This window comes from Kitasatospora sp. NBC_01302 (genome assembly GCF_035976515.1).
Lineage (GTDB): Bacteria > Actinomycetota > Actinomycetes > Streptomycetales > Streptomycetaceae > Kitasatospora.
Genome location: NZ_CP108404.1, coordinates 3,481,561 through 3,539,231, shown reverse-complemented (window position 1 = coordinate 3,539,231; position 57,671 = coordinate 3,481,561). Strand labels below are relative to the sequence as shown.

Annotated in this window: 44 protein-coding genes (2 of these 44 only partly in view); 35 read left to right on the top strand and 9 right to left on the bottom strand. The window is 72.3% G+C overall.

The window, feature by feature from the left end; translation table 11 throughout:
• A protein-coding gene (locus OG294_RS15010; RefSeq protein WP_442789165.1) for a RelA/SpoT family protein crosses the window boundary here: on the top strand, positions 1-1,615 show its 3' portion. The gene continues 860 nt to the left of window position 1, outside the view; only the last 1,615 of its 2,475 coding nucleotides appear in the window; the start codon falls outside the window, past its left edge; it ends in the stop codon at positions 1,613-1,615.
• Positions 1,616-1,670: 55 nt separating this feature from the next.
• Entirely contained in the window at positions 1,671-3,191 is a 1,521-nt protein-coding gene (hflX, locus tag OG294_RS15005; protein ID WP_327067010.1) for a GTPase HflX, read from the top strand.
• 63 nt (positions 3,192-3,254) lie between these two features.
• Here hflX and OG294_RS15000 read toward each other — a convergent pair whose 3' ends face one another.
• Positions 3,255-4,364: a trypsin-like serine peptidase gene (locus OG294_RS15000; protein WP_327067009.1), complete on the bottom strand. Its 1,110-nt coding sequence runs from the start codon at positions 4,362-4,364 to the stop codon at positions 3,255-3,257.
• A complete protein-coding gene (locus OG294_RS14995) occupies positions 4,364-5,533 on the bottom strand; it encodes a trypsin-like serine peptidase (RefSeq protein ID WP_327067008.1) in 1,170 nt (389 codons plus the stop codon). The genes OG294_RS15000 and OG294_RS14995 overlap by 1 nt, the downstream gene beginning before the upstream one ends.
• A 224-nt stretch (positions 5,534-5,757) precedes the next feature.
• Between OG294_RS14995 and OG294_RS14990 the strand changes: the two genes are divergently transcribed.
• The 5 genes from OG294_RS14990 to OG294_RS14970 are packed head-to-tail and all read left to right on the top strand — an operon-like array spanning position 5,758 to position 13,449.
• On the top strand, positions 5,758-7,635 hold the full coding sequence (locus OG294_RS14990) for an IucA/IucC family protein (protein ID WP_442789164.1): 1,878 nt from the start codon (positions 5,758-5,760) through the stop codon (positions 7,633-7,635).
• Positions 7,632-8,174, top strand: coding sequence for a GNAT family N-acetyltransferase (locus OG294_RS14985; protein WP_442789163.1), 543 nt, complete (start codon positions 7,632-7,634; stop codon positions 8,172-8,174). The genes OG294_RS14990 and OG294_RS14985 overlap by 4 nt, the downstream gene beginning before the upstream one ends.
• Entirely contained in the window at positions 8,174-9,541 is a 1,368-nt protein-coding gene (locus OG294_RS14980) for a lysine N(6)-hydroxylase/L-ornithine N(5)-oxygenase family protein (protein WP_327067006.1), read from the top strand. The genes OG294_RS14985 and OG294_RS14980 overlap by 1 nt, the downstream gene beginning before the upstream one ends.
• Complete coding sequence (locus tag OG294_RS14975) at positions 9,519-11,348, top strand: IucA/IucC family protein (RefSeq protein ID WP_327067005.1); 1,830 nt, start codon at positions 9,519-9,521, stop codon at positions 11,346-11,348. Before OG294_RS14980 ends, OG294_RS14975 begins: the two co-directional genes overlap by 23 nt.
• A 13-nt stretch (positions 11,349-11,361) precedes the next feature.
• A complete protein-coding gene (locus OG294_RS14970; protein ID WP_327067004.1) occupies positions 11,362-13,449 on the top strand; it encodes an ATP-dependent DNA helicase in 2,088 nt (695 codons plus the stop codon).
• A 96-nt stretch (positions 13,450-13,545) separates the two neighbouring features.
• Here the strand turns inward: OG294_RS14970 and lexA are convergent, their stop codons facing one another.
• Positions 13,546-14,253: a transcriptional repressor LexA gene (lexA, locus tag OG294_RS14965; protein WP_327071550.1), complete on the bottom strand. Its 708-nt coding sequence runs from the start codon at positions 14,251-14,253 to the stop codon at positions 13,546-13,548.
• Positions 14,254-14,968: 715 nt separating this feature from the next.
• Here lexA and nrdR point away from each other — a divergent pair.
• The 11 genes from nrdR to OG294_RS14910 all read left to right on the top strand — a co-directional run bounded on the left by nrdR (position 14,969) and on the right by OG294_RS14910 (position 28,373).
• Positions 14,969-15,469 carry a transcriptional regulator NrdR gene (gene nrdR / locus OG294_RS14960; protein WP_327067003.1) on the top strand — a complete coding sequence of 167 codons (501 nt, stop codon included), beginning with the start codon at positions 14,969-14,971 and terminating at the stop codon, positions 15,467-15,469.
• A 188-nt stretch (positions 15,470-15,657) separates the two neighbouring features.
• Entirely contained in the window at positions 15,658-18,570 is a 2,913-nt protein-coding gene (locus tag OG294_RS14955) for a vitamin B12-dependent ribonucleotide reductase (RefSeq protein WP_327067002.1), read from the top strand.
• A gap of 289 nt (positions 18,571-18,859) precedes the next feature.
• The gene (locus OG294_RS14950) at positions 18,860-20,668 is read left to right on the top strand and encodes a sensor histidine kinase (protein WP_327067001.1); all 1,809 of its coding nucleotides are present in this window, start codon (positions 18,860-18,862) and stop codon (positions 20,666-20,668) included.
• A complete protein-coding gene (locus OG294_RS14945) occupies positions 20,668-21,087 on the top strand; it encodes a roadblock/LC7 domain-containing protein (RefSeq protein WP_327067000.1) in 420 nt (139 codons plus the stop codon). Before OG294_RS14950 ends, OG294_RS14945 begins: the two co-directional genes overlap by 1 nt.
• Positions 21,084-21,452, top strand: a complete 369-nt coding sequence (locus OG294_RS14940; protein WP_327066999.1) for a DUF742 domain-containing protein — start codon at positions 21,084-21,086, stop codon at positions 21,450-21,452. The genes OG294_RS14945 and OG294_RS14940 overlap by 4 nt, the downstream gene beginning before the upstream one ends.
• Positions 21,433-22,098, top strand: a complete 666-nt coding sequence (locus OG294_RS14935) for a GTP-binding protein (protein WP_327066998.1) — start codon at positions 21,433-21,435, stop codon at positions 22,096-22,098. Before OG294_RS14940 ends, OG294_RS14935 begins: the two co-directional genes overlap by 20 nt.
• The gene (locus OG294_RS14930; RefSeq protein ID WP_327066997.1) at positions 22,095-23,354 is read left to right on the top strand and encodes a cytochrome P450; all 1,260 of its coding nucleotides are present in this window, start codon (positions 22,095-22,097) and stop codon (positions 23,352-23,354) included. The genes OG294_RS14935 and OG294_RS14930 overlap by 4 nt, the downstream gene beginning before the upstream one ends.
• The gene (locus tag OG294_RS14925; RefSeq protein WP_327066996.1) at positions 23,351-24,559 is read left to right on the top strand and encodes a cytochrome P450 family protein; all 1,209 of its coding nucleotides are present in this window, start codon (positions 23,351-23,353) and stop codon (positions 24,557-24,559) included. Before OG294_RS14930 ends, OG294_RS14925 begins: the two co-directional genes overlap by 4 nt.
• Positions 24,560-24,899: 340 nt before the next feature.
• Positions 24,900-26,279, top strand: a complete 1,380-nt coding sequence (locus OG294_RS14920; protein ID WP_327066995.1) for an ABC transporter substrate-binding protein — start codon at positions 24,900-24,902, stop codon at positions 26,277-26,279.
• 133 nt (positions 26,280-26,412) lie between these two features.
• The gene (locus OG294_RS14915; RefSeq protein WP_327066994.1) at positions 26,413-27,420 is read left to right on the top strand and encodes a carbohydrate ABC transporter permease; all 1,008 of its coding nucleotides are present in this window, start codon (positions 26,413-26,415) and stop codon (positions 27,418-27,420) included.
• The gene (locus OG294_RS14910) at positions 27,417-28,373 is read left to right on the top strand and encodes a carbohydrate ABC transporter permease (protein ID WP_327066993.1); all 957 of its coding nucleotides are present in this window, start codon (positions 27,417-27,419) and stop codon (positions 28,371-28,373) included. The genes OG294_RS14915 and OG294_RS14910 overlap by 4 nt, the downstream gene beginning before the upstream one ends.
• 60 nt (positions 28,374-28,433) lie before the next feature.
• On the opposite strand, the gene OG294_RS14905 is transcribed toward OG294_RS14910, so the two are convergent.
• Positions 28,434-29,978, bottom strand: a complete 1,545-nt coding sequence (locus OG294_RS14905; RefSeq protein ID WP_327066992.1) for an MFS transporter — start codon at positions 29,976-29,978, stop codon at positions 28,434-28,436.
• 204 nt (positions 29,979-30,182) lie between these two features.
• On the opposite strand from OG294_RS14905, the gene OG294_RS14900 reads away from it, so the two are divergent.
• The 3 genes from OG294_RS14900 (at position 30,183) to OG294_RS14890 (ending at position 32,432) form a co-directional block, all read left to right on the top strand.
• The gene (locus OG294_RS14900; protein ID WP_327066991.1) at positions 30,183-30,821 is read left to right on the top strand and encodes a TetR/AcrR family transcriptional regulator; all 639 of its coding nucleotides are present in this window, start codon (positions 30,183-30,185) and stop codon (positions 30,819-30,821) included.
• 126 nt (positions 30,822-30,947) lie between these two features.
• A complete protein-coding gene (locus OG294_RS14895; protein ID WP_327066990.1) occupies positions 30,948-31,640 on the top strand; it encodes a ribonuclease HII in 693 nt (230 codons plus the stop codon).
• A gap of 114 nt (positions 31,641-31,754) precedes the next feature.
• Positions 31,755-32,432 (top strand): hypothetical protein, encoded by a 678-nt coding sequence (locus OG294_RS14890; protein WP_327066989.1) that lies wholly within the window; start codon positions 31,755-31,757, stop codon positions 32,430-32,432.
• A 42-nt stretch (positions 32,433-32,474) separates the two neighbouring features.
• On the opposite strand, the gene OG294_RS14885 is transcribed toward OG294_RS14890, so the two are convergent.
• Together OG294_RS14885 and OG294_RS14880 are read right to left on the bottom strand one after the other, a co-directional pair.
• Positions 32,475-33,131: a hypothetical protein gene (locus OG294_RS14885; protein ID WP_442789162.1), complete on the bottom strand. Its 657-nt coding sequence runs from the start codon at positions 33,129-33,131 to the stop codon at positions 32,475-32,477.
• A gap of 229 nt (positions 33,132-33,360) precedes the next feature.
• Positions 33,361-35,577: a RecQ family ATP-dependent DNA helicase gene (locus OG294_RS14880; RefSeq protein ID WP_327066987.1), complete on the bottom strand. Its 2,217-nt coding sequence runs from the start codon at positions 35,575-35,577 to the stop codon at positions 33,361-33,363.
• A 182-nt stretch (positions 35,578-35,759) separates the two neighbouring features.
• On the opposite strand from OG294_RS14880, the gene OG294_RS14875 reads away from it, so the two are divergent.
• The gene (locus OG294_RS14875; RefSeq protein ID WP_327066986.1) at positions 35,760-37,388 is read left to right on the top strand and encodes a DUF4192 domain-containing protein; all 1,629 of its coding nucleotides are present in this window, start codon (positions 35,760-35,762) and stop codon (positions 37,386-37,388) included.
• Between the two features lie 398 nt (positions 37,389-37,786).
• Here OG294_RS14875 and OG294_RS14870 read toward each other — a convergent pair whose 3' ends face one another.
• Positions 37,787-39,100: an alpha/beta fold hydrolase gene (locus OG294_RS14870; RefSeq protein WP_327066985.1), complete on the bottom strand. Its 1,314-nt coding sequence runs from the start codon at positions 39,098-39,100 to the stop codon at positions 37,787-37,789.
• 693 nt (positions 39,101-39,793) lie between these two features.
• On the opposite strand from OG294_RS14870, the gene OG294_RS14865 reads away from it, so the two are divergent.
• From OG294_RS14865 to OG294_RS14835, 7 genes are all read left to right on the top strand, one after another.
• Positions 39,794-41,746, top strand: a complete 1,953-nt coding sequence (locus OG294_RS14865; protein WP_442789330.1) for a glycogen debranching N-terminal domain-containing protein — start codon at positions 39,794-39,796, stop codon at positions 41,744-41,746.
• 146 nt (positions 41,747-41,892) lie between these two features.
• Positions 41,893-42,636 carry an NUDIX hydrolase gene (locus OG294_RS14860; protein WP_327066983.1) on the top strand — a complete coding sequence of 248 codons (744 nt, stop codon included), beginning with the start codon at positions 41,893-41,895 and terminating at the stop codon, positions 42,634-42,636.
• A gap of 226 nt (positions 42,637-42,862) precedes the next feature.
• Entirely contained in the window at positions 42,863-44,140 is a 1,278-nt protein-coding gene (locus tag OG294_RS14855) for an ATP-binding cassette domain-containing protein (RefSeq protein ID WP_327066982.1), read from the top strand.
• Between the two features lie 4 nt (positions 44,141-44,144).
• The gene (locus tag OG294_RS14850) at positions 44,145-44,882 is read left to right on the top strand and encodes a hypothetical protein (RefSeq protein WP_327066981.1); all 738 of its coding nucleotides are present in this window, start codon (positions 44,145-44,147) and stop codon (positions 44,880-44,882) included.
• A gap of 147 nt (positions 44,883-45,029) precedes the next feature.
• Positions 45,030-45,962: a FadR/GntR family transcriptional regulator gene (locus tag OG294_RS14845; RefSeq protein ID WP_327066980.1), complete on the top strand. Its 933-nt coding sequence runs from the start codon at positions 45,030-45,032 to the stop codon at positions 45,960-45,962.
• A 482-nt stretch (positions 45,963-46,444) separates the two neighbouring features.
• Positions 46,445-48,067, top strand: a complete 1,623-nt coding sequence (locus tag OG294_RS14840; protein WP_327066979.1) for an RNA polymerase sigma factor — start codon at positions 46,445-46,447, stop codon at positions 48,065-48,067.
• 201 nt (positions 48,068-48,268) lie between these two features.
• Positions 48,269-49,150, top strand: coding sequence for a S1 family peptidase (locus tag OG294_RS14835; protein WP_327066978.1), 882 nt, complete (start codon positions 48,269-48,271; stop codon positions 49,148-49,150).
• A 238-nt stretch (positions 49,151-49,388) separates the two neighbouring features.
• Here the strand turns inward: OG294_RS14835 and OG294_RS14830 are convergent, their stop codons facing one another.
• Positions 49,389-49,619 (bottom strand): DUF7455 domain-containing protein, encoded by a 231-nt coding sequence (locus tag OG294_RS14830; RefSeq protein WP_327066977.1) that lies wholly within the window; start codon positions 49,617-49,619, stop codon positions 49,389-49,391.
• Positions 49,620-50,120: 501 nt separating this feature from the next.
• On the opposite strand from OG294_RS14830, the gene OG294_RS14825 reads away from it, so the two are divergent.
• From OG294_RS14825 to OG294_RS14800, 6 genes are all read left to right on the top strand, one after another.
• The gene (locus OG294_RS14825) at positions 50,121-52,232 is read left to right on the top strand and encodes a DNA gyrase/topoisomerase IV subunit B (RefSeq protein WP_327066976.1); all 2,112 of its coding nucleotides are present in this window, start codon (positions 50,121-50,123) and stop codon (positions 52,230-52,232) included.
• Positions 52,233-52,375: 143 nt separating this feature from the next.
• A complete protein-coding gene (locus OG294_RS14820; protein ID WP_327066975.1) occupies positions 52,376-52,861 on the top strand; it encodes a DUF1453 domain-containing protein in 486 nt (161 codons plus the stop codon).
• A 33-nt stretch (positions 52,862-52,894) separates the two neighbouring features.
• Positions 52,895-54,061 (top strand): sensor histidine kinase, encoded by a 1,167-nt coding sequence (locus tag OG294_RS14815; protein WP_327066974.1) that lies wholly within the window; start codon positions 52,895-52,897, stop codon positions 54,059-54,061.
• Between the two features lie 168 nt (positions 54,062-54,229).
• Entirely contained in the window at positions 54,230-54,886 is a 657-nt protein-coding gene (locus OG294_RS14810) for a response regulator (RefSeq protein ID WP_442789329.1), read from the top strand.
• Between the two features lie 186 nt (positions 54,887-55,072).
• Positions 55,073-55,579, top strand: a complete 507-nt coding sequence (locus tag OG294_RS14805) for a DUF485 domain-containing protein (RefSeq protein WP_327066972.1) — start codon at positions 55,073-55,075, stop codon at positions 55,577-55,579.
• Entirely contained in the window at positions 55,576-57,213 is a 1,638-nt protein-coding gene (locus tag OG294_RS14800) for a solute symporter family protein (RefSeq protein ID WP_327066971.1), read from the top strand. Before OG294_RS14805 ends, OG294_RS14800 begins: the two co-directional genes overlap by 4 nt.
• Before the next feature lie 100 nt (positions 57,214-57,313).
• Here OG294_RS14800 and OG294_RS14795 read toward each other — a convergent pair whose 3' ends face one another.
• A protein-coding gene (locus OG294_RS14795; RefSeq protein WP_327066970.1) for a C40 family peptidase crosses the window boundary here: on the bottom strand, positions 57,314-57,671 show its 3' portion. It continues 698 nt past the right edge of the window; 358 of the gene's 1,056 nt are visible here — the last part of the coding sequence; its start codon lies beyond the right edge, outside the window; its stop codon occupies positions 57,314-57,316.

Sequence of the window (57,671 nt, the reverse complement as noted above, 5' to 3'; positions counted from 1 at the left end):
GGAAACCGCGCAGGACGCGCTGCTCACCCCGTTCGCCGTCGCACTGCGCCGGCAGCTGGCCGAGTCCGGGGTGGTGGCGGAGGTCACCGTGCGGCCCCGGCACTGCGTCTCGGTGCACCGGGCGCTGCTGCGCGGCGGCCGGCCCGAGGCCGACCGCCCCGGGCCGGCTGACCTGGCCCGGCTGCTGGTGGTGGTCGAGGAGCAGGCCGACTGCTACGCCGTCCTCGGTGAACTGCACACCTGCTGGACCCCGCTGCCCGGTGAGTTCAAGGACTTCGTGGCCGCCCCCAAGTTCAACCTCTACCAGTCGCTGCACACCGCGGTCTCGGTGGACGGCGAGGTGGTCGAGGTGCTGGTCCGCACACCCCGGATGCACCAGGTCGCCGAGTTCGGGGTGGTCGCGCTCGGCAGCCCGCACGCGGGCGGGGCGCAGCAGCCGGGCGCCGAGCAGGCGGGCCGGGACGAGCTGGACGGCACCGACCCGGCCCGGCCCGGCTGGCTGCGCCGACTGCTGGAGTGGCAGCAGGAGACCCCGGACCCGGACGCCTTCTGGTCCACGCTGACCGCGGACCTCTCCGACGACCGGGAGATCACCGCCGTCACCGAGGAGGGCGCCACCCTGGTGCTGCCGGCCGGTGCCAGCTGTGTGGACGCGGCCTACCAGCTGGGCGAGGAGACCGGCCACCGCTGCATCGGCGCCCGGGTGAACGGGCGCCTGGTGGCGCTGGCCACCCTGCTGCTGGACGGGGACGTGCTGGGGGTGCTGACCGAGCCGGGTGGTGGGCCCGGGGCGCCGGAGCCCTCCGGGCCCAGCCCGCAGTGGCTGGAGTTCGCGCACACGCCGGTGGCCCGGCTGGCCATCGAGCGTTGGCTGGCCGGCCATCCGGCCGCCGCGGCGCCCGAGGCCCCGGCCGAGGCCGCCCACGGGGCCGGGCCGGGCGGCGCACCCGCGGCGTACGCCGCGGCCGAGCGGCTGCCCTCCGGCCGGCCGCACCTCGGGCACGGCCGGCTGGTGATCGCGCCGGGCCATCCCGGTGCGGCCGTGCGGCTGGCCCGCTGTTGCACGCCGGTGCCGCCGGACCGGGTGACCGGCTTCCAGATCCGTGGCGGTTCGATCGCCGTGCACCGCAGCGACTGCCCCACCGGTGAGCGGATGCGCGGTGCCGGGCGCGGTCCGGTGCAGCTGGACTGGGCGCCCGGAGCCGCGGTCGGGCCGGCCGGCGGCCCGGCGGCGCCGTTCCGGGTCACCCTGCAGGCCGAGGCGCTGAACCGCCCCGGCCTGCTGGCCGACCTCACGGCGGCGATGTCGGCCACCGGCCTGGACATCGTCTCGGCCGTGGTCGAACCGCCCCAGCAGCTGCGGGTCCGCCACACCTACACGGTGGAGTTGCCGGGAGCCGCGACGCTGCCGGTGGTGATGCGGGCGATGCTGCGGGTCTCCGGGGTCTACGATGTCCGCCGGCCCGGTCTGGAGGCCCCGCGCCCGCCCAGGCTGCGTCCGCACGTCCGGTCCGCCGGAAATGCTGGTGACCCGGCCCCCGCGCCCGTGCGACCATCGAAGGGAATTCGGGACCGCTCCGCCGCGTTACGCGCTGTGGAGGGACAGCCCGAATAGTCCCGCCTCCTGTCAGTCCCGCCCTCCTGTGCCTCGTCGAGATATTAAGGACACGATGACCTCCACGTTCGAAGACCGCGACAATTCCAGCGCGACCCCTGGCCGCGGTGCCCGGCGTCCCGCTGACCTCCGGGCCGAAGCCCTGATGGACGAGGACCTCGCGGCCATCGACGAGGACCTCGGCCAGTACAACTACGACGGCGACCAGTACGACCGCAGCGAGCGTGCCGCGCTCCGCCGCGTGGCCGGACTCTCCACCGAACTCGAGGACGTCACCGAGGTCGAGTACCGCCAGCTGCGCCTGGAGCGCGTGGTGCTGGTGGGCGTCTGGACCGACGGCACCGCCGAGGAGGCCGAGAACTCGCTCGCCGAGCTCGCCGCCCTGGCCGAGACCGCCGGCTCCCAGGTGCTCGACGGGGTGATCCAGCGCCGCGACAAGCCCGACGCCGCCACCTACATCGGGTCCGGCAAGGCCAAGGAGCTGCGCGACATCGTCGCCGCCACCGGCGCCGACACCGTGGTCTGCGACGGTGAGCTGACCCCTGGGCAGCTGATCCACCTCGAGGACGTGGTGAAGGTCAAGGTGGTCGACCGGACCGCGCTGATCCTCGACATCTTCGCCCAGCACGCCAAGTCCCGGGAGGGCAAGGCCCAGGTCTCGCTCGCGCAGATGCAGTACATGCTGCCGCGCCTGCGCGGTTGGGGTCAGTCGCTGTCCCGGCAGATGGGTGGTGGCGGCGCCGGCTCGTCCGGCGGCGGCATGGCGACGCGTGGTCCCGGTGAGACCAAGATCGAGACCGACCGGCGCCGGATCCGCGAGAAGATGGCGAAGCTCCGCCGGGAGATCGCCGACATGAAGAAGGGCCGGGACACCAAGCGCCAGGAGCGCAAGCGCCACCAGGTACCGTCGGTGGCCATCGCGGGCTACACCAACGCCGGCAAGTCCTCGCTGCTCAACCGGCTCACCGGCGCCGGTGTCCTGGTGGAGAACGCGCTGTTCGCCACCCTGGACCCGACCGTGCGCCGGGCCCAGACCCCGAGCGGCCGGCTCTACACGCTGGCCGACACCGTCGGATTCGTCCGGCACCTGCCGCACCACCTGGTCGAGGCCTTCCGCTCGACCATGGAGGAGGTCGCCGACGCCGACCTGATCCTGCACGTGGTGGACGGTTCGCACCCCGAGCCGGAGACCCAGCTGGCGGCGGTCCGCGAGGTGATCGTCTCGGTCGACGCGCAGAACGTGCCGGAGCTGGTGGTGATCAACAAGGCCGACGCCGCCGACCCGCACGTGCTGCAGCGCCTGCTGCGCCGCGAGCCGCACGCCATCGTGGTGTCGGCCCGTACCGGCGCGGGGATCGAGGAGCTGCTCGCGCTGATCGACCAGGAGCTGCCGCGCCCGTCGGTCGAGGTCCAGGCGCTGGTCCCGTACACCCGGGGCGACCTGGTCTCGCGGGTGCACGCCGAGGGCGAGCTGCTGGAGACCGAGCACACCGGTGAGGGCACGCTGCTGCGCGCCATGGTGGCGGCCGAGCTGGCCGCCGAGCTGGAGCGCTACGCGGTGGCCGTCCAGCACTGAGCGCACCCGTGACACGCGAAGGGCCCCGGATCTCCGGGGCCCTTCGCGCTGCCGCGACCCGTCTCAGCCGAGCTGGGTCATGGTGGTGAACATCTGCCGCGCCTCGTCGTCCAGCTCCGGACCGGCCACCCAGGCCGCCGGGCTGGGCCCGATCGAGGTGTTGCTCACCAGCGCCGGCCGGCCGTCGGGGCCGGTCGCCAGCCAGCCGCCGCCGCTGGCCCCGCCGGTCATGGTGCAGCCGATGGTCAGCATGGTGGGCCGGGACGGATCGTAGGAGAGCCGGCTCGGGCGGCCACCGGCGCAGGAGTCCAGCTCCTGGCCGTCGAACGGCTTGGTGGCCGGGAACCCGTAGGCGGTCACCGCGGCCAGTTGCGCGCGCGGGGCGTCGAACCAGATCGGCACCGAGCCGCCGACCTCCTCCTCCAGGGACTTCCCGGGCAGGTCCGGGTCGGTCACCCGGATGATCCCCGAGTCGTACTGGTTGACCGAGCCGCCCGAGTCCCCGCCCTCCGCCATCCACTGCGGCGAGACCATGGCGTAGTTCGCCCACCAGCGGCCGTACGGCGCGACCTCGGCCAAGGTGGCCTGCCGGCCGTCGCTGGCCGCGCCCGAGCTGTTGTAGTCCGGGACGAAGGCGATGTTCTTCAGCCAGTCGGCGCCCTTGCCGCCGTGCAGGCAGTGCCCGGCGGTCCACACCAGGTTGCTCTTGCCCGGGTGCTGCGGGTCGCTCACCACCGTGCCGGAGCAGACGTAGGTGCCCTGCGGGCTCTTGGCGAAGAGCTTGCCGAAGACCGCGAGCGGGGCCGGGTAGGGGTGCTGCTCGGCCTGTGCCTGCACGGGCGCGGGCAGCGGGTCGTTCTGGGTGTCCTGGGCGCTCGCCGTGCCGGTGGGGGCCGAGGCCGCAGGCTGCGGGGAGGGGAGCGGCGGCGGGGTCGGGGCGGCCCGGTCGGCCGGGGTGGCCTCCTTCATGGCGGCCGGCGACCAGAGGTCCTTGGCGATCTCGTTCTTCAACAGGTGCTGGTGGGCCCAGCGGGACCAGTCGGCGGCGCTCCAGCTGCGCAGGTTGCGCAGGTCAGCGCGGTGCTCGGGGCCGCTGCCGCAGCCGGCGACCAGGGTCAGGGCGACGGCCAGCGCCGCGCCGAGCGGGGCCCGGGCCATCGGGTGCCCGCCCATCAGTTCTTCTTGCTGATGTAGTCCAGCGCGCTCTTCGCCACGTCGTCCAGGTAGGGACCGGCCAGCCAGCCGCTCTCCTCCGGGCCGATCGAGGTGTTGCTGACCAGCGCGGGCTTGCCGTCCTTGACCGCGAACCAGCCGCCGCCGCTGGAGCCGGCCGTCATGGTGCAGCCGATCACCTCCATCGCCGGGCGGGAGGCGTCGAAGGAGAGCCGGGAGGGCTGGCCGCCGTTGCAGCGCTCCATCTCCATGCCGTCGAAGGGCGCGGCCGAGGGGTAGCCGACCGCGGTGATCTTCAGCTGGTCGCGCGGGGCGTTGAACCAGACCGGCACCGAGCCGCCGACCGTCTCCTCCAGCGACTTGCCGTTGCCGTCCGGGTTGGCCACCTTCATGACGGCGAAGTCGTACTGGCTGGCCGCGCTGCCGGTCTCGCCGCCCTCGGCCGTCCACTGCGGCGAGGTGATCGCGGCGCTGACGTCCCAGACGCCGAACGGCGCGAACTGGCTCTTGTCGGTGGGCTGTCGGCCGTGGCTGACCTCGCCGGAGCTGTTGAAGGCCGGTACGAAGGCGATGTTGCTGTACTGCTGGCCGGTCTTGCCGCTGGTCAGGCAGTGCCCGGCGGTCCAGATCAGGTTGCTCTTGCCCGGGTGCTGCGGGTCGGAGATGACGGTGGCCGAGCAGACGGCGTGCTTGTCGGGGCCGATGTCGAAGAAGACCTTGCCGTCCACCGGGTTCTGGCTGTACGGGTGGGCTATCGCCTGGGCCTGGATCGCGCTGGGCAGCGGGTCGTTGCCGCCGTCGGTGGGCTGCTGCGGCGGGGCGACGGGGTCGGCGGGCTTGGCCTGGAGCATCTTCTGCAGGTCCCAGAAGCCCTTGACCGCCTGGGTGAGCACATGCTGCTGCTTGGCCCAGGTGTCCCAGTCGTGGGCGTTCCACTTCTTCAGGTCGGACAGGCTGGGCAGGCTGCCCAGCAGGCCGCTCGGGCTCGCGCTCGCGGCGCTGGCCGTGGCCGGGGCCGGGGCGGGCGCGCTCGGGGCCGCCTTCGGTGAACTGCCGCTCGATCCGCAGGCGGTGGCGGCGAAGAGGGTCAGCGCGGCGGCTGCCGCGGTGGTCGTGGCGCGCCGGAGCCGCGGTCCGGTGCCGGGACGGTGGCGCTCTGTCAGTGACATCTGTTCGGTTCCCCCATGCGGAATGTCTCGCGACGGCGTTCAGCAGGCCGCCATCGGGCATCAGAGGAGTCTGCCATGCGGCGCGGACGGCGGTGGCGCGGCCCTTGGCACCCGGGGTTGACGGCCGGTCACCGGATCGCGGACCCAGGACCGGCGACCCGGTGTCCCCGACTCGTGGCGGCCAGGCCGTGATTGGCGGGCGACCCGCTCGTTGGACCGATCGGATGCCCCCCGCCGGGGTGGCCACACGCCGGCGGTGCCCTCCCCATGCGCACCGAGGAGCTGCCTTGAGCACCGCCCTGACCGGAGCCCCGGCCACCGTCCCCCGCCAGCTGGACCAGTCCGCCGAGTCCGATCCGCTGCTGCACCAGGATCCCGCGGTCGCGGCCGAGCAGGCGGGCGTGGAGGCGTTGCTGCGCTGCTGGTGCCGGGAGACCGGAGCCGGCCCCGGCCAGGACGGCCTGCTGCGGATCCCGGTGCTGGACGGAGCGGCCCACCTGCTGGCGCCGGTGCGCCACTGGTCGCCGTGCGGCTGGCACCGGTTCGGCCCGGCGGTGCTGGCACCGGGGGCAGGCGACAGCTGCGAGCCGGTGGGCGGCACCCCGCTGGACGCGGTCACCGCCGCGGCGCTGCTGGCCCGTTCGGCCACCGGCCACCCCGACCCCGAGCAGATCGCCGACCTGGCGGGCCGGGTCGCCGACTCGGTGCGGCGCACCGCCGACCTGCTGCTGCACCGTCGCAGCCACCCCGATGCGGGACCGGAGAGCGTCTTCCTGCGCGGCGAGCAGGCCCTGCTGCTCGGCCACCCGCTGCACCCCACGCCCAAGAGCCGCGACGGGCTCGGGCCGGCCCAGAGCGCCGCCTACTCGCCCGAGCTGCGCGGCTCGTTCGCGTTGCACTGGTACGCGGTGGACCGCGAGCTGCTGGCCGCCGACTCGGCGCTGCCGGTCAGCGCCGAGCAGCTGACGGCCGGACTGCTCGACGCCCCGCGGCTGCTGCCGCCCGGCACCGCCGCACTGCCGCTGCACCCCTGGCAGGCGCAGGAGTTGGAGCGCCGGCCGGGGATCGCCCGGCTGCTGGCCGAGGGCGCGCTGCACGACCTCGGCCGGCACGGCGACCCCTGGTACCCGACCTCCTCGGTGCGCACCGTCTGCCGGCCCGGCGCGCCGTGGATGCTGAAGCTCTCGCTCGGCCTGCGGATCACCAACTCGCGGCGGGAGAACCTGCGCAAGGAGCTGCGCCGGGGCCTGGAGGCGCACCGGCTGCTGGAGGCCGGCCTGGGCGCCGAGTGGCGGGCGGCGCACCCGGGCTTCGACATCGTGCGCGATCCGGCCTGGATCGGCGTGGACCTGCCCGGCGCCGACTCCGGCGAGCCCAGCGGGCTGGACACGGTGCTGCGCTGCCAGCCGTTCGCCACCGGGGACCGGGCGCTCTGCGTGGCCGGCCTGGTCGCCGAGCGGCCACTGGGTGAACCCGCCCGCGGTGTGCCCTCCGAACTGGGCGACCTGCTGCGCGCGCTGGCCCGCCGGTGCGGGCGGCCGTTGCCGACGGTGGCCGCCGAATGGTTCCTGCGCTACCTGGACGCGGTGGTGCTGCCGGTGCTCTGGCTGGACGGGCAGGCCGGGATCGCGCTGGAGGCCCACCAGCAGAACAGCCTGGTTCTGCTGGACGCCGACGGCTGGCCCACCGGCGGCCGGTACCGCGACAACCAGGGCTACTACTTCCGGGTCTCGCATGCCGCCCGGCTGGAGCGCCGGCTGCCGGGCCTCGGGAAGGAGAGCGACACCTTCGTCGAGGACGCGGTCGCCGACGAGCGGTTCGCCTACTACCTGGGGATCAATCACATCCTGGGCCTGATCGGCGCGTTCGGTTCGCAGCGGCTGGCGGACGAGCGGGTGCTGATCGCGGCGCTGCGCCGGTTCCTGGCCGGCCCCGCCGCCCGGGCCACCGGCTCCACCCTGCCGGCCCATCTGCTGCACGCGCCGAGCCTGCGCTGCAAGGCCAACCTGCTGACCCGGCTGCACGGCCTGGACGAGCTGGTCGGACCGGTGGAGACGCAGTCCGTGTACGTCACCGTCCCCAATCCGGTGGTGGCGGGATGACCGCGCTGACCACCCGGGCCGGGGAGTTGCGGCTGCGCATCGTGCGGCCCGGGGACCTGCCGCTGATCACCGCCTGGATGAACGACCCGGTGGTGGACGCCTTCTGGGAGCTGGCCGGACCGCCGGAGGTCACCGAGCGGCACGTGAGCGCCCAACTGGTCGCGGACAGCCACAGCGTGCCGCAGCTCGGCCTGCTGAACGGCGTGCCGGTGAGCTACTGGGAGGTCTACCGGGTCGAACAGGACCGGCTGGCCGGCTACTACCCGGCGGACCCCGGCGACATCGGCCTGCACCTGCTGCTGGGACCGCGCGAGAGCCGCGGCCGGGGCCTGGGGACCGTCCTGCTCAGCGCGATGGCCGAGCACCTGCTGCGCACCAGCCCGCGGGTGGTGGCCGAACCGGACGTGCGCAACACGCCGTCGGTGCGGGCCTTCGCCCGGGCCGGCTTCCAGCACGCCGGCGAGATCGACCTGCCCGACAAGCGCGCGGCGCTGATGATGCGTGAGCGCCCGAGCGCCCCGAGTACGAGGGACACCTGATGGACCGCCAGGACAGCGGATACGACCTGCTCGGCGTCGGCATCGGTCCGTTCAACCTGGCGCTGGCCGCGTTGGCCGACCAGGTGCCGGGGCTGCGCGCGCTCTTCTGCGACCGGAAGCCGGAGTTCCGCTGGCACCCGGGCATGCTGGTGGCGGGGGCCAGGATGCAGGTGCCGTTCCTGGCCGACCTGGTCTCGCTGGTGGACCCGACCAACCCGTGGTCCTTCCTGAACTACCTGCGGGTGCACGAGCGGCTCTTCCCGTTCTACTTCGCCGAGCGCTTCCAGCTGCCGCGGCGCGAGTACGACCACTACTGCCGCTGGGCCGCCGAGCACCTGGCCGCCTGCCAGTTCGGCACCGAGGTCACCCAGGTGCACTGGACCGGGCAGGCGTTCCGCGCCACGCTGCGCTCGCCCGCGGGCGACTGGAGCGTGCAGGCCCGCAACCTGGTGCTCGGGGTGGGGACCGAGCCGGTGCGTCCGGCCGCCTTCGACGCGCTGGCGGGGCGGCCGACGGTCTTCCACTCCGGCGAGTACCTGGAGCGCCGCGGCGCGCTGGCCGGCGCCCGGGACATCACCGTGGTGGGCTCGGGGCAGTCCGGCGCCGAGGTCTTCCTGGACCTGCTGCGCGCCAGGGAGGGCGACGGCACCCGGCTGCGCTGGCTGACCCGGAGCCGGGCGCTGGCGCCGATGGAGTACTCCAAGCTCGGCCTGGAGCACTTCACCCCCGACTACACCCGCTACTTCCACGCGCTGCCCGAGCCGGTCCGCGACCGCCTGGTGGCCGAGCAGTGGCAGCTGCACAAGGCGGCCAGCGCCGAGACCCTGGCCGAGATCCACGACCTGCTCTACGAGCGGACCATCGGCCTGCCGCTCGGGGCGGCGGCGGCCGAGATCATCCCCGGCACCGCGGTGACCGAGGCGCTGCCGGGGCCGTGCGGCGGCCTGGAACTGCGCTGCCTGCACCGTGACTCCGGGGCCGCCCGGGTGGTGCGCACCGATGCGGTGGTGCTGGCCACCGGCTACCGGGCGGCTCCTCCGGCCGCCCTCACGCCGTTGGCCGAGCTGATCGACTGGGACGAGCAGGGCCGGTTCCGGGTCGACCTGGACCACCGGGTGGCCACCGTGCCCGAGTTGACCGGCGGTCTGTATGTGCAGAACGCCGAGCTGCACACCCACGGCGTCGGCACCCCCGACCTCGGCCTCGGCGCCCACCGCGCGGCCGTGATCCTCAACGCGCTCACCGGGCGCCGGGTGCACCGGCTGCCCGCCCGGACCGCTTGGACCAGCTTCGCCCCGGCCACCCTGCCCGCCCAGGGGGTCGCCTTCCCCGAGGAGTGGAACCGTGCCCCGTCCGCCCGTCGTTGACCCGTCCGCCGTCGGTCCGCTGACCCGGCCGCGCTGGCGGCAGGCCTGCCGCGCCCTGCTGGCCAAGCTGCTCGGGGAGTTCGCGTACGAGGAGCTGCTGCACCCCGAGCCGGTCCCCGGTGGCTACCGGCTCCCGCTGCCCGAGGGCCCCGAGTACCGCTTCACCGCGCGGCGCGGGGCGTACGGCAGCTGGCGGGTCGACCCGGACTCGGTCAGCGCCGACGGAGCGCCCGCCGACGACCCGTTCGAGTTCCTGCTCGCGGCCCGCCGCTTACTCGGCCTCTCCGGGGACACCGTCGGCCACCTGGTCCGGGAGCTGACCGCCACGCTGCTGGCGGACGTCCGGCTGGCCGCCGGCGCGCTGAGCGCGGCCGAGCTGGCCGAGCTGGACCACACCACGCTGGAGGGCTACCAGAGCGGGCACCCGTGGCTGGTGCTGAACAAGGGCCGGCTCGGCTTCGCCGCCTCCGACAGCGTGGCCTGGACGCCCGAGGCCCGGATGCTCCAGCCGCTGGGCTGGCTGGCCGTCCACCGCGACCTGGCCGAGTACCGGGGCACCGGAGCGCTGGCCGAGGCCGAGGCGCTCTACCGCACCGAGCTGGACCCCGAGGTGCTGGCCGGCTACCGGCTGCTGCTGGCCGGGCGCGGCCTGGACCCCGCGGCCTACCTGCTGCTGCCGGTGCACCCCTGGCAGTGGGACGAGACGGTGCTGCCGCTCTTCGCGCCCTGGGTGGCCGAGGGGCGGATCGTGCCGCTGCCCGCCGACCGGGACCTGCGGCTGCCCCAGCAGTCCATCCGCTCGTTCTTCAACGTCACCAGCCCGCACCGGCACACCGTGAAGCTGCCGCTCTCGGTGCTCAACACGCTGGTCTGGCGCGGGCTGCCGACCGAGCGGACGCTGGCCGCGCCCGCCGTCACCGCCTGGATCCACGCGGTCCGCGACCAGGACGCCTTCCTGCGCGAGGAGTGCGCGGTGGTGCTGCTCGGCGAGGTCGCCTCGGTCACTGTCGAGCACCCCTACTACGCGCGGCTGCCCGAGGCGCCCTATCAGTACAAGGAGCTGCTGGGCGCGATCTGGCGCGAGCCGCTCGGCAGCCGGCTGCGGGCCGGGGAGCGCGGGCGCACCCTGGCCGCCCTGCTGCAGACCGGGGCGGACGGGCGGGCGCTGGCGACCGAGCTGATCACCCGCTCGGGGCTGTCGGCGCGGGACTGGACGGCCCGGCTGTTCGGCGTGATGCTGCCGCCGCTGCTGCACTTCCTGTACCGCTACGGCACCGTCTTCTCGCCGCACGGCGAGAACGCGATCCTGATCTTCGACGCCCGGGACGTGCCGGTCCGGCTGGCGATCAAGGACTTCGTGGACGACGTCAACCTCAGCGACCAGGACCTGCCCGAGCTGCGCGGGCTGCCGCCCGAGGTCGCCGGGGTGCTGCTGCGCGAGCCGCCGGCGAAGCTGTGCCAGTTCCTGCACGCGGGCCTGTTCATCGGCGTCTACCGCTACCTCGCCCCGCTGCTGGAGGAGGGGCTCCAGCTGCCCGAGCCGGAGTTCTGGGGGCTGCTGCAGGCCGAGATCCTCGCCTACCAGGCACGGTTCCCCGAGCTGGCCGAGCGGTTCGCACTCTTCGACCTGCTCACCCCGGCCATCGACCGGCTCTGCCTGAACCGCAACCGGCTGCTGCTGGACGGCTACCGGGACCGGCCCGAGCGCCCGCACGCGGCGGTCCACGGACAGGTGGCGAACCCGCTGGCGGTCAGGCCGGCCGGTCTGCCCGCTCCACGGGACCGCGTTGTCAGTCCGGCCCCGTAGGCTGGGGAGCGTCATGACGAACGACTCCGCACCCCAGCTGCTGCCGGACTCCGGCGCTCCCGCGGCGACCGGCCGCATTCCCGAGCTGCTGCACGCCGCCGTGACCGCGGTCGGCGGCGTCGAGCGACCCGGGCAGATCCGGATGGCCGAGGCCGTCGCCGAAGCGGTCGACGGCGCCGAGCACCTGCTCGTGCAGGCCGGCACCGGCACCGGCAAGTCCCTCGCCTACCTGGTCCCGGCCCTCGCGCACGGCGACCGCGTGGTGGTGGCCACCGCCACGCTCGCCCTGCAACGCCAGCTGGTGGAGCGGGACTTGCCGCGCACCGTGGAGGCGCTGCACCCGATCCTGCGGCGCCGCCCGCTGTTCGCGATGCTCAAGGGCCGCTCCAACTACCTCTGCCTGCACCGGGCCAACGAGGGCACCCCGAGCGACGAGGGCGAGGGGCTGTTCGACCCGGTCGAGGCGCTGGGCGGTCCGAGCGGCAAGCTCGGCCAGGACGTGCTGCGACTGCGCGAGTGGGCGGACGAGACCGAGACCGGCGACCGGGACGACCTGACCCCGGGTGTCTCCGACAAGGCCTGGGCCCAACTCTCCGTCAACTCCCGCGAGTGCCTGGGTGCCAGCCGCTGCGCCTACGGCCAGGAGTGCTTCGCCGAGAAGGCGCGCGAGCGCGCCAAGCTCGCCGACGTGGTGGTCACCAACCACGCGCTGCTCGCCATCGACGCGATCGAGGGCGCCCCGGTGCTGCCCGAGCACGAGCTCCTGATCATCGACGAGGCGCACGAGCTGGTGAACCGGGTGACCGGCGCGGCCACCGCCGAGCTGACCGTCGGCGCGGTCAACCGAGCGGTCAAGCGCGCCGCCCGGCTGGCCAACGAGAAGGCGGTGGACGCGCTGCAGGCCGCGGCCGAGAGCTACCACGGCCTGATGGAGACGGCTCAGCCCGGCAAGGTCGACGAGCTGCCCGAGTACCTCGGCTACGCGGTGGCCGCGATCCGGGACGCCAGCCGCCAGGTGATCACCTCGCTCGGCGAGACCCGGGACAAGGGCCTGTCCGACGAGGACGCGGTGCGCAAGCAGGCGATGGCCGCCGCCGAGACGCTGCACGACACCACCGAGCGGCTGCTCTCCGAGTCGCCCTACGACGTGGTCTGGATCGAGCGCAACGACCGCTACGGCCTGGTCCCGGCCTCGCTGCGGGTGGCGCCGATGAGCGTCTCCGGGCTGCTGCGGGAGAACCTCTACAAGGAGCGCTCGGTGGTGCTCACCTCGGCCACCCTCAAGCTGGGCGGCGACTTCAACGGCGTGGCCGCCTCGGTGGGCCTGCCGGGGGAGGGCCGGCTGCCGCAGGAGCGCACGGCCGAGGAGCCGGAGCGCGAGCAGGGCGAGGACGCGCCGCCGTACTGGCGCGGGCTGGACGTCGGTTCGCCGTTCTCCTACCCCAAGCAGGGCATCCTCTACGTCGCCAAGCACCTGCCGCCGCCGGGCCGGGAGCCGGAGCGGCCGCAGATGCTGGACGAGCTGGCCGAGCTGATCGGTGCGGCCGGCGGGCGCACGCTGGGCCTGTTCTCCTCGATGCGGGCCGCCCAGACGGCGGCCGAGCAGCTGCGCGAGCGCCTGGACGTGCCGATCCTGCTGCAGGGCGAGGACACCCTGGGCGAGCTCATCAGGGCGTTCGCGAGCGACTCGGAGACCTGCCTGTTCGGCACCCTGTCGCTCTGGCAGGGGGTGGACGTGCCCGGCTCCGCCTGCCAGCTGGTGGTGATGGACCGGATCCCGTTCCCGCGCCCGGACGACCCGCTGATGAGCGCGCGGCAGAAGGCGGTCGAGGAGGCCGGCGGCAACGGCTTCATGGCGGTGGCCGCCACGCACGCCGCGCTGCTGATGGCGCAGGGCGCGGGCCGGCTGGTGCGGGCGGCCGACGACCGGGGCGTTGTGGCGGTGCTGGACCCGCGGCTGGCGACGGCGCGGTACGGCGGCTTCTTCCGGGCCTCGATGCCGGACTTCTGGTACACCACCGACCGCAACCAGGTGCGCCGCTCGCTGGCGGCGATCGCGCAGAGCGCGCCGCCGGTGCGGCCGGTCGCCCCGCGCGGCTGACGCAGGCCGTCCGCCCGGCGCCCGGCGCGATCGACGAACGCCTTGGGGCCCCGCACTCTCACCCAGTGCGGGGCCCCAAGGCGACCGGCGGCGCGATCAGAGCCTGCGCAGCACCGCGACGACCTTGCCGAGGATGGTCGCGTTGTCACCGGGGATGGGCTCGTAGGCAGGGTTGTGCGGCAGCAGCCAGATCCGGCCGTCCTCGCGCTTGAGGCGCTTGACGGTGGCCTCGCCGTCGATCATCGCCGCCACGATGTCGCCGTTCTCCGCGACCGGCTGGCGGCGCACGGTGACCCAGTCGCCGTCGCAGATGGCCGCCTCGATCATCGAGTCGCCGCGTACGGTGAGTGCGAACAGCTCGCCCTCGCCGACCAGTTGGCGGGGCAGCGGGAAGACGTCCTCGACCGTCTGCTCGGCCAGGATCGGGCCGCCGGCGGCGATCCGGCCGACCAGCGGGACGTAGGAGGTGGCGGGCCGACCGGCCGCCTCGGCGGTGTTCGGCCGGGTCACCTCGACGCCGCGCACCTCGTAGGCCCGCGGGCGGTGCGGGTCGCGCCGCAGGAAGCCCTTGCGCTCCAGTGCCATCAGCTGATGGGCGACCGAGGAGGTGGAGGAGAGGCCGACGGCTTGGCCGATCTCGCGCATGCTCGGCGGGTAGCCGCGGCGCTGCACGGAGTCCCGGATGACGTCGATCACCCGGCGCTGGCGCTCGGTGAGCCCGGCCTCGTCGGTGCGGATGCCGGGGGGACGGCCGGGCAGGGAGCGCAGCTGGCCGTTCGGCAGGCCCAGTGGGACGTCCTGCACCGAGGCGTGCTCGACGCCCTGGTCGGGGAGGTAGCCCGGGGCGGGGCCGAGGCCGGGGGCTCCTCCGGACGGAGTCTGGTGGGTGTCGGTGCGATCCATGCTCTGGTCCAAGCTCTGCTGGTCCACGGCGGTGCGCCCCAGCAGGTGCTGGGCGCGGTCCTGCACCGGGATACCGCGGGTGTCGGCGACGGTGTTCACGGGCGTCTGGAAGGCGCCGGCAACGGCGCTGGAACTGGTGCTGCTGGTCTGAACGGTGCTCACGGCGGCCCCTCTCGTCGGGCGTACTCCCTTGCCTGCCCAGCCCAACGGCAGCACCTATCGAAAGGTTGCGCCAAACACACGTTCGAGTGAATTATCGGGGAGTTGGCTGACTTGATCAAGGCATTCGGTGTATGTCGAGTAAATGTTCGATCGATGCCAATTCTAAGGGGCGGTTCCGGGCGGGGCGGGGGCCGGGTCGTGATCGGCGGCAATCGGCTGAAATCGTCTGCTCGGCTGTCCGGGTGAGGCTCGGCGACTGACCAGCGCCGATTGCGCGCGGTGAGCCCGAGGCTACCCGGATCCGGCGTGTCCGAGCGGCATGTTCACCTAGATCTAGTGGTTACATAGGTGCTCGTGGCCCACAGGTTGTGGTCCCCCGGTAGTCGATCATGGTGGGCGTCGCCTAGACTGGAGGCCGCTCGCCCGCCAGTCCAGCCAGGAAGGGAGTCAACCCGTGCACTGCCCCTTCTGCCGGCACTCCGACAGCCGTGTGGTCGACAGTCGGACCACCGAGGACGGCAGCTCGATCCGCCGTCGCCGCCAGTGCCCGGACTGCAGTCGGCGCTTCACCACGGTGGAGACCGCCACGCTGATGGTGATCAAGCGCAGCGGGGTGACCGAGCCGTTCAGCCGGGAGAAGGTGATCTCCGGAGTCCGCAAGGCCTGTCAGGGCCGGCCGGTCACCGAGGACGCCCTCGCGCTGCTCGGCCAGCGGGTCGAGGAGTGCGTGCGGGCCAGTGGCAGCGCGGAACTCTCCACCCACGATGTGGGATTGGCCATACTCGGTCCGCTCAAGGATCTGGACGTCGTCGCGTACCTTCGATTCGCGTCGGTCTACCAGGCCTACGACGGACTTGCAGACTTCGAGGCCGCCATCGCCGAGTTGCGTGGCGCTGAGCAGCCTCCCACCGCGTCGGAGGACGACGCCGCCGTCGTCTCCGTCGCCGCGCCCTAGGGCGCCACGCAGCCTTGGCCTCCCTTGGCCGAGGCATGCCTGAAAACAGGGTGCAAACCCACACAAACCGTGCGAAGCGGTCGGTGTTCCCGGCTGCCTGCCCGCACACCAGGAGAAGCGAAGCAGCGATACCCCAGAGGCGACAATTGGGGTGTTCGGGGCGTTTTGCCCAGGAGGAGGAGTACGAAGTGACAGACACGACGAGCGGTTCCGCACGCGGGTCGAAGTCCGACAAGGCCGCGAAGGGTGCCGGCAAGGCGTCCAAGGGCGGGCTGCGGATCGAGCGCATCTACACCACTCCCGGGGTCCACCCCTATGACGAGGTCAGCTGGGAGCGGCGCGACGTCGTCATGACCAACTGGCGGGACGGCTCGATCAACTTCGAGCAGCGCGGCGTCGAGTTCCCCGACTTCTGGTCGGTCAACGCGGTCAACATCGTCACCAGCAAGTACTTCCGCGGTGCGGTCGGCACCGAGCAGCGCGAGTGGAGCCTCAAGCAGATCATCGACCGCGTGGTGCTCACCTACCGCGCCGCCGGTGAGAAGAACGGCTACTTCGCCTCGCCCGCCGACGCCGAGGTCTTCGAGCACGAGCTGACCCACGCCCTCCTCCACCAGGTCTTCAGCTTCAACTCGCCGGTCTGGTTCAACGTCGGCACCAAGCAGCCCCAGCAGGTCAGCGCCTGCTTCATCCTGGCCGTCGACGACTCCATGGACTCGATCCTCGACTGGTACAAGGAAGAGGGGATGATCTTCAAGGGCGGCTCCGGCGCCGGCCTGAACCTCTCCCGGATCCGCTCCTCCAAGGAGCTGCTCTCCTCCGGCGGCAACGCCTCCGGCCCGGTCTCCTTCATGCGCGGCGCCGACGCCTCCGCCGGCACCATCAAGTCCGGTGGCGCCACCCGCCGCGCGGCCAAGATGGTCGTGCTGGACGTCGACCACCCCGACGTCGAGGCCTTCATCGAGACCAAGGTGAAGGAGGAGGAGAAGATCCGCGCGCTGCGCGACGCCGGGTTCGACATGGACCTCGGCGGGGACGACATCACCTCCGTGCAGTACCAGAACGCCAACAACTCGGTCCGGGTCTCCGACGAGTTCATGATGGCGGTCGAGAACGGCGGCGAGTTCGGCCTGCGGGCGCGGATGACCGGCGAGGTCATCGAGACCGTCGACGCCAAGAAGCTGTTCCGCAAGATGGCCGAGGCCGCCTGGGCCTGCGCCGACCCAGGCATCCAGTACGACTCGACCATCAACCACTGGCACACCTGCCCCGAGTCGGGCCGGATCAACGCCTCCAACCCGTGTTCCGAGTACATGCACCTGGACAACTCCAGCTGCAACCTCGCCTCGCTGAACCTGATGAAGTTCCTGCGCGACGACGACACGTTCGACGCGGAGAACTTCGCCAAGGTGGTCGAGCTGGTCATCACCGCGATGGACATCTCGATCTGCTTCGCCGACTTCCCCACCGAGAAGATCGGCGAGACCACCCGCGCCTACCGCCAGCTGGGCATCGGCTACGCCAACCTCGGCGCCCTGCTGATGGCCACCGGCCACGCCTACGACTCGAACGGTGGCCGTGCGCTGGCCGGTGCGATCACCTCGCTGATGACCGGCACCGCCTACCGCCGCGGCGCCGAGCTCGCCGGCGTGGTCGGCGCGTACGACGGCTACGCCCGCAACGCGGCCCCGCACCAGCGGGTCATGAAGCAGCACGCGGACGCCAGCAGCGCCGCCGTCGCGGTGGACGACCTGGACGCCCCGGTCTGGGCCGCGGCCACCGAGACCTGGCAGGACGTGCTGCGCCTGGGCGCGCGCAACGGCTTCCGCAACGCCCAGGCCTCGGTGCTCGCCCCCACCGGCACCATCGGCCTGATGATGGACTGCGACACCACCGGTGTGGAGCCGGACCTGGCGCTGGTCAAGTTCAAGAAGCTGGTCGGCGGCGGCTCGATGCAGATCGTCAACAACACCGTGCCGCGGGCGCTGACGCGCCTGGGCTACCACGGTGAGTCGGTGGAGGCGATCGTCGCCCACATCGCCGAGCACGGCAACGTGATCGACGCTCCCGGGCTGAAGGCCGAGCACTACGAGGTCTTCGACTGCGCGATGGGCGAGCGCTCCATCTCGCCGATGGGCCACGTGCGGATGATGTCCGCGATCCAGCCGTGGATCTCCGGTGCGATCTCCAAGACGGTCAACATGCCGCAGGACGCCACCGTCGAAGAGGTCGAGGAGATCTACTTCGAGGCGTGGAAGCTCGGCGTCAAGGCGCTGGCGATCTACCGCGACAACTGCAAGGTCGGCCAGCCGCTCTCGGCCAAGACCAAGGCCCCGGCCGCGGTCGAGCCGGCCGCGGCCCCGCAGCCGGCGGAGCAGGTCGTGGAGAAGGTCATCGAGTACCGCCCGGTCCGCAAGCGCCTGCCCAAGGGCCGTCCCGGCATCACCACCTCCTTCACCGTGGGTGGCGCCGAGGGCTACATGACCGCCAACTCCTACCCGGACGACGGCCTGGGCGAGGTCTTCCTGAAGATGTCCAAGCAGGGCTCGACCCTCGCGGGCATGATGGACGCCTTCTCGATCGCCGTCTCGGTCGGCATGCAGTACGGCGTGCCGCTGGAGACCTACGTCTCGAAGTTCACCAACATGCGCTTCGAGCCGGCCGGTCTGACCGACGACCCGGACGTGCGGATGGCGCAGTCGATCGTCGACTACATCTTCCGCCGCCTGGCGCTCGACTTCCTGCCGTTCGAGACCCGCTCGGCGCTCGGCATCCACTCCGTCGAGGAGCGCCAGCGCCACCTGGAGACCGGCTCCTACGAGCCGCTCGAGGAGGACGTGGACGTCACGGGCCTGGCCCAGTCCGCTCCGCGGGCCGTCGAGCCGGCCGCCGCGAAGCCGGAGGCGCCGGCCCCCGCCCCCGCCGCCGCCCCCGCCCCCGTGGCCGCCGCCAAGGCTCCGCACAACTCGACCGAGCTGCTGGAGATCCAGCTCGGCCTGAACGCGGACGCCCCGCTCTGCTTCTCCTGCGGCACCAAGATGCGCCGCGCGGGCAGCTGCTACCTCTGCGAGGGCTGCGGCTCCACCAGCGGCTGCAGCTGACGGCGGGCGCGCGGCCGCGTTGAGCGGGCCGGGGCGGGGAGGCCGGTGACAACCGGCCTCCCCGCCCCGGCCTTTTGCGCTGTCCGAGCGCCGCCGGGCCCGGTGGTGCGCCGACTGCGCTCAGTGGTCGTGTCGATACATAGACATCACGTCAACTAGCCGGTCGATCGGCTTATCTGAGTCGTTATGATTTGTTGACCGCGTGAACTGATCATGGGTCTCCAGCTGCTGCCGGAGGCCGGTGCGCGCTCGCCTGCCCTGCCTCCGACGCCCGCCGAGGAACCGCGCCATGACCGCACGCTCCCGCCAGTCCGGTAAACCGGCCGCGCTGGCCACCGCCCTGGTGGCAGTGGTCGTGGCCGGCGCCGCGGTAGTCGCGGCCGTCAGCAGTGCGCAGGCCGGGAACGGCCTGGCGGTCGGCCTCTGGTCCTCGCTGGCGGCGGCGGTGTGGTGCCTGACGGTCGGCGCGGTCCTGTTGCAGTGGCGCCGGGCCAGGCGGCTGGCGGTCGGACTGGCCACCGTCCGCACCAAGGGCGAGGCCGCGCTGGCCGCGGTGCTGCGGGCGGAGGCGGCCACCGCGGTGGCGATGGCCGAGGCGCGGGCCGCCCGGGCGCACGCCGCGGCGGCGCAGCGCGAGGCGGAGGCGGCCAGGGCCGAGATGCTCGCCGCTCGTGCCGAGGCCATCGAGGCGCGCAGCGAGGCGGCTGCCGTCCGGGCCGCGGCCGACGACGAGCGGGAGGAGCTCGCGCGGCTGGCCGAGCAGAGCATCCCGGAGGTGGTGCGCCGACTGCGCGCCGGGGCTTCGGTGGAGACCGTCCTGGTGGCCCATCGGCACACCGCGCACGAAGGCCTGCTCGCGCTGTTCGCCAAGGAGATCGGGTACGGCGAGCGCCAGCGCGCCGCGGCCCTGGCGGTCTGTGCGACGGCGGCCGGCCGGGTCCAGGCACTGGCCACCAGCATGCACGCGGAACTGCGCGAGATGGAGCACCGGCACGGCGAGGAGGTGCTCGGCGACCTGCTCCGGCTCGACCACAGCACCGCGCAGGCCGGCCGGATGGCCGACAGCATCGCCGTGCTGACCGGTGCCCGCAGTGGCCGGCGGTGGAGCCGGCCGATCCCGGTGGAGAGCGTTCTGCGCGGGGCGCTCGGGCGGATCAACGGCTACCAGCGGGTGCGGCTGCACTCGGCGAGCGGCGCGGCCGTGGCCGGCTACGCGGCCGAGGGCGTGATGCACGTGCTGGCCGAGCTGATGGACAACGCCGCCAACTTCTCGGCGCCGCCGGCCGAGGTGCACGTCTACGTCGAGGAGCTGCACGCGGGGCTCGCGGTCACCGTGGAGGACGGCGGGCTCGGGCTATCCGAGGTCTGGCTGCGGCGGGCCGAGCAGGCGGTCTCGGGGGAGCCGCTGGACCTGACCACGCTCTCGGCGGGGACCCGGCTCGGTTTCGCGGTGGTGGGCGCGCTGGCACGCAAGCACGGGCTGGCGATCTCCTTCCGGCCGTCCTCGCGCGGCGGCACGGGGGTGGTGGTCCTGCTGCCCGAGCAGCTGATCACCCACCAGGAGCGGGAGGCGGAGCCGGAGCCGGAGCGCGCCGAGGAGGCGAGGCCGCCGGCCGGGGCCCGGCCGACCGCACCGGCCGTCTCGGCGGTTCCGGCGCTGCCGCGTTCCGCGGGGGCGGGGGGCGCGGTGGAACCGGCGTCCCCGTCCGCCTCGTCCTCCTCCACAGCACCGAAGACACCGGCCGCCCTCGGCGGGGCGGACGGCCTGCCCCGGCGGCGGCGCGGTCAGACGCTGGCGGCGGCCGGCGGCGTGGCACCCACGGTGGTCCGGGGGCCCGCCCGGCTGCCCGTCCGGACCGCCGGGCCGGCCGACCGGACGGCGGACCGGAGGGCGGACGGCGGGGCGGACGAGGCGGGGGCGGGGGCGGTGGCCACCGCCGGCCGGTTCGGCGCCTTCCGCCAGGCCGCCCTGGGGGCGCGGCCGGCCGCACCGAGCACGCCTGCGGTGCCGCGCACCACCCCGGCGGCGGACGCTCCCGCGTCGCCCGACCACGCATCACCCGCGCACATCCCGAACACGGTGGAGGACAACACCTGATGACCAGCTCGACCGACCGCGACCTCGACTGGCTGTTGGAGAACCTGCTGGCCAACACGCCCGGCTCCCGGTACGCCCTGGTGCTCTCGGCGGACGGCCTGAAGCTCTGCCACAGCTCCGGCCTGAGTGCCGATCAGGCCGACCAGCTGGCCGCGATAGCCTCCGGCATCCAGAGCCTGGCGCACGGCGCCTCGATCGAGTTCGGCGACGGCAGTGGCGGGGTGCGGCAGTCGATGACCGAGTTCCACGGCGGCATCCTGTGCATCGTGGAGACCGGCCACGGCGCGCACCTGGCGGTGGTCACCGAGGAGAGCTCGGACGTGGGCGTGGTCGGCCACAACATGCATGGCCTGGTCGAGCAGATCGGCGAGTTCCTGAGCGCGCCGCCGCGCGGGAACGACACCACCGCGGGCGCGTGAGGCCGCCCCTGCGGCCGGGCGGCCTCGACGACGGCCCGGACCGGCTGTACACGGTGACCCAGGGGCGCAGCCGGCCCGGTTCGCACGCCTTCGACGTGGTGACCCTGATCGTCACCGAGCGGGCGCCGACCCCCGGCATGCAGTCCGAGCACGCCCGGATCCTGCGCCTGTGCGAGCGGCCGACCGCGGTGGTGGAGGTGGCGGCCGAGCTGAAGCTGCCGATCAGCGTGGTGAAGATCCTGCTCGGCGATCTGCTGGAAGCCGGGCGGATCACCGCCCGGCACCCGCGGTTCAGCCCCGCCCAGGCCCAGTTGCCCGATCTCGACACGTTGAAGCAGGTGCTGCATGGACTCCAACGGCTCTGAGGCCGGGGCCCGCACGCCGCCCCCGCGCATCCCGCTGCGGAGCACCGCCGACAACGCCTGGAAGATCGTGGTGGTCGGCGGGTTCGGCGTCGGCAAGACCACCCTGGTGGGGTCGGTGAGCGAGATCCGGCCGCTGGCCACTGAGGAGATCATGACCCGGGCCGGGATCGGCATCGACGACCCCTCCGCGGTGCGGGACAAGCGCGCCACCACGGTGGCCTTCGACTTCGGCCGGATCACCCTGTCGCCCGAGAGCGTGCTCTACCTGTTCGGTGCGCCCGGGCAGGAGCGCTTCTGGTTCCTGTGGGACCGGTTGTTCAGCGGTGCGCTCGGCGCGGTGGTGCTGGTCGACGAACGACGGCTGGCCGACTCCTGGTACGCGATCGACCGGCTGGAGCACCACGGGACGCCGTTCGTGGTGGCGCGCAACCTCTTCGGGCCGCCCACCCACTCGCTGGAGCAGGTCCGCGCGGCGCTGGACCTGTCGCCGCAGGTGCCGCTGCTGGACTGCGACGCACGCGAGCGCGCGTCCGGCAAGCAGGTGCTGATCGAGCTGGTGAGCCATCTCTACGCGCGTACCGAAGCCGGAATCCACGAGCGGGCGGCAGCGCACCGCGAGCCCGCAGAAGAGGAGAGCCACTCGTGACCGAGTCGGTGCCCACCCCGCCGCCCGGCTGCCCCGCGCACCGCGCCGCCGCGCCGCTGTACGGGCCGCGGTTCCAGACCGACCCGACCCAGGTCTACCGCGAGCTGCGGGCCGCGCACGGACCGGTCGCGCCGGTCGAACTGGCCGGCGGGGTACCGGCGTGGCTGGTGATCGGCTACCGCGAACTCCAGCTGGTGACCAGCCAGCCCAAGCTGTTCGGCCGCGACTCCAGCCGATGGAACGCCTGGCCCCGGATCCCGGCCGACTGGCCGCTGCGCCCGATGATGACCCCGGTGCCGTCGATCCTCTACACCGAGGGCACCGAGCACCAGCGCCGCTCCTCGGCGATCACCGACACCCTGGCCGCGGTCGACCCGTACGAGCTGACGAAGTACTGCGAGCGGATCGCCGACCGGCTGATCGACTCCTTCGCCGGGCGCGGGGAGGCGGACCTGGTCGCCGAGTACGCGCACCGGATGCCGCTGCTGGTGCTCTGCTGGCTGCTCGGCCTGGACGACGCCCAGGTGCCGGTGCTGATCGAGAACCTGCTGGCGATGCTGGACGGCGGACCCGACGCGCAGCAGGCCTCGCAGCGGCTGCTGACGGTGATGCTGGAACTGGTCGAGGCCAAGCGGGCCGAGCCCGGGGCGGACCTCACCTCCCGGTTGCTGGTCCACCCGGCCGGGCTGAGCGACGACGAGGTGGTGCGCGACCTACGGGTGCTGCTGGCCGCCGGCCACCAGCCCACCGCGTACTGGATCGCCAACGCGCTGCGGCTGATGCTGACCGACGACCGGTTCGCGGCCTCGCTCGTGGGGGGTCGGCGCAGCGTGGGGCAGGCGCTCGGCGAGGCGCTGTGGGAGGACACGCCCACCCAGATCTTCGCCGGCCGCTGGGCGGTGCGGGACACCCAGCTGGGCGGGCAGCGGATCGCGGCCGGTGATCTGGTGCTGCTCGGGCTCGCGGGGGCCAACGCGGACCCGGCCGTGCGCCAGCCCACCGGGGAGGCGGCCGAGGGCAACCGGGCGCACCTGAGCTTCTCGCACGGCGAGCACCGCTGCCCGTTCCCGGCGCAGGAGGCAGCCGAGGTGATCGCCGCGACGGCGGTCGAGGTGCTGCTGGACCGGCTGCCGGACCTGCGGCTCGCGGTCGCCGAGCACGCGCTCGTCTGGCGGCCCTCGGCCTGGGTGCGGGCCCTGGTGGCGCTGCCCGTCGGGTTCACGCCGTCGACGACGACCGGAGGAGCATTCGGATGACCGGCTTGGTGGCGCTCGACCCGCTGGCGCGTGACAACGCGGGGGAAGGGGCGGTGCTGCGCGCCGCAGGGGCGGTGGTGCGGGTGGAGCTGCCGGGGGGTGTGCGGGCCTGGGCAGTGGCGCGGCATGCGGCGGCCCGGGCGCTGCTGACCGATTCCCGGCTGGTCAAGGACGCCCGGCACTGGGCGGCCTACCAGCGCGGGGAGATACCGGGCGACTGGCCGCTGATCGGCCTGGCGGTGCCGGGACCGAGCATGGTGACCGCGGACGGCGAGCAGCACCGGCGGCTGCGCGCTTTGGTGGCACAGGCCTTCACCCCGCGGCGGGTCGAACTGATGCGGCCCCAGGTGGAACGGCTGACGGCCGAGTTGCTGGACGGCCTGGCGGCGGGGGAGCCGGCGGTCGACCTGAAGTCGGCCTTCGCCTTTCCGCTGCCGATGACGGTGATCGGCACGCTGCTCGGCGTCGACCCGGCCGACCACGGGTATCTGCGCGAGCTCTACGAGCGGTTCTTCAGCAGCGTGCCGGATCCGGAGGGGATCCAGGTCGTCATCGCGGCGCTGAACGCCTTCGTCAACGACCTGGTGCGGCAGCGGCGGGCGGCGCCCGGGGACGATCTGACCAGCGCGCTGCTGGCCGCCGATGTCGAGGGCAGCGAACTGACGGACGCCGAGGCGGCTGCGACGCTGCGGGTGATCATCGCGGCCGGGCACGAGACCACGGTCAACCTGATCACCAACGCGGTGCGCGCCCTGCTGGGGCACCCGGAGCAGCTGGCGCTGGTCCGCTCGGGGGCGGTGGGCTGGGGTGCGGTGGTGGAGGAGTCGCTCCGCTGGACGCCGCCGACCAGCAACTTCCTGTTCCGGTACGCGACGCAGGACATCGCGGTGGACGGGGTCGTGGTGCCGGCCGGGGAGCCGGTGCTGATCTCGTACAACGCGATCGGGCGCGATCCGCTGCAACACGGGGACAGCGCCGAACTGTTCGACGTCACCCGGGAGGCGAGCCGGCACCTGTCCTTCGGGCACGGGCCGCACGTCTGCCCCGGCTCGCCGCTGGCCCGCCTGGAGGCGCAGGTGGCGCTGCCCGCGCTCTTCGAGCGCTTCCCCGATCTGGCGCTGGCGGTGCCGGATGCCGAACTGCGGCCGGGCGCTTCGATCGTGGTGAACAGCCTGCGCGAGCTGCCGGTGCTGCTGAGGGGCTGACAGCAGGTCAGAGCCCGCTGTGCTGACTCTGCTTGGGTGCGAGAAGTCGATCTCTCGGACTTCTCGCACCCTTGGCGTTTTCAGGCCTAGGACGGGTAGATATGCGCGGGCACGGACCGGTGGCGGTGCCGGCGCAGCCGGCGGGCTGTCCGGCCGGCGTCAGAAGGTGAAGTCGCGCCGGTGAAAGCTGAACGCTCCCTTGGCGCGGGGTGATAGGTGGGTTAACGTCTTCAAGCCAGTCGCCGTCGACTCGGCCGAGGCCAGTACCGCCGCGGCCCTTTCCTCGACCTTCGGTTCAGCGCAGTGTCATGTGGTTCGTCTCAGGCCGCAGGAGAACGCTTTGAACATCACGATGAGTGCCCGGCTTCGACATCGACTCCTGGTGGCTCCGGCGCTGCTGGGACTCGCTCTGACGGCTGCCTGCTCCAACAGTTCCGGGGGCGGTGGGAACAATGCCAGTTCGGGGCCGCCGCTGTCGGGCGCCTGTGCCAAGTACCAGCCCTACGCCGGGCACGCCGGGACCAAGGTGACGATGTTCGCCTCGATCCTGAGCCCGGAGTCGGACTCGCTGGAGAAGTCCTGGGCCGAGTTCAGTTCTTGTACCGGGATCAAGATCTCCTACGAGGGCTCCAACGACTTCGAGTCCCAACTGCCGGTCCGGGTCAGCGGGGGCAACGCGCCGGACCTCGCGGTCATCCCGCAGCCCGGTCTGCTGGCCCAGATGGTCAAGACCGGAAAGGTCGTCAAGCCGCCGGCCCAGACCGTGACGAACGAGAACCAGTGGAACCCGGTCTGGAAGACCTACGGTTCGGTCAACGGGACCTTCTACGCGGCGCCGATGAGCGCCAACATGAAGTCGCTCGTCTGGTACTCGCCCAAGGCGTTCCAGCAGGCGGGCTACACCGTGCCGAAGACCTGGGACGAGCTGATGTCGCTCAGCGACAAGATCGCCAAGGCGGGCGCCAACGCGAGCAAGCCCTGGTGCGGCGGCATCGGTTCCGGCACCGCGACCGGCTGGCCGGCCACCGACTGGCTGGAGGAGGTCGTGCTCGGCAGCCAGGGCGGTGACGTGTACGACCAGTGGGTGAGCCACAAGGTCAAGTTCAGCGACCCGCCGATTCTCAACTCCATGCAGACGGTGGCGAACTGGATGCAGAACCCGGCCTGGGTCAACGGTGGGATCGGGGACGTGAAGTCGATCGCCACCACCACGTTCCAGGACGCGGGTGCGCCGATCCTCACGGGCAAGTGCTGGATGCTCCAGCAGGCCTCGTTCTACGAGGCGCAGTGGCCGCAGGGCACCAAGGTCGCCCCGGACGGCGACGTCTACGCCTTCGAGCTGCCGCAGACCAGCGCCTCGATCCCCCGGCCGGTCGAGGGCGGCGGCGAGTTCGTCACCGCCTTCTCCAGCCGGCCCGAGGTGCAGGCGGTGCAGAACTACCTCTCCACGGCGGACTGGGCCACCAGCCGGGTGAAGGTCGCCCCCGGTTGGGTCTCGGCGAACCGGGGCGTGGACAAGAGCCTCTACACCGACCCGATCGACAAGCTGTCGGCTGATGCGCTGACGGACCCGACGGCCACCTTCCGCTTCGACGCCTCGGACATGATGCCCGCGGCAGTCGGCTCCGGCGCGGAGTGGACGGCGTTCACGGCCTGGTTCGCGGAGGGCAAGCCGATCAAGCAGGTGGCTTCGGACATCGACGCCGCCTGGCCGCAGTAGGCGCCGCCGGTCGGTCAGCCGCTTAGTGGACCAGCCGGTCGATCAGTCCGTCGATCGGCTGGTCGACCGGCTGATCGACTGGCTCGCCGACCGGTAACGGGAGGACCCCGCTCGTCGGAAGGACACCGCTCGCATGCCTGTGACCAGTGCTCAATTCGCCGACTCGGCGTGGAACGACGCCGCGATCAAGCTGGGAAACAGCTTCGGAGCGATAGCCGGCTTCCTCGGCATCCTGCTGGTGATCTTCTTCGCGGCCGGGCGGGCGACCGGGCGATTCGGCCGCCCGCTGGCCCTCCTGATCTTCCTGGGACCAGCAGTGCTGCTGCTCCTGGTCGGACTGGTGGTGCCGCTGATCCGGACGATCTATCTGAGCTTCCGCAACGACGACAGCAGCAGGTTCCTCGGCGTCAAGAACTACAGCTGGGCGCTGACCGACCAGTCGATCCATCAGGTGCTGCTCAACACCTTGCTCTGGCTGGTCATCGCCCCGCTGGCGGCCACCGGCCTGGGGCTCGCGCTGGCCCTGCTGGTGGATCGGATGCGCTGGCAGGCGCTCTACAAGTCGCTGATCTTCATGCCGATGGCGATCTCACTGGTCGGCGCGAGCATCATCTGGAAGTTCGTCTATGACACCCGCGACTCCGCACAACGCCAGACCGGTCTGCTCAGCCAACTGGCCGTCTGGCTCGGGTGGAAGAGCCCACCGAACTGGATCCTGTCCCATCCGCTGAACAACTTCCTGCTCATGGTGGTCATGGTCTGGGTCCAGACCGGCTTCGCGATGGTGGTCCTCTCGGCGGCGATCAAGGCGATCCCGGACGAAGTCACCGAGGCCGCCCGGCTCGACGGTGCCAGCGGCCTGCGGCTCTTCTGGTACGTAACGGTGCCGATGATCCGCACCACCCTGGTCGTCGTCCTGACCACCGTCATGATCGTCACGCTGAAGGCCTTCGACATCGTCCGCACCATGACCGGCGGCAACTTCGGCACCCAGGTGCTGGCGAACGAGATGTACTCGCAGTCCTTCGTGCAGTTCAACGTCGGCCGGGGGAGCGCGCTCGCAGTGATCCTCTTCCTCGCGGTGCTGCCGCTGGTCGGCTACAACATCGTCCAGCTGCGCAAGGAGCGGGCCACCCGATGAGCAGTCAGACGCCAGATCAGGCAGCGACTTCCGGTACCGCTCCGCTGCCTGCCGCCAAGGCCATCCGGAAATCCTTCAGCAGCCCGCTCGGCTCCTTCTTCGTCATCGTGGTCACGATCCTGTGGACGATCCCCACCGTCGGGCTCCTGGCCACCTCTCTGCGCCCCAAGCAGGATGTCGCCGACAGTGGTTGGTGGTCCGTCTTCGCCCATCCGCATCTGATCCTCTCCAACTACCACACCGTCCTCTTCGACGGTGGGTTCGGCGTCAGCGGCGGCTTGATGCCCTACATGGTCAACTCGCTGGCGATCAGCGTTCCGGCGACGATCTTCCCTCTGGTACTGGCGGCGATGGCCGCCTATGCGCTGGCCTGGGTGCGCTTCCGGGGAAGCGACACGCTGTTCTTTCTGATCTTCGCCCTGCAGGTGGTGCCACTGCAGATGGCGTTGATCCCGCTACTTCAACTCTTCTCGGGCGGTGCCCACCTGGGCGGGGTGACGATCATCCCGCAGTTCAACCTGAGCGGTACCTACGCCCCGGTCTGGCTGGCGCACACCATGTTCGCGCTGCCGCTGGCCACCTTCCTGCTGCACAACTTCATCGCCCAGCTGCCCCGGGATCTGATGGAGGCCGCGGTGGTCGACGGTGCCTCGCACTTCAAGATCTTCCGGTCCATCGTGCTGCCGCTCTGCGCACCGGCCCTCGCCTCCTTCGCGATCTTCCAGTTCCTCTGGGTCTGGAACGACCTCCTGGTGGCACTGACCTTCGCCGGCGGCACCCCCGATGTGGCGCCGATGACGGTCCGGCTGGCCCAGCTCGCCGGCTCCTTCGGTGGCCGCTGGGAGCTGCTGACGGCCGGGGCGTTCCTGTCGATCATCATTCCGCTGTTGGTCTTCTTCGGTCTGCAGCGGTACTTCGTGCGCGGGCTGCTGGCGGGGTCGGTCAAGGGCTGAGCCGGTGTGGGGTTGAGCTCCCCGGGCGGCGCCGGGAGCTCAACCCCTCGGCTGTCTGCTTCAGAGGCCCATCCCCACCGCCTCGGTCGGGAGGTCGCCCGGCTTGGCCTTGATGACCACGGCGGCTATCAGCAGGGCCACGCCGGACATCGCGGCGCCGACCACGAAGGCGTGTGAAATGCCGTACGCCAGGACTTCGTTCGCCCAGCTGGTGCCGACCGGGAACTGCTTGGTCGTGCCGAACTCGGCCAGCTGCGGGCCGGTCGCGTGTGCCCGGAAGTCCGGGAAGAGCGCTGTGCCCTTACGTGTGGATGCGCGGGCGAAGACTGTGGTGAGAATCGACAGGCCGAGCGATCCACCGATCTGCTGCATCGAGTTGAGCAGGCCGGAGGCGGCTCCGGTCTCGTGGGCCGCGATGCCGGCGACCGAGAGCAGCATCACCGGTACGAAGATCAGTCCCATGCCCAGGCCGAACAGCACCGTGGGGCCGAGCACTCCGTCGATGTAGCCGCTGGTCGCGCTCGTCTGGGTGAGCCAGGTCAGGCCGCCGGTGACCAGGAGCGAACCGCCGAGCATGAACGGTTTGGCGCCGAACCGGGCTTGAAAGCGAGAGGCCAGCTGGGCGGAGATGATGATCGCGACACTGATCGGCAGGAAGGCCACGCCGGCCTTCAGCGGGCCGTAGCCGAGGACACGTTGGACGAAGATCGTGATGTAGAAGAAGATCCCGAACATCGCCGCGGCCAGGCAGAGCATCATCACCAGGCCGCCGGTGCGGTTGCGGTCGGCGAACAAGTGCAGCGGGGTGATCGGCTGGTCCGTACGCCGCTCGATGACGACGAAGCCGGCCAGTAGGACCGCCCCGACGACGAACGAGACCAGGGTGCCGGTGTCGCTCCATCCGTCGGAGGCGGCTCGGATGAAGCCGTAGACCAGACCGACCAGGCCGAGCGTCGAGGTGAGGGCGCCCGAGAGGTCGAACCGGCCGCTCCGGCGCTCGGACTCGTTGATGTACAGCGGAGCGGCCAGCGCGATGGCGATCGCGATCGGCACGTTGACGAAGAGCACCCAGCGCCAGTTGAGGTACTGGGTCAGCAGCCCGCCGGCCAGCAGGCCGATGGCGGCGCCCGAGCCGGCCACTGCCGAGAAGACGCCGAAGGCGCGATTGCGCTCCGGGCCCTCCTCGAAATTGGTCGCGATCAGGGCGAAGGCGGTGGGGGAGCAGATCGCGCCACCGATGCCCTGCAGCGCGCGCGAGGCGAGCAGCATGTCGCCGTTCTGCGCGAAGCCGCCGAGCAGGGAGGCGAAACCGAAGAGCAGCACGCCGGTGATGAAGACCCGCCGGCGGCCCAGGATGTCGCCGGCCCGGCCGCCGAGCAGCAGGAGGCCGCCAAAGGTCAGGGTGTAGGCATTGATGACCCAGGAGAGGTCGGTGGTGGAGAACTTCAGGGCGTCCTGGATGTGCGGAAGGGCGATGTTCACGATCGTCGCGTCGAGAACGACCATGAGCTGGGTGGCCGCGATGACCGTCAGGGCGATGCCCTTGTGCTGGCCGCGGCTGGCCGTGGGAGGTGAGACCTTGCTGAGGGTGTCGGAGATAGCCATGTGATTCCCCCTGCTGGCGATGGTGTCAGGCTCGCTAGGGTGTCGCTGACGTGCTGGATCGGCAGAGCTGTTCAGGCATAGCTGTTCGGGCATAGCTGCTGAGCTGGGCCGGCAGCGCCAAGGGAAGGAACGCCACCGTTCACTATGGTGGAACCATAGCGTGTCGAGTATTGTGAACGCAAGCGTTCTCTAAGATTGGCGACAATGAAGCAGACAACGGCTCGTCCGGGGGTCGGTGAGCCCGCGGCGCCCCCCGCCGCGACGGCCCGTCGCCGCGGGAAGGCACTTGAGCAGGCGATCTTCGAGGCCGCCCTGGAGCAGTTGACCTCCGGCGGCTATGCCCGCCTGACGATGGAGGGCGTCGCCGGCGCGGCCCAGACCGGCAAGGCGGCGCTCTACCGGCGCTGGCCGTCGAAGTTGGAGCTTGCTCTCGATGCGCTGGGCTCCACTCTGCCACCCCTGACGGACGTTCCCGATCTCGGCTCCGTCCGTGCCGAGTTGAGGCAGCTCATCGGCACCTTCCAGGTGGCCATGGACTCCCCGGCCGGCTCCGCGATGCGCGCGCTGATGGCCGAGGTGGACCACGGTGGCGGCGAGCTCCTCAAGGACTTCGTCATGGCCCGGTTGGTGGGGCCGGCGAGGCGGGCCGGGCTGGAGGTGCTGCGGCGCGGTGAGCGGCGCGGCGAGGTCCGCTCCGGTGCGGTCAACGAGATGGTCGCGGACGTCTGGCCGGCGATGCTGCTGTACCGGACGAAGTTCGGCGCGGAGTCGGTCGACGCCGAGTTCTGTGACCATTTGCTGGAGGATGTCCTGCTGCCGCTGATCCGCCCGCAGGCGGGCTGAACCACTGCGCGACCGCCGTAGGGTGGAGGGCGCGGGGCCCAGTCCTGCGCACCGCCCGCTGCCCTGTTCCACACCGCCCGCACTGCCCGTCGTTCTGACCGCCCGACCAGAAATGGACCGCCCGCCATGCCGTACCAGCCGCCGACTCACAGCGTGGAGCGTTCCCTGCGCCGGGCCGGAGCGACGATCGTGGCGGGCCTGGACGAGGTGGGCCGTGGCGCCTGGGCCGGTCCGGTCACGGTCGGCGCGGCGGTGACCGGCCTGCGGCGGCCTCCCGAGGGGCTGACCGACTCCAAGTTGCTGACCCCGCGCCGCCGCGAGCAGCTGGCCCCGTTGCTGGCGGACTGGGTCACGGCTCACGCACTGGGCCACGCCTCCGCCCTGGAGTGCGACGAGCTCGGCATGACCGCCGCGCTGCGGCTCGCCGCGGTGCGAGCCCTGGAGGCGCTCCCGGTGCGTCCGGACGCCGTGATCCTGGACGGCAAGCACGACTACCTGGGTGGACCCTGGCGAGTGCGGACGGTGATCAAGGGCGACCAGAGCTGCGTCTGCGTCTCCGCCGCCTCGGTGCTCGCCAAGGTGCACCGGGACGGCCTGATGGCCGAGTTGGCGCCGGAGTTCCCGCAGTTCGGCTTCGAGGACAATGCCGGATACCCCTCCCCGGTGCACCGTGCGGCACTGGAGGAGTTCGGCCCCACGGAGCACCACCGGCTCTCCTGGTCCTACCTGGATGCGCTGCCGCAGTGGAGCCATCTCAAGCGCTCGCGCCTCGTGATGGAGACAGCGGACGGCGACGAACAGCTCACTCTCGGCTTCTGACGGATCATCAGGAGCGTTCGACGGCGGTACGTTCCGCTGATCGGGTCGAGCCCGCGGTGCCCAACAGGTGGGGCGCCCGTGCGCATCCGACCGGCATTTGATAGATATCCGGGTATGCCTGTCTTCCCCGAGGAGCCGGAGATTCACGAGAGCATCCCGGGCCCCGGCGTTCCCTTCCCCCGCGAGTCGGACGCACAAGCCCTCAGCACGCCTGCCGCCGGCAGCGCGTCCCCTGTCAGCCCCACTGTCGAAGCGCCCGCCGCGGCCCGGCCGACCCCGGCGTCCGTCCAGGTGCCCGGCCCTCGTCCGGGCCCGCCCCGGCCGGCCGCGCCCCGGCCCGGCCCGCGAGCCGCGCAGATCCCGAAGCCCGGCCCGCGGCCGACTCCGGCCGGTCCGACCGTCCAACTGGTCCCCAGCGCCGTCGGTGCGGCTCTGGAGCGGGCCGATGAGGCCGTTGACCTGCTGTTGGAGTCAGGGCGCGAACCTGGCGACATCCTGGTCCTCACCTCGGACGGCCCGCACCCCTGGCAGCAGCATGAGATGTCCTTCGGTGAGGACCACTACTGGGCCCAGCTCGCCGAAGGCGGTGACGTCTTCTACGCGGATCTCGCGCTGACCCGGCCCGCCCGACGCGAGGTGGTCGTCCTCGTCCTCGGGGCGAGCGAGCCGGGCCGCGCGGTCCTGGCGCTGGAGAAGGCGCGCACCCACGCGGCGTCGCTGCTGGTGGTCTGCGGCACGACGGCGCAGCTGACCGAAGGGTCGGCAGTCGGAGGCCAGCCGGTCCCGGCCTGAGTGCAGCCGGTTGTGAGCATCCCGTGGCCGCGCCGCCCGTGTTCAGCGGGCGGCGCGCCGGACCGGCCCCGGGGTCGTCTCCTGGCCGGCCGGCCACGGTGCAGCGGGGTGGGCGTACGCCGTTGCCGGACGGACGCTCGGGGGCACTCGACTCGGCAGCTCGGAGACGGTGTGCACTGGCCGCTCGGACCAGGAACCCGCGTGCGGGGTACGCCCGGTGCGTCCGTCGCCGAGCACCAGCCAGCCGGACGGAGTCAGCGTCAGATAGGCGCCACAGCGCAGCCCGTGCAGTGAGGCGGCGTCGCGCAGTGCCCACATCCAGGCCCCGTCCTGCTCCGTCCAGCCGGACACACCGTCACGGCAGCGCAGCAGCACGGCCGTCCGGCGCGGTGCGGGCAGTCGAAGGTCGTGCGGGATCACCCGCCGCAACTGGGTGAGCAGCGCGTTGCGGTGGAGCCAGCCGTCGGTGACGTGCGGTCGGGGAGTGAGGGCGGCGGAGGCGACCACCCGGTGGTCGATGTCCAGCACCGCGATCACGCTGGTCCCCGGTTGTGGCAGATGGCGCTGGTGAAGCCCGACCACCAGGTCCCGCGGATCGCGCAGCGACGGCACCTCCGTGCTCGACCAGCTCTCCAGATCCAGGCATCGACCTGTGGCGGAGGGAAGCTGACCTCGGTCGACCCCATGGATCATTGTCATCCTTCCCCGGCCTGTGAACGCGCAGGCACGTGTGTACGCCGAAGTCCGGTCCGGGGACCAGCAGCGGGGTACGCGGCAATTCTCACGTCAGATGGCCGGAGCGGCAACGACGAGGTGGCCAATTCCGCCCGAAAGCCGCGGTTCTGCCGGATATATTCCCCGGATGGCTCAAGCTCCGCTTGATCGCTCCCGCATCAGGAGAACTCAGCCGTCCCACACGGCCGTCCGATTACCCCTGCACTGCCAGAACCAGCGGCAACACGGCCTGCGCGCCGGCCCGGCGCAGCAGCCGCGCGGCCACGGTCACCGTCCATCCGCTGTCGACCAGGTCGTCCACCAGCAGCACCGGCCCGGGCGCACCGGCCAGCGAAGCCGCCAGCTCGGCGGGCAGTACCAGGGCACTTGCGAGGGAGTTCAGCCGCTGGGCACTGTTGCTGCGCGCGCCGTAGGGCGGTCGCCCGTCCGCGTACTCGATCCGGCCGAGCAGTGGCAGACGGCCGACCTCCGCGATTCGCGCCCCCAAGGTGCCCACCAGCTCCGGCCGGGAGGCGGACGCCATCGTGACCACGCCCACCGGGCGGCCGGTCTCCGGAGCACTGCTGGCCCAGCCACCCGGGCCGCGGGCCCAGTCGGCCAGGACGCTGACCAGGGCGTCCAGCACGTCCTTGGGCACGGCGCAGTCGGGTGCGCCCTCGGCGAGCAGGGCCCGCAGCCGGCCACCCCAGCCGATGTCGGAGAGCCGGCCGAGGGCCCGGCCGACCTGTGCCTGCTCATCGGCCGGGATCCGCCCCTTGAGGGGCACGCCGAGGGCCTCCATGCCGGTGGGCCAGAGCCGACGCGCCTCGAAGCTGACCCCGGGGCGCCCCAGGGCGGCCCGGGCGGCTTCGAGGGCCTGCGTCGAGACGGAATCGCTGTGCCGGGGCCCGGCGCAGACGTCGCAGCGCCCGCACGGCACGGCCTGTTCGTCGTCCAGCTGGCGGCGCAGGAACTCCATCCGGCAGTGCTGCCCGCCCGCGTACTCGCGCATGGCCTGCTGTTCGTCCGTCCGGGCCCGGGCGACCTTGGCGTAGCGCTCGCCGTCGTAGACCCACGGCGTGCCGGTGGCCTGCCAGCCGCCGCGCACCCGCTGAACGGCGCCGTCCACGTCAAGGACCTTGAGCATGGTCTCCAGCCGGGCACGGCGCAGGTCGACGCGGGTCTCCAGGGCGGCTGTCGAGAGCGGCCGACCGGCTTCGGCCAGTGCGTCGAGCGTGCGCCTGACCTGCTCCTCGGCGGGGAAGCCGAGGGAGGCGAAGTACCGCCAGATCGCCTCGTCCTCGCGGCCGGGCAGCAGCAGGACCTCGGCGCGGTCCACGCCGCGGCCGGCTCGGCCGACCTGCTGGTAGTAGGCGATCGGTGAGCCCGGCGACCCCAGGTGCACCACGAAGCCGAGGTCGGGCTTGTCGAAGCCCATGCCGAGGGCCGAGGTGGCCACCAGGGCCTTGACACGATTGGCCAGCAGATCGGCCTCGGCGGTGCGCCGCTCGGCGTCCTCGGTGCGCCCCGAGTAGGAGGCCACGGCGAAACCGCGACCACGCAGGAAGTCGGTGACCTCCTCGGCGGCGGCCACCGTCAGGGTGTAGATGATGCCGGAGCCGGGCAGCTCGTCCAGGTGGTCGGCGAGCCAGCCCAGGCGGTGGGCAGGATCGGGCAGCGAGAGCACCGCCAGGCTCAGGCTCTCCCGGTCGAGCGGGCCGCGCAGCACCAGCGCCCGACCGTCGGAGCCGGCCGTGCCCAACTGCTCGGCGACGTCCTCGGTGACCCGCGCGTTGGCGGTGGCGGTCGTCGCCAGCACCGGGACACCGGGGGAGAGGTCGGCGAGCATGGTCCGCAGCCGGCGGTAGTCGGGGCGGAAGTCGTGGCCCCAGTCCGAGATGCAGTGCGCCTCGTCGACCACCAGTAGGCCGGTGGAGGCCGCGAGCTTGGGCAGGACCTGGTCACGGAAGTCGGGGTTGTTCAGCCGCTCCGGGCTGACCAGCAGGATGTCCACGGTGCCGGCTGCCACCTCGGCCTGGATCTCCTCCCACTCCTGCGGATTGGCGGAGTTGATCGTGCGGGCCTGGATCCCGGCCCGGGCCGCGGAGTCGACCTGGTTGCGCATCAGTGCGAGCAGCGGGGAGACGATCACCGTGGGCCCGGCACCGCCGGACCGCAGCAGGGCGGTGGCGATGAAGTAGACGGCCGACTTTCCCCAGCCGGTGCGCTGGACGACCAGAGCGCGGCGGTGGTCGACCACCAGGGCCTCGATGGCCAGCCACTGGTCCTCGCGCAGCCGGGCGTCCGGCCCCGCGAGCTCGCGCAGCACGGCCTCGGCGCGGGCGCGCACGGCCGCGCGATCGCCGCCGCCCGGAGCGGGGGCTTCGTGGGCGGGGCTGTGCTGGCTGGGGGCGGGCACCGACTGGTCCATGGCCCCTATGTAACCCTGCCGGGCGGACGAGAGGCGAACCGGCGGCCCCGGCTGTGGACAACTCGCCTACCCGGCAGCCCGATTCACTCACACGGCGGCAACCGGTTGTCCACAGGGCCGGGGTTTTCCACAGCCGTGGAGAGATTTCCCCGGGACGCGGCTGCGCGCCGCACGCTTCCCCCATGACACACGACGACTTGACGAACGCGTCCCAGAACGAACTCTCCGGGCTCTCCGGGCACCAGCTGGTGCGTATGCGGGGCCCGGCCGACATGGCCGCCATGCTGCCGTACCTGCTGGGCTTCTACCCGGACGACAGCATCGTGGCGGTCGGGCTGCACGGCCCGGCCGCCCGGCAGGGCGGAGCGATCCGGCTCGACATCCCCGAGGATCCGGACCAGTGGCCGCTCATCGCGGTCGAGCTCGCCCGGTTGCTGATCTCCCTCTCCGAGCGGCGCCAGCGACGGCCTGATGCGGTCCTGCTCTACCTGTGCCGGGATCCCGAGCCGGGGGCCCGGCCGGCCCGCAGGCAGCTGAGGCCGCTGGCCGACCAGTTGCTCCGGGTGTTCCGCGAATTCGAGGTGCCGGTGAAGGAGTCGCTCTGCCTCTCCGGCGGTCGCTGGTGGTCCTTCCTCTGTACTGACCCGGCCTGCTGCGATCCGGGCGGCACCGCGGTCTTCGCAGGCCAGGACCCGCTGGCCGTGGTGGCCGCTGCCACCTACGCCGGACTCGCGCCGCGCGGCAGCCGCAAGGCGATCGGCGTCGCGCTGGACCCGATCGGCCCACCGCAGAGCGCGGCGCAGCGCGAGGCCCTGGAGCTGCAGATGAGCTCCCTGATCGGGGACCTCAGCCGGCCGGACGGCAGCGAGCGGACGCACGAAGCCGTGGCGCGGCTGATCGCCGAGGCCATCGCCGACTCCCAGGCCGGGGCGCCGATGCCGGACGACACGCGTGCCGCCCGGCTGATCGTGGCCCTGCAGGACCGGGCGAACCGGGACCGGGCAGCCGAGTACGCAGAGCCGGACGAGCTGGCCGCCGCCCAGCGTCTGTGGCGGTTCCTCAGCAGACGCTGCGTGTCGCCCTACGAGGCCTTCGCGAAAGCGCCGCTGACGCTGCTGGCCTGGACGTCGTGGCTGGCCGGCGACACCGCCACCAGCCGGGTCGCCCTCGGCAAGGCACTCGATCTCGATCCCTCGTACACCCTGGCCGACCTGCTCTACCGCTCACTGAACGGCGGATTGGAGCCCGAGGGACTGCTCAGCATCGTGCGGGCGGAGCGTGCCCGGCGGGGCGATCCGGGCTCGTCCCCCGGTAGCGCCGAGACTCCGGGCTGGGCGGCCGGTCTGGGCGGTGGGCCCTTCCCGCGGCGCCCCGGTGATCCCGCTGCCCCGGTTGAGGCCGCCCAGGAGTCCGACGCGGCACCGGCGCCCGAGAGCTTCGAGACCCCGCCGGGAGATCCCGGCCCGCCGCCGCGGCCCGCGCGGGGCCCCGCGAGCCCACGCAGTCGAGGTCGTGCGGGCCCTCGCCCGGGTCCAGCCGACGCCGGTTCGGCGCACGGATCAGCCGGCGGATCAACCGGCTCGTCGCACCGGGCCACGCCGGCGGACCGGGGCTTGATCCCGCCGCAGCGCTCCCGGGACGGATCGAGGAAGCAGCGGCCTCCGCGGCCCCCCAACTCCTCGCCCGACACCGACCAGCCGCCAAGCGCCCGCATCGACCCGCCGCTGCCGGGCCGCCTCGCCCAGCAGACCCGTCGCGGCGGCCAGTTCCGCCGGAAGTCCACCACCAGCACGATTCGGAGCCTGACATGACCAGCCACCCCGCCACGTACCCGACCGCACCGGTGCTCGAGCCGATGCCCGCCGCGCCCACACCGACGTCCGCGCCGGTGGGCGGGACCAGGCCGGAGGCCACTCCCGCCCCATGGATGGTCGCCCGCCCGTTCCTGCGGCGCCCCGGTCGGCAGGCGGCGACGCCTGCTCCCGCCACGGGTGACCACGAACACGGAGCCGGACGTCAGGGCGCCGCCCGCGCCCCGGCAGGCCCGGCTCCTGCTCCAGCCACCCGCTGCGCCCCGGTCTCGACGCGAGCGCGCCGCCGGCCGAGGTCGGCGCTCGGTCCGCGCAGCCGCTGTGCCGCACGTGCCGTGCGCCGGCCGGCGCGGAACCCACCGCGCCGGCCACCGCACCGCTGGTACCGGCGACGGCCGCTACAGCTGTCCGCGGACCATCCGGATCAGCCGGTCCAGGACCTGCCCGCCGCTGACCCGCAGTCCGTCGTGCTCCCACTCGTTGGACACCCAGGTCCGCAGCCCCCGCACGGCATCGGCCGTCGCCAGCGAGTCGGCGGTGTCCACGTACATGTCGTCGTGGTACACGGCTGCGGCCACCGGGACCTCGTTCGCGGCCAGGACCGCCGGTGCGTAGAGGTCGGGCCATTCCGTGCGCTGGGCCAGCAGGTTCGCGGCTTCCTGAAGCGGGCGCAGGGCGGGGTCGGTCTCGAACATCCAGGGGTAGATCATCTCCCCGGTGAACCGCACCGGCGTGCCCTCCTCCAGAGCCCGGGCCGCGTCGAACTCCGGGAACTCCTTGCGGACCTGTTCGGCCGCCCAGCCCGTCGGTCCGGGGTTCACCGACCGCTGTCCGTAGATGGACTCGTGCAGCACGGCGTAGAGCGGGCCGTCCGCGAAGGAGAGCTTCGACTGGGCGCCGGTCAGGAAGGTGTCGGACAGTTCGAGCCCGGCGCTGCCCCGGACCCAGGCGTCCTCCAGCAGGTAGTGCAGCGAGTCGGAACCGGTGCCGGACCCGAGCATCAGTCCGAGAGCCTGGAATGCCGGCACGGTCAGCAGCCCGCCGCCGGGCAGCTGGGCGGGCGCCACGGCCAGGTGCTCGACGACCCGCCGCACCGCCTCGACGTCCTGCGGGTAGCGCGCGTAGTGTGCGGCGTTCTTGCGGGCCACCCGTGGGTACGCCGCCCGGTAGACGTCCGTGGCGCTGCTCTGCAGACCGGCCAGGCCGCCGGTGATCAGCGCCTCGCGCAGTCCCTCGGGCGCCAGCGACAGGTAGGTGAGGGTGCAGAAGCCGCCGAAGCTCTGCCCGAGCAGGCTCCAATGCCCCCGATCACCCAGCAGTTGACGCCGGATCAGCTCGGCGTCGCGGACGATCGAGTCCGCGCGGAAGTACGAGAGGTACTCGGCCTGCTCGGCGGCGCCGCCACGCAGCGGCAGGGTCTGCCGGGTCGCCGGCGTCGAGCGCCCGGTGCCGCGCTGGTCCAGCAGCAGGACCCGGTAGTCGTCCAGGGCGCGGTCGAGCCAGCTGTCCCGGCCGAGCGGCCGTGCCGCTCGGCCACCGGGGCCGCCCTGCAGGTAGAGCAGCCAGGGCAGGTCGGACCGCTCCTTGCCGGCCGCGACCACCTCACGGGCGTAGACCTCGATCTGCTCCCCTTGCGGTGCGGCGTGATCCAGCGGCACCTGGAAGAGATGATCGGTCAGGACGACGCCGGGCTGTCGGATCACGACGCTCATGAGACTCCTCGGTCAGTGCTCGGTGCGGCGGGTGCTCGCACGTTTCCGCAAGTGCCGTCGCCAAGGGCGGCACCCGAGCGGCGCCCGGGGGCCGATCGACGCCGACCTGTGGACTTCCCGGTACGGGCGGTGCCACGTCGGCACCGTATCCTGACGCCGAGTGAGCGCCTCCGGTGCCGCCCCTCGGAACCAGACGGTGCCCTCACAAGATCCCGGACCGCTCCACAGGCCACGGTCGCTTGTTCGGGATTCGCCCCCGGGGAGGTCCATCGAGCAGCGGGGCGTGACCTGTGCACCGTGCGCTGCGTTCACTCTGAGGGTCGCCACCGGCCCTGCCGCGGCCACAGGCTTCACCGACAGGGGAACACAGGGCCGGTGGATCCGGGCCGGGGCGCCGGTCTTCCCGGTGAGCCGGGCGATCCGCCGGGAGGTGCTTGCCCGGGCCCGCGCCTCGATGAGACCACCTGCGGTAGTCGTGGCCTGCGGGCCCGCCCTGCCGCTCGACAGGAGGAGAGTCCGGTGACGGCGCCCAGGCCAGTCCAGACCGCGTTGCCGGCCGAGACGGTCGGTGGCTCCCGGCCCACCCCGGGGCGGCCCGACCCCGTTGTCGCCGGTGCTGGCCGCCCCGCGCTGCCGGCCCGCCGACTGCCCGCATCGGCGCACGCCGATGTCCTCTGCGTCAGCGCCCCGGCGATGGCCGCTTCCGGTTCCGACGGTCAGCTGCGCGGCCACGGACTGCACGGCTTCTTCCGGTCCGGCATCCGTACGCTGAGCCGGATGGAGGTGCGGGTCGGCGGCGTTGAACCGCTCGCCCTGCAAGGCGCCCTCACCTCGGCGGCGCAGGCCAGGTTCCTCGGTGCGGTGCGGGTGCCGGGTGAACTCGACCCCGATCCGGCCCTCACCGTGGAGCGGTTGCGCCACGCCGACGGGGTGGAGACCCTCACGGTGCGCAACGCCGGCAGCCGAGCTGCCAGGCTGCCGCTGGAGATCGCGCTCGGGACGGATCTCGGCAGTCTTGCGGACATCGCCGCCGGAGCCAGGCCGCCGGACGTGGCGGGCCAGGTCCAGTCCTCGGGGCTGCGCTGGATCGGCCGCGGGCACAGCGCGACCGTGAGCGCCAAGCCCTCGCCGCACGCGGTCCTGGCCGGGGCGGGGGTGCTCCGCTGGGACTTGGAGGTCCAGCCCGGTGCCCGCTGGTCGGTGGAGCTGCGGGTGGAGGTCGAGGCCGCCGCGACCGCCCTCCGTCCGCCGATCGGCCGTGGCGCCGGGGTGCCCGCGCCGTGGACCGAGCCCGCGATCCGCTGCGACGATCCCCGCGCCGAGCTCCTCGTCAGGCGCTCGCTGGACGCGCTCGGCGGTCTGCTGCTCGCCGACCCCGATCGGCCGACCGACCTCTACACGGCGTCGGGCGCGCCCTGGCGGTTCGGACTGGCGCCCGCCGACGCGCTCTGGGCGGCCCGCCTCACGCTCCCGCTCGGTGTCCGGCTGGCGGGCGGCACACTGCGAGCGCTGGCCCGCCGCCAGCAGACGGCGAACGCGGTCGGGGGCAGGGGGGAGGGGATCATCCCCGGCCCGCTGCGCCATGCCGGCCCCGAGTTGCCCCCGTCCTGCACGGCCACCGAGGCGACCCTGCTCTTCGTCACGGTGCTGGCCGAGGCCTGGCGCTGGGGCCTGCCCCGGCAGGAGGTCACCGAGTTGCTGCCGGCTGCCGAGCGCGCCCTGGGCGCGCTGCGGTCGACGATGGCGACCAGTCCGATCGACGGCTTCGTCACCGATCTCGGCCGCTACCAGGACGACCGCACGGGGAAACCACCCACCGCACGCTGCGAGGTCCAGGCCCAGGCGCACCGGGCCGCCCTGCACGGCGCGGAGCTGCTGGAGGCGTTCGGGCGACCGGGAGCCGCGGACTGGCGGGAGTGGGCGCAGGGGCTGCGCGGCCGGTTCCGTGAGCGGTTCTGGGTGGACGACCTGTCCGGCGGGCGCCCGGCCGCTGCGCTGACCGTCGATGGTCGTCCGCTCTCCGCGGTGACCGCCTCCTTCGGCCACCTCCTTGACCTGGGGCTCGCGGCGGAGGGCGCCGCGCTGCCGGGCCTGCTCGACCGTGAGCAGACCCGGCTGCTGGCCCAGCGGTTGGCCGCGCCCGAGCTGGACTGCGGCTGGGGGCTTCGAACCCTGAGCGCCAAGTCCCCGCGCTTCAATCCGCTGGGGCACCGCAGCGGGGCGGTCCGGGTCCAGGAGACGGCCCTCGCGGTTGCCGGGCTGGCCGAAGCCGGGTTCGAGCGCGAGGCCGGAGCCCTGCTGGAGGGGCTGCTGGCCGCCTCCGCACACTTCGCCGGGCGACTGCCGGAGATGTACGCCGGGGAGCAGCGACTACCGGACTGCCCACCGGTACCGCATCCGGCTGCCTGTCGCCCCGCTGCGGGGTCCGCGGCAGGCGCCGCGCACGCGGTCTTCGCGCTGGCCGGAGTGCGGCCCGACGTTCCCGCCGGGCGGGTCGTGGTCCGTCCGGCCAGTACCGCGCCCCTCGGCGAACTCGAACTTGGCGGCCTGCGGGTCGCGGGGGAGCCGTTCTCGGTCCGGGTGAGCCGAATCGGCGTGGCCGTCGTCGAGGAGGCCTCCGCGGAGCTCCAACTCGGCGCGAGCTGACGGCAGGTCAGCCACTCGGGTCGGCGGGTCCGATATGTGTGCTGCTCCGCCGTTCCGCGCAGCTGCGCTGCCCCGGAGCCTCACGCTCGGTTCGGGATTACTGCCGCCCCGTGTTTATCGTCAGAAAGACGACTATGATCGACGCCATGTCGCGCTATGACCCGTCGGCCTTTCCCCCGTTCGCTGTCACGGTCGACCTGGTGGTGCTGACGGTCCGGGAGCACGAACTCTGCGCGCTGCTGGTGCGCCGGGGCGAGCCTCCCTTCCAGGGCTACTGGGCGCTGCCCGGCGGCTTCGTGCGGCCGGGCGAGGGGCTCGGCGAGGCGGCCTCGCGGGAGCTGGCCGAGGAGACCGGACTGCGTGCCCACTCGTCGGCCGGTCAGGCGGCGGCCGGGGCACACCTGGAGCAGCTGGCCACCTATGGGCACCCGCAGCGTGACCCGCGGATGCGCGTGGTGAGCGTGGCGCACCTGGCGCTGGCCCCGGACCTGCCGACCCCCAAGCCGGGCGGCGACGCGCGCGGAGCCCGCTGGGCGCCGGTCAGCGAGCTGCTCGGCCCCGGCCCGGCCGATCGCGAGCCGCTCGCCTTCGACCACGCCCTGATCCTCGCCGACGGCGTCGAGCGCGCCCGGTCGAAGATCGAGTACTCCGCACTGGCCACCGCCTTCTGCGCCGAGGAGTTCACCGTCGGCGAGCTGCGCCGGGTCTACGAAGCGGTCTGGGGCGTGGTGCTGGACCCGCGCAACTTCCACCGCAAGGTGACCGGGACCCCCGGCTTCCTGGTGCCGTCCGGCGGCACGACGACCCGTCAGGGCGGGCGTCCCGCGCAGCTGTTCAGGGCAGGCGGAGCGACCGTGCTCAACCCGCCGATGCTGCGCCCGGAGTCCTGAGCCCGACCAGGACCTGGGCGACCCGCCGATGCTGCCCGTGCCATGGGGTGAACAACGGTGCGGCCACTGTCCCCTGATCGAGTGAGCTGGGCAGCCGGGTGGCCCGCGCCGTCTCCGCAATGCCCGAAATCTCCCGATGTTCGCCCTAGGGTGCTGAATCCGGAGCAGGTGCTGAAACCGGAGCGGCCCGCGCCGCCGGGGCAGCCGGAGCACGTGGGAGCAGCCAGTGACGATCCAGGTCCATGGACTCACCAAGGTCTACCGCCGCGGTCAGGACCCCGCGGTGGCCGACCTCGGCTTCGACGTGGGCCCCGGCTCGGTGGTGGCGCTGCTCGGCCCCGAGGGGGCGGGCAAGACCACGACGCTGCGGCTCATGCTGGAGCTGGAGCGAGGCAAGGGCGTGACGCTCTTCAACGGGCGCACCTACCGTCGACTGCGCCGCCCCGAACGCGAGGTCGGGGTGCTCCTGCAGACGGTGCACCAGTTGCCCGGCAGCCCAGGTCGAACGGCCCGCGGTCATCTGCGGATGCTGGCCGCCGCGGTCGGTGTCCCGGCGCGGCGGGCCGACGAACTGCTGGAGCAGACCAGGCTGGCCGGCGTCGCCGAACACCGCCTGCGCTCCTTCTCCCCGGGCATGAACCGCCGACTCGCCCTGGCCGTCGCCCTGCTCGGCGCCCCCGAGGCGTTGCTGCTGGACGCGCCGTCCGAGGGGCTGTCCCCGCGCAACGCCGAGTGGCTGCACGCCTTCATCCGGGCCTTCCCGGCCGGCGGCGGATCGGTGGTGATCACGACCCGCGAACCCCGGGAGGCGGCGCTGCTGGCCGACCGGGTGGTGACACTGGACGCCGGTCGGATGGTCGCGGACCAGCCGGTCGCGGAATTCCGTCGCACCAGGCTGCAGCCCGAGGTGTCGGTCCGCGGACCGCAGATGGCCCGCCTGGCGGACCTGCTGGTGTCCCAAGGGGCCGAGGTCCGCCGGGACGGCGGTGCCGGCCTCGCGGTCAGCGGCCTCGGACGCACCGAGATCGGCGAGCTCGCCTACCGCAGCGGCATCCTGCTGCACGAACTGGCCGACCGCGTGGTCGAGCAGCCGGCGCCCCGCACGGTCCTGCCGCCTGCGGCGCAGCCGGGAGTGGTGTCCACCGTGAAGCTGCGCCGGGTCACCTCGCTCACCGCCCGGGAGCGGACCATGGCCCTGGCCGCGGTGAGTCCGGGGCGGGTGGCCGCGGCCGAACCGCAGGCGGTCCTCCCGGCCTCGTCCCCGGCCGACCGCGCCCCGAGCCAGCCGCTTCCGGCTCCCCCCACATCCGGCCTCGCGCTCGACGCCGCGCCGTCCACTCCTGCTCCCTCCGGGTCACCGTTGTCCACGGCTGCGTCGACCGGCCCCGTGCCGTCCGCTCCGACCGGCCCTGCCGCGCTGCTCCCGGCCCCGGTGGCAGCTGCCGACCCCGTCACCGAACCGATTCCCCAGCCCCTGACCGGGCCCGATCACTGGAACGGATGATCCCGTGCGCGTACTGGCCTACGAAGTCCGACGCCTGCTGGGTCTTCGGTCGACCTGGCTGATCCTCGCCGCCACGCTGCTCGCCGGCGCCGCCCAGAGCGCCCTGCTCGCCCGGCGGATCGCTCCCGGCCCGCTGCACGTGTCCGAGGCCGTGGAACTGGTCACGGGCGTGCTCCCGCTGCTGGGCCTCCCGCTCGCCGCCCTCGGCGCCGGGCTGCTCGGCGCACTGGCCTCGGCCCACGAGGTCAGGTGTCCCGGGTTGGCGGCTTCGCAGGTCCGCTACGCGTCCCGGCTGCGCCTGCTGCTCGCCAAGCTCGCGGTCGTCGGGGCCGTTGCCGCGCTGCTCGCCCTGGCGTCCTTCCTGATCGGCGGCCTGACGGCCCGAGTCGCGGACGCGTCCGCCGCTGCGCCCGCGCGCCTGCTGCTGCCCCACCTGCTCCGCACCGACCACAGCCCGCTGCTGGCACTCGCGACCTTCACCGGCCTCGTCGTCGCGGCTGCCTGGATCGGCATCCTGACTGCGGCACTGACCCGCAGCGCGGTGGCCGGGGTGCTGCTGTTCTGCGCGCTGCCGATGCTGGTCGACGGATTCGCCCTGCCCCGGACGCTGGACCTGTTGCGGCACGAGGGCCTGAACTGGGGGCCGACCGCTTCGGCCCAGGCCCTCACCGTGCTGTTGCTGCCGGCTGCACTGCTGCTGGCGGCCTGCCTGGCGGTCCAGGCCCGACGCCGCTCGTACTGATGATCCGTCAGTCTGCTTCCGCGGTAGCTGACTCGGCGCAGGCCATGGTCGCAAAAGTCGGCGAACCGCTGGCAACTCGCTGCCCGATATGGCCATTTCTTCCTAATAAGAAGTCAATTATCCAACCATGGGCGATCACCCTTTCGTGTGCTTTTCACGAGAATCCTCAAGTCGTGCCTGCCGATCGCCGACAAAGGACGTGTGAGTACCCTTGCGCACCCCGCCATGACCGTCGCCCGCACCGCCGAGTCCACCGCGCCCGGCGCCAGCGAGCTCGACCGTTTCTCCTACGCCGATCGGCCGACCCCTCCTGTCCCCCGCTGGGACGGGGCGGAGAGTGATCTCGCCCGGGTCGGCCGCAAGACTGCCAGCAGCCGAGGCCGTGGGCTGCACGGGCAGCTCGTCCAGCAGCTCGGTCAGATGATCGTCTCCGGCGACCTGGGGGCCGACCGCCCGCTGGTGCCCGAGGAGATCGGCCAGCGCTTCGAGGTGTCGCGCACCGTGGTGCGCGAGTCACTGCGCGTCCTGGAGGCCAAGGGCCTGGTCAGCGCGCGTCCCAACGTCGGCACCCGGGTGCGTCCGGTCGCCGACTGGAACCTCCTCGACCCGGACATCATCGAGTGGCGCGCCTTCGGCCCGCAGCGTGACGAGCAGCGCCGCGAGCTGTTCGAGATGCGCTGGGCGATCGAGCCGCTGGCCGCCCGCCTCGCCGCCGGTCACGGCCGCGAGGAGATCCAGCAGCGGCTGGCCGAGATGACCGAGATCATGGGCCACGCAGCGGCCCAGGGCGATCTGATCACCTTCTCGCGCGCCGACGCCGAGCTGCACGTCCTGGTCCTGCAGATGGCCGGCAACCGGATGCTGGAGCACCTCTCCAGCATCGTGGCCGCCGCGCTCCAGGTCAGTGGTGGCCCGGCCACCGCCTGCGAGCGGCCGTCAGAGACCTCGGTGAGCCTGCACGCCCGCCTGGTCGACGCACTCGGCACCGGGGACGGCACGGCGGCCGAGGCGGCCATGCGCGCGCTGCTCACCGTGCACCCGGACGTCGAGCACGCGGTGCCGGCGCCTCGCGAGCACTGAGCGCGGCAGACCGAGCCGCGAGCGCCCGGGGCAGAGCCACTGGGCCGCGAGCGCCCGCGCGAACACCGAGTCGTGAACACTGAGTGAGGCCGGCCACGGAGCCATCGGATCTGGACAGTGCCCTCCGGATGCCCGCGCGAGACACATCGCGTCCACCCGGAGGGCCCGCGGCTGTGACGGCCGACGGTCCGGGACCTCAGTCCGGGGAGGCGTGTGACCTGTGCCACGAGCGGCATGCGTAACACTTGGGGAGCGGCAGCGATGTGTACGGAGCGGAAGCAGCTCCGGAATACCCGCGCCATGTCAGAATGCTGTGTTGGTCTGCGGCGCTGCTGCCGTCCCACCTACCCAGCGTCCTGCTAACCCAGTCCTCAAGTCCGAGCCGGTCGGAACCTGTCGTGCCCCGTGGCGCGTCTTTCCTCCTCGCCCACTCGGGCGGTCCGGTACGGGTTCGAGTCCACTCTTCGTCCGAGAGGTTGTTCGTGTCGGCCAGCACATCCCGTTCGCTCCCCCCCGAGATCGCAGAGTCCGCGGCCCTGCTGGCGCTCATCGAGCGGGGCAAGGCCCAGGGGCAGATCGCCGGTGACGACGTGCGCCAGGCCTTCGAGGCGGACCAGATCCCGGTCACCAAGTGGAAGAACGTCATGCGCAGCCTCAACCAGGTGTTGATTGAGGAAGGGGTGGACCTGATGGTGAGCGCGGCCGAGCCGTCCGCCGCCAAGCGCAAGAGCGTTGCGGCCAAGAGCACCACCAAGCGCACCGCCACCAAGGCGGTCACCACGCGTACCCCGGTTGCCCAGACCAAGCCCCCGGTGCGGATCGCGCCCGCCGCGACGGTGGCTCCGGCGGCCGTCGCCTCTGTGGTCTCGGTCACCGTGGACACCGCACTGGACGCGCAGTCGGACCTCGGCTCGACCCCCATGGTCGCGAAGAAGGTCGCCGCTGCCGCCCCCGCGAAGAAGGCCGTGGCGAAGAAGGCCGCTGCTCCCGCCAAGAAGGCGGTCGCCAAGAAGACCGCCGCCAAGGGGGAGAAGGGCGACGAGGAGCTGCTCGGCGATGACGAGCTGCTCGAGGACGTGGCGACCCCGGCCGGGAAGACCGACGGCGACGCGGAGCCCGAGGAGGAGTCGGAGGGCTTCGTCCTCTCCGACGACGACGAGGACGACGCGCCTGCCCAGCAGGTCGCCGTCGCCGGTGCCACCGCCGACCCGGTCAAGGACTACCTGAAGCAGATCGGCAAGGTCCCGCTGCTCAACGCCGAGCAGGAGGTCGAGCTCGCCAAGCGCATCGAGGCCGGCCTGTTCGCCGAGGACAAGCTCAGCCAGGCCGACAAGCTCGCCCCCAAGCTCAAGCGCGAGCTGGAGATCATCGCCGAGGACGGCCGCCGGGCCAAGAACCACCTGCTGGAGGCCAACCTCCGCCTGGTGGTCTCGCTGGCGAAGCGTTACACCGGTCGCGGCATGCTCTTCCTGGACCTGATCCAGGAGGGCAACCTCGGTCTGATCCGTGCGGTCGAGAAGTTCGACTACACCAAGGGCTACAAGTTCTCGACCTACGCGACCTGGTGGATCCGTCAGGCGATCACCCGCGCCATGGCCGACCAGGCCCGCACCATCCGTATCCCGGTGCACATGGTCGAGGTCATCAACAAGCTGGCCCGCGTGCAGCGCCAGATGCTCCAGGACCTGGGTCGCGAGCCCACCCCGGAGGAGCTGGCCAAGGAACTCGACATGACGCCCGAGAAGGTCATCGAGGTCCAGAAGTACGGCCGCGAGCCCATCTCGCTGCACACCCCGCTCGGCGAGGACGGCGACAGCGAGTTCGGTGACCTGATCGAGGACTCCGAGGCGGTCGTCCCGGCTGACGCGGTCTCCTTCACCCTGCTCCAGGAGCAGCTGCACTCGGTGCTCGACACCCTGAGCGAGCGCGAGGCCGGCGTGGTCTCGATGCGCTTCGGCCTGACCGACGGCCAGCCGAAGACGTTGGACGAGATCGGCAAGGTCTACGGGGTCACCCGTGAGCGCATCCGCCAGATCGAGTCGAAGACCATGTCCAAGCTGCGTCACCCCTCGCGCTCGCAGGTGCTGCGCGACTACCTGGACTGATCCCGTACGCGAAGGCCCGGAGCAGCGCGTCTGCTCCGGGCCTTCGCGCGTTCTGGGCTCGGGGTCCGACCGCGGGCGTCATCCGGCCGCCTCGGATATCCCTCGTCCGGGTGTTTGAACGCCGACTCATGGAAACTCAGGGTGAGATTGTGACTACGCTGTGGCGGTTGCCTGCTGCCGAATCGCCCGGAGTGCACTGTGATGTCCATCTCGTCCGTTTCGACCGGCCCTGATGTCCGCCGCACGCCGCCGCCGGGGCCGGTGCCCCGGCGGCGGGTAGTGGTGGCGGCCCTGCTGGCCGCGCTGCCGGTGGCGCTGGTCTCGGTGGGTGCCACGCCGGCCCAGGCGGACCGCCGGATCGTGGGTGGCCGCTCCGACAGCACCCTGCAGCGGCCGTGGATGGTCGCGGTGGCCAGTCGGCCGGAGTTCGGCGACGCCCGCTCGGGCCAGTTCTGCGGCGGCACGCTGGTCACCCCGACCAAGGTGGTGACGGCTGCGCACTGCTTCTACGACGAGCGCGAGGGCCGCATCGTGGAGCGCCCGGACCTGCGGGTGATCGTCGGTCGGACCGACCTGACCGGGCAGGACGGCGCCGAGGTGCCCGTGACCAACGTCTGGGTCCATCCGCAGTACTCGTTCCAGCAGAACATGCAGGACGTGGCGGTGCTCACGCTGGCCGCCCCGCAGGAGGGCCGGGCGGTCCTGCCGATGGTCGGGCAGGGAGAGACGCTGCCGTATGCCGCCGGTACGCGGGCGCAGGTCTACGGCTGGGGCGACACCACCGGCCGCGCGCGGTACGCCGACAGCCTGCGCAGCGTCGATGTGCCGATGGTGGCCGACTCGGTGTGTGCGCGTGACTACCCGGGTGGCCCCGACGGGGCCTTCGATCCGCGCGGCATGGTCTGCGCCGGCGAGGCACGGGGTGGCAAGGACGCGTGCCAGGGCGACAGTGGTGGCCCGCTGGTGGTCAACGGGCGACTGGTCGGCCTGGTCTCCTGGGGGACCGGTTGTGCGGAGGCGAACCATCCGGGTGTCTACACCCGGTTGTCGGCCGTCGCGGACGAGGTCGGCACCCAGCTGTGATCAGGGTGATGGTCTGAGCAGGGTCGCGCCAACGCCGCCGCTCGGCTCGGTCAAGGCCGACGGCGGGTCAGCTCCCGGATGAGGTGGCCGTCTTGCCGCGACGCCCGTAGCCCGAAGTGACCGGATGGTCACGGACTGGCAGATCCGGGTATGACGCTGGGCGGCAGGCCCTACGGCCTGCCGCCCAGTGGCCGGCCCGCAAGGGCCGACCTCAGCGCGTCAAGGGAGCGCCGAACGCTCAGCGCTCGTCGCTGGCGGCCGAGGCCGCCGTGGTGGCGAGACGACCGCTCTCGTCCTGTATTTCCACGGCGATCTTCTTGAGCTCCGGCTCGAACTTCCGCCCGTGGTGGGCGCAGAAGAGCAGCTCTCCGCCACTGGCCAGTACGACGCGCAGGTATGCCTGGGCGCCGCAGCGGTCGCAGCGGTCAGCCGCGGTGAGCGGGCTCGCAGGTGTCAGAACAGTAGTCACGTCGCCTCTTCTCTAGCTCGACGAGCTGTCGTACCAGGGTCAACATCCAACCAGGTCGAAAACGTTCCCGCTCGTGGCTTTTCTTCTCTGAGGATTCTGCTGTGTTGATGAGGACGTGCCCCGGGCGCCGGTGGTTCATGCGCGCCGGAAACCGCGACCTCTCCATCACTCGAACGCATCTTCGAACTGTTGTCCGAAGGTGGGCGTAGCATAATCCCCTACTGGGTTGGAGCATAAGCCCCGCCCCAAGCCCGGGTAGCCTGCATCTCGGCAGTTCCAGCGCTCGCGGACGGCTCGACGGTCCGCCAGGACCCGTCGGGCGCGGGCGAGATGGCACTCCCGCCGACCGGACCGGGCTCGACCCGTGTTCGCGCAGCGCGTACAAGCTGCGGAGTCGGGGCGGATCATGCAGTGGCCGGCTGTGCGCGAAAGCGGGCGCCGCCGGGGGAGATCCGGGAATCGCCGGACCGAGTCAGAAGTCTCTTTGGAGGAGTGCACCGCGTGAGCGCCGAAACGACCGTGCCGCCTGCCCTGCGTGCCACGGAAGACGGATCCAACTACACCGCTCGGCATCTGCTCGTCCTCGAGGGGCTCGAGGCGGTCCGCAAGCGGCCCGGCATGTACATCGGTTCCACCGACAGCCGCGGCCTGATGCACTGCCTCTGGGAGATCATCGACAACGCGGTGGACGAGGCGCTCGGCGGGTTCTGCGACCGGATCGAGGTCCTGCTGCACGACGACGGCTCGGTGGAGGTGCGCGACAACGGCCGCGGCATCCCGGTGGACGTGGAGCCGAAGACCGGGCTGTCCGGCGTCGAGGTCGTGCTGACCAAGCTGCACGCGGGCGGCAAGTTCGGCGGCGGCTCCTACGCGGCCTCCGGCGGCCTGCACGGCGTCGGTGCCTCCGTGGTCAACGCACTCTCCGCCCGGCTCGACGTGGAGGTGGACCGCAGTGGCCACACCCACGCCATCAGCTTCCGCCGCGGCACCCCGGGTGTGTTCACCGAACTCAGCCCGGACGCCCCGTTCGACCCGGCCAGCGGCCTCACCAAGGCCCGCAAGGTGCCCAAGACCCGCACCGGCACCCGGATCCGCTACTGGGCCGACCGGCAGATCTTCCTCAAGGAGGCCAAGCTCTCCCTGGAGAACCTGCACAACCGCGCCCGCCAGACCGCCTTCCTGGTCCCCGGCCTGACCATCGTGGTGCGTGACGAGCGGCTGACGGAGAGCGACAAGGTCGAGGAGTCCACCTTCCGCTTCGACGGCGGGATCGGCGAGTTCTGCGAGTTCCTGGCGCCCGACAAGCCGGTCTGCGACGTGCTGCGGCTGCGCGGCGAGGGGACCTTCAAGGAGACCGTTCCGGTCCTGGACGACCTCGGCCACATGACCCCCACCGAGGTCACCCGTGAGCTCGGCGTGGACATCGCGCTGCGCTGGGGCGCCGGCTACGACACGACGCTGCGTTCCTTCGTCAACATCATCGCCACGCCCAAGGGCGGTACCCACGTCACCGGCTTCGAGCGCTCGCTGGCCAAGACGGTCAACGAGGCGCTGCGCGCGGCCAAGCTGCTGCGGGTCGCCGAGGACGACATCACCAAGGACGACGCCACCGAGGGCCTGACCGCCGTGGTCACCGTCCGGCTGGCCGAGCCGCAGTTCGAGGGGCAGACCAAGGAGGTGCTCGGCACCTCGGCCGCCAACCGGATCGTGGCCGCGGTGGTCGCCCGAGAGCTCAAGGCCTTCCTGACCTCGTCCAAGAAGGACGAGAAGGTCCAGGCCAGGGCGGTGCTGGAGAAGGTCGTGGCAGCCGCCAGGACCAGGGTCGCCGCGCGCCAGCACAAGGAGGCCCAGCGCCGCAAGACCGCGCTGGAGACCTCCTCGCTGCCCGCCAAGCTGGCCGACTGCCGCAGCGACGACGTGGAGCGCAGCGAGCTGTTCATCGTCGAGGGCGACTCCGCGCTCGGCACCGCCAAGCTGGCCCGCAACTCCGAGTTCCAGGCGCTGCTGCCGATCCGCGGCAAGATCCTCAACGTCCAGAAGGCCTCGGTCTCGGACATGCTCAAGAACGCCGAGTGCGCGGCGATCATCCAGGTGATAGGAGCGGGCTCCGGCCGCACCTTCGACATCGACCAGGCCCGCTACGGCCGGGTGATCTTCATGGCCGACGCCGATGTCGACGGATCACACATCCGGATCCTGCTGCTGACGCTCTTTCAGCGCTACATGCGGCCGATGGTCGAGCAGGGCCGGGTCTTCGCGGCGGTCCCGCCGCTGCACCGGATCGAGCTCACCAACCCCAAGCGCGGCCAGGAGAAGTACCACTACACGTACTCCGACGCGGAGCTGCGCCGGACCCTGCTGGAGTTCCAGGCCAAGGGCCTGCGCTGGAAGGAGCCGGTGCAGCGGTACAAGGGCCTGGGCGAGATGGACGCCGACCAGCTGGCCGAGACCACGATGGACCCGCGCCACCGCACGCTGCGCCGGATCAACCTCGGCGACCTGCCTGCGGCCGAGCAGGTCTTCGACCTGCTGATGGGCAACGACGTGGCCCCTCGCAAGGAGTTCATCGTCGACTCGGCGGCCACCTTGGACCGCTCGCGGATCGACGCCTGACGGTGATCGCGAGGGGGGCTCTCCACCCAGGGGTGGAGAGCCCCCCTCGGCGTTGAATCAACCCTGGAGCCGATCAGCCGGCGGCGCGCGATCCGTAGCGTCGAGAGCGTCAGAATCCTCTCCGTTCGAGATGGAGCGCTCCGATGGTCGCGCTGAGCAACATCCTCATCATTCTCGTGGTGGTCGTCTTCATCGCCCGCCGCCAGTTCCAGGCGCGCAAGGTCAACACCGAGCGTCGCTTCTGGGTCCTGCCGGTGGTCCTCGGTGCGCTGGCGCTGCGTGACCCGCACCTGATCGACCCGGCCCACCGGGGGACGGCGATCGGCCTGCTGCTCGCCTCGGTCGTGGTCGTGGTGGCCATGGGCTCGGCCTGGGGCTGGACGGTCAGGATCTGGCGGGAGAGCGACGGCGCGATCTGGGTCAAGGGCACTGTCGCCACGGTCGCCGCGTGGGCGGGCCTGATCGTCCTGCGGGTGGGTCTGTACGGGCTCGGCAGCGCGATGCACGTGCACCAGAACTCCAGCTCGCTGCTGCTCACGCTGGGCGCGCTGCTGCTGGTGCGCGGTGTCGTGGTCAACTGGAGGGCCCGCATGCTGGACGGCTCGCAGAACCTGCGTGCGGTGGTCTGAATCAGCGACGCCACCCTGGAAGGACCACTGCCCGTGCCGCTGGACACCTGGACGCGCTGGCCCTCGCGGGAGGCCCTGTCCCGGGAGAAGCGGTCGCTGCCCGGCCTGATGCTCTCCGGCGTCGGCCGGCTGGCCATGCTGACGGGGCTGGTCCTGGGGACCTTCAACGGCGACCGGTTGGCCGGGGGCGCCGGGACCGTCGCCGGGGCGGCGGTCCTGCTGGTCGCCGCGGTCGCCCTGCTCCAGTTGTTCTACCGGACCACCCGCCGGCACCGGATCCGCTGGTCGCTGGCGGTCGCCGGGCAGCTGCTGGTCCTGGCCCCGCTCGCGCACCACATCGGGGCCGACACCCTGGCCGACGTGATCTGGTGCGTGCTCGCGGTGGTGGCCCTGCAGCGCCTGCCGCTCGCGGCCGCGCTGCCCACCTGCGCGGCCGCTCTCGCCTCGTTCGCGGTGACCGGCGGGAACACCTTCCTCGCACTGCTCGCCACCGTGGCGGGCCTGCTCCTGCTGGGCTACCTGCTGCGACTGGACGCCGAGGCCCGTGGCACCGCGCAGCGCCTGCTCCAGCAGGAACAGGCGGCCCGGGCGGCCGAGGCGGAGAGCGCGGCGCTGGCCGAGCGGGCCAGGATCGCCCGGGAGATCCACGACGTGCTGGCGCACAGTCTCTCGGCGCAGCTGGTCCATCTGGAGGCAGCCCGGCTGATGCTGGACGGCGGGGCCGACCGGGAGCAGATCAGGGAGCGCGTGGTGGCGGCCCGCCGGATGGCCCAGGACGGACTCAAGGAGACCAAGCAGGCGCTCTCCGCGCTGCGCGGCGAGTTCACCCCGGTCGGTGAGTTCCTGGTGGAGCTGGCCCAGCAGGAGCAGGCCCGGCTGACCGTGACCGGCACGCCCCGCCCGCTCAACGCCGAGGTCGGCCTGGCGGTGCGGCGCACGGCGCAGGAGGCACTCACCAACATCCGCAAGCACGCGCCGCGGGCCCACCGCACGGTGGAACTGCAGTACCTCGACCAGGAGGTGGAGCTGCTGGTTCGCAACGACGGCGGACCGGCCGGGGGCGGGTTGTCGGAGCTGGCCGCCAGCGGAAACGGTTACGGACTGCTGGGCATGCGCGAGCGGGCCGAACTGATCGGCGGCAGTCTGCAGGCCGGCCCCGAGGCGGACGGCTGGCTGGTGCGGCTGCGGCTGCCTGCGTGACCGCGACGCGCCCGGCGCGGTAAGAAGGAGCGGTAGGCAGGACGGAACGAGCGCGCGCAGCGCGGAACGGGGTGGCCGGTGCACGAGCGGAGCGGGGCGAAGGACGCGGCGTCACAGACACGGGTGCTGGTCGCCGACGATCAGACCGTGGTGCGCGAGGGCATCGTGATGCTGCTGGGCCTGCTGCCCGGGATCACGGTGGTGGGGGCGGCGGCGGACGGCGAGGAGGCGGTGCGGATGGTCGCCGAGCACGCCCCGGACGTGGTGCTGATGGACCTGCGGATGCCGCGCTGCGACGGGGTGGAGGCCACCCGGCTGATCCGGGCGGACCACCCGGGCACCGAGGTGGTGGTGCTCACCACCTACGCGGAGGACGACTCGCTCTTCCCCGCACTGCAGGCGGGTGCGCGGGGCTACCTCACCAAGGACGCCGGCGCCGAGGAGATCGCCCGGGCCATCGCCGATGTCCGGGCGGGTGCGGCGGGTCTCTCGCCCCAGGTGCAGCGACGGTTGCTGGAGCGGCTCGCCGGTGCCGCGCCGGCCGCGCCCGCAGCACCGGGTGAGCCGCACCAGGCCGAGCCGGCGGCCCAGGCGCCGGCCGGCCAGCGCCAGCTGCCCGACGGACTGACGGCGCGTGAGGCCGAGGTGCTGGCGCTGATCGCCGAGGGATTGTCCAACGCGGAGATCGCCGAGGCACTGTTCGTCAGCCCGGCGACCGTCAAGACGCATATCAACAACCTCTTCGCGAAAACCGCCGTCCGGGACCGTGCGCAAGCGGTCAGCTATGCCTTCAGGCATGGGATTTCCGGTAGTTCGCGAACCTAGTGATCTCACCTCATCGGGTGAAAATCCTGGCTGAATGCCACATTTCGGTTTCTGACTTGCCATCATGGTTCCCGTCAGGGCGCCGTCGGTACGCCGCATGGATCTTCGGGGCGGGTCGTCCGGAGTGCCCGGTGCCGATACCCGACGCCCCACCGCTCGGTGGTGCATCCCGGGCCAGGAGCAGCATTGGCACAGCACGAAGTCACCGGATCGACCGGCCGGACGCCCCGGCAGGGCCAGCGATTTGACTGGTGGTCGACCCCAGGTGCGTCCGGTCCCCCCGGCGCGGCCGTCCGGCCCGCCACCCGCGAGGTCGCGACCCGCAGCGCGGTTCCTGCCCAGCGGCCACTCCAACCCGTCGAACCCGCCCCGGATCCGGCCGCCGCCGAGGTCTACCGCGAGGTCCAGCAGAGCGCCGCGTTCCAGGAGATCCGCCGCAACTACCGGACCTTCGTCTTCCCGGCCACCGCCGTCTTCCTCGGCTGGTACCTCTTCTACGTCACGGCCCAGGCGGCGGCGCCCGACCTGATGCGCACCCCGGTCGCCGGCCCGTTCAGCATCGCCTGGCTGCTGGGTGTGCTCCAGTTCGTCTCGACCTTCCTGATCACCTGGCTGTACGCCCGAAACGCCCGCACCAAGCGCGACCGAGCCGCCCTCGGCCTGCGCTGGGAGACCCAGGACCAGCTGCGATGACTCCTACCCCACACGCCGCTGTTCCCTCGATCGGCTCCGGGGACCACCACGGCCTGGCCGTCGTGCTCTTCGCGCTGGTGGTCGTGGTGACCCTGGCCATCACCCTGTGGGTGGGGCGGCGCGGTCAGGCCGCCGAGGACTTCTACACCGGGGGCCGCGACTTCGGTGCGCTGCAGAACGGCATCGCGCTCTCCGGCGACTACCTCTCCGCGGCCTCCTTCCTCGGGGTCACCGGACTGATCGCGCTGTACGGCTACGACGGCATGCTGTACAGCATCGGCTTCCTGGTGGCCTGGCTGGTCGTCCTGATGTGGGTGGCCGAGCTGGTGCGCAACACCGGCCGCTACACCCTGGCCGACGTGCTGGCCACCCGGATGCGGCAGCGTCCGGTCCGGGCGGCGGCCGGCAGCGCCAGCGTGGTGGTCACCCTGCTCTACCTGATCGCCCAGATGGTCGGCGCGGGCAGTCTGGTGGGACTGCTGCTGGGCACCACCGGGGCCGCCGCCAACACCTGGACCATCGTCGCCGTCGGCGCCCTGATGATCATTTATGTGACGGTCGGCGGCATGCGTGCCACCACCTGGATCCAGATCGTCAAGGCGCTGATGCTGATGACCGGCGCCGTCCTGCTCACCTGCTGGGTCCTGGTGCGCTTCCAGTTCGACCTCGCCGAGCTGATGCACGCCGCGGCGCGCAGCAGCGGCGCGGGTGACCGCTACCTGGAGCCCGGACTCAAGTACGGCGGCTCCGCCACCAGCCGGCTCGACTTCGTCAGCCTGGGCCTGGCCCTGGTGCTGGGCACCGCCGGCCTGCCGCACATCCTCTCCCGCTTCTACACCGTGCCCACCGCCAGGGCCGCCCGCCGCTCCACCATCTGGGCGATCGGCCTGGTCGGCTGCTTCTACCTGATGACCGTCGTCCTGGGTCTCGGGGCCACCGCGCTGGTGGGCTCCAAGGCGGTGAAGGCCGCCAACTCGGCGGGCAACACGGCGGTCCCGCTGCTCGCGCTCAACCTGGGCGGTGGCGAGGGCAGCACCGGCGGCACCCTGCTGTTCGCCCTCACCTCGGCGATCGCCTTCGCCACCATCCTCGCGGTGGTCGCCGGCCTGACCCTGGCCTCCTCCGTCTCCTTCGCCCACGACCTCTACGCCCAGGCCTTCCGCCGTGCGGACCGGCCGGCGGTGACGGAGCGCCAGGAGGTGGTGGTGGCACGGCTGGCCGCCGTGCTGATCGGCGGCGTGGCGATCGTGCTGAGCCTGTTCGCCCAGCGGCTCAACGTCGCCTTCCTGGTCAGTCTGGCCTTCGCGGTGGCGGCCTCGGCCAATCTGCCCACCCTGATCTACAATCTCTTCTGGCGCCGCTTCACCACCCGCGGCGCCTGCTGGGCCACCTACGGCGGGCTGGTGCCGGCACTGGTGCTGGTGTTCTTCTCGCCGGTGGTCTCCGGCAGCAAGACCGCGATGTTCCCCGCGGTGGACTTCCACTGGTTCCCCTTGGAGAACCCCGGGTTGATCTCGATCCCGCTGGGCTTCCTGCTCGGCTGGGTCGGCACGGTCAGCGGCGAGGAGCGGGCGGACGCGGACAAGTTCGCCGAACTGGAGGTCCGCTCGCTGACCGGGGCCGGCGCGGTCTGACTCCGGCCCCGTCCCCGGATCGGCGGGTGCTGTCACCCGTGTGGACCCCGGCCGCGCACGCGGCCGGGGTCCACACGGTGTTCACCAGGGGCGCGGCGGGTCACACGCGGCCGATGAAGGTCGGGAAGTAGCCGCTGTTCAGCGTGGAGATCCGGACGTAGGTGCCCGGGTGCGCGGCCTCGATGTAGCGGTTGTTGCCCAGGTAGAGCGCGGCGTGGTGGATGCCGCGGACGCTGCCGTCGTACGACCAGAACAGCAGGTCGCCGCGGCGCATCCGGCTCGCGGTGACCGGCGTGGTCGCGGCGTACTGGTCGTTGGCGATCCGGGGCAGTGAGATGCCGGCGTGCCGGAAGGCCGCGTGGATGAGGCCGGAGCAGTCGTAGCCGTCGGGGCCGTTGCCGCCCCAGACGAAGGGCTTGCCGAGCTGTGCCTCGGCGAAGTCGATGGCCGCCTCGACG

Bases quoted from the DNA above. Each gene is read 5' to 3' on its own strand.
- hflX (WP_327067010.1), top strand. From the start codon at position 1,671: ATGACCTCCACGTTCGAAGACCGCGACAATTCCAGCGCGACCCCTGGC.
- OG294_RS15000 (WP_327067009.1), bottom strand. From the start codon at position 4,364: ATGGGCGGGCACCCGATGGCCCGGGCCCCGCTCGGCGCGGCGCTGGCC.
- OG294_RS14995 (WP_327067008.1), bottom strand. From the start codon at position 5,533: ATGTCACTGACAGAGCGCCACCGTCCCGGCACCGGACCGCGGCTCCGG.
- OG294_RS14990 (WP_442789164.1), top strand. From the start codon at position 5,758: ATGCCCCCCGCCGGGGTGGCCACACGCCGGCGGTGCCCTCCCCATGCG.
- OG294_RS14985 (WP_442789163.1), top strand. From the start codon at position 7,632: ATGACCGCGCTGACCACCCGGGCCGGGGAGTTGCGGCTGCGCATCGTG.
- OG294_RS14980 (WP_327067006.1), top strand. From the start codon at position 8,174: ATGGACCGCCAGGACAGCGGATACGACCTGCTCGGCGTCGGCATCGGT.
- OG294_RS14970 (WP_327067004.1), top strand. From the start codon at position 11,362: ATGACGAACGACTCCGCACCCCAGCTGCTGCCGGACTCCGGCGCTCCC.
- OG294_RS14950 (WP_327067001.1), top strand. From the start codon at position 18,860: ATGACCGCACGCTCCCGCCAGTCCGGTAAACCGGCCGCGCTGGCCACC.
- OG294_RS14945 (WP_327067000.1), top strand. From the start codon at position 20,668: ATGACCAGCTCGACCGACCGCGACCTCGACTGGCTGTTGGAGAACCTG.
- OG294_RS14935 (WP_327066998.1), top strand. From the start codon at position 21,433: ATGGACTCCAACGGCTCTGAGGCCGGGGCCCGCACGCCGCCCCCGCGC.
- OG294_RS14925 (WP_327066996.1), top strand. From the start codon at position 23,351: ATGACCGGCTTGGTGGCGCTCGACCCGCTGGCGCGTGACAACGCGGGG.
- OG294_RS14915 (WP_327066994.1), top strand. From the start codon at position 26,413: ATGCCTGTGACCAGTGCTCAATTCGCCGACTCGGCGTGGAACGACGCC.
- OG294_RS14910 (WP_327066993.1), top strand. From the start codon at position 27,417: ATGAGCAGTCAGACGCCAGATCAGGCAGCGACTTCCGGTACCGCTCCG.
- OG294_RS14905 (WP_327066992.1), bottom strand. From the start codon at position 29,978: ATGGCTATCTCCGACACCCTCAGCAAGGTCTCACCTCCCACGGCCAGC.
- OG294_RS14900 (WP_327066991.1), top strand. From the start codon at position 30,183: ATGAAGCAGACAACGGCTCGTCCGGGGGTCGGTGAGCCCGCGGCGCCC.
- OG294_RS14895 (WP_327066990.1), top strand. From the start codon at position 30,948: ATGCCGTACCAGCCGCCGACTCACAGCGTGGAGCGTTCCCTGCGCCGG.
- OG294_RS14890 (WP_327066989.1), top strand. From the start codon at position 31,755: ATGCCTGTCTTCCCCGAGGAGCCGGAGATTCACGAGAGCATCCCGGGC.
- OG294_RS14885 (WP_442789162.1), bottom strand. From the start codon at position 33,131: ATGACAATGATCCATGGGGTCGACCGAGGTCAGCTTCCCTCCGCCACA.
- OG294_RS14880 (WP_327066987.1), bottom strand. From the start codon at position 35,577: ATGGACCAGTCGGTGCCCGCCCCCAGCCAGCACAGCCCCGCCCACGAA.
- OG294_RS14875 (WP_327066986.1), top strand. From the start codon at position 35,760: ATGACACACGACGACTTGACGAACGCGTCCCAGAACGAACTCTCCGGG.
- OG294_RS14870 (WP_327066985.1), bottom strand. From the start codon at position 39,100: ATGAGCGTCGTGATCCGACAGCCCGGCGTCGTCCTGACCGATCATCTC.
- OG294_RS14865 (WP_442789330.1), top strand. From the start codon at position 39,794: ATGGCCGCTTCCGGTTCCGACGGTCAGCTGCGCGGCCACGGACTGCAC.
- OG294_RS14860 (WP_327066983.1), top strand. From the start codon at position 41,893: ATGTCGCGCTATGACCCGTCGGCCTTTCCCCCGTTCGCTGTCACGGTC.
- OG294_RS14835 (WP_327066978.1), top strand. From the start codon at position 48,269: ATGTCCATCTCGTCCGTTTCGACCGGCCCTGATGTCCGCCGCACGCCG.
- OG294_RS14820 (WP_327066975.1), top strand. From the start codon at position 52,376: ATGGTCGCGCTGAGCAACATCCTCATCATTCTCGTGGTGGTCGTCTTC.
- OG294_RS14810 (WP_442789329.1), top strand. From the start codon at position 54,230: ATGCTGCTGGGCCTGCTGCCCGGGATCACGGTGGTGGGGGCGGCGGCG.
- OG294_RS14800 (WP_327066971.1), top strand. From the start codon at position 55,576: ATGACTCCTACCCCACACGCCGCTGTTCCCTCGATCGGCTCCGGGGAC.